The 57,671-nt window shown below is 55.0% G+C and carries 46 protein-coding genes and 1 tRNA gene (1 of these 47 running past the window's edge); 22 read left to right on the top strand and 25 right to left on the bottom strand.

Going from position 1 to position 57,671, the window contains the following annotated elements; genetic code table 11:
• Positions 1-594: 594 nt before the first annotated feature.
• The 4 genes from IEW06_RS00005 to IEW06_RS00020 form a co-directional block, all read right to left on the bottom strand.
• On the bottom strand, positions 595-1,866 hold the full coding sequence (locus IEW06_RS00005) for an adenylosuccinate synthase (protein ID WP_187731318.1): 1,272 nt from the start codon (positions 1,864-1,866) through the stop codon (positions 595-597).
• Complete coding sequence (locus tag IEW06_RS00010; RefSeq protein WP_187731317.1) at positions 1,866-2,213, bottom strand: STAS domain-containing protein; 348 nt, start codon at positions 2,211-2,213, stop codon at positions 1,866-1,868. Before IEW06_RS00010 ends, IEW06_RS00005 begins: the two co-directional genes overlap by 1 nt.
• The gene (locus tag IEW06_RS00015; RefSeq protein ID WP_187310274.1) at positions 2,210-2,680 is read right to left on the bottom strand and encodes a Fur family transcriptional regulator; all 471 of its coding nucleotides are present in this window, start codon (positions 2,678-2,680) and stop codon (positions 2,210-2,212) included. Before IEW06_RS00015 ends, IEW06_RS00010 begins: the two co-directional genes overlap by 4 nt.
• A gap of 214 nt (positions 2,681-2,894) precedes the next feature.
• Positions 2,895-5,105, bottom strand: coding sequence for a RelA/SpoT family protein (locus IEW06_RS00020; RefSeq protein ID WP_187731316.1), 2,211 nt, complete (start codon positions 5,103-5,105; stop codon positions 2,895-2,897).
• 315 nt (positions 5,106-5,420) lie between these two features.
• On the opposite strand from IEW06_RS00020, the gene IEW06_RS00025 reads away from it, so the two are divergent.
• The 4 genes from IEW06_RS00025 to clpX all read left to right on the top strand — a co-directional run bounded on the left by IEW06_RS00025 (position 5,421) and on the right by clpX (position 9,182).
• Positions 5,421-5,502 (top strand) — tRNA-Leu (locus IEW06_RS00025).
• A gap of 108 nt (positions 5,503-5,610) precedes the next feature.
• Positions 5,611-6,945, top strand: a complete 1,335-nt coding sequence (gene tig / locus IEW06_RS00030) for a trigger factor (RefSeq protein WP_187731315.1) — start codon at positions 5,611-5,613, stop codon at positions 6,943-6,945.
• Between the two features lie 103 nt (positions 6,946-7,048).
• The gene (locus IEW06_RS00035; RefSeq protein WP_133272071.1) at positions 7,049-7,747 is read left to right on the top strand and encodes a ClpP family protease; all 699 of its coding nucleotides are present in this window, start codon (positions 7,049-7,051) and stop codon (positions 7,745-7,747) included.
• Positions 7,748-7,955: 208 nt separating this feature from the next.
• Positions 7,956-9,182: an ATP-dependent Clp protease ATP-binding subunit ClpX gene (gene clpX, locus IEW06_RS00040; RefSeq protein WP_188547103.1), complete on the top strand. Its 1,227-nt coding sequence runs from the start codon at positions 7,956-7,958 to the stop codon at positions 9,180-9,182.
• Positions 9,183-9,302: 120 nt separating this feature from the next.
• Here the strand turns inward: clpX and lpxB are convergent, their stop codons facing one another.
• From lpxB to IEW06_RS00060, 4 genes are all read right to left on the bottom strand, one after another.
• Positions 9,303-10,412, bottom strand: a complete 1,110-nt coding sequence (gene lpxB, locus IEW06_RS00045) for a lipid-A-disaccharide synthase (RefSeq protein WP_187731314.1) — start codon at positions 10,410-10,412, stop codon at positions 9,303-9,305.
• Between the two features lie 117 nt (positions 10,413-10,529).
• Positions 10,530-10,946 (bottom strand): 6-pyruvoyl trahydropterin synthase family protein, encoded by a 417-nt coding sequence (locus IEW06_RS00050; RefSeq protein ID WP_187731313.1) that lies wholly within the window; start codon positions 10,944-10,946, stop codon positions 10,530-10,532.
• Positions 10,947-11,075: 129 nt separating this feature from the next.
• Complete coding sequence (locus tag IEW06_RS00055; RefSeq protein ID WP_188547104.1) at positions 11,076-12,083, bottom strand: FecCD family ABC transporter permease; 1,008 nt, start codon at positions 12,081-12,083, stop codon at positions 11,076-11,078.
• Positions 12,080-13,009, bottom strand: a complete 930-nt coding sequence (locus tag IEW06_RS00060) for an ABC transporter substrate-binding protein (RefSeq protein ID WP_188547106.1) — start codon at positions 13,007-13,009, stop codon at positions 12,080-12,082. The genes IEW06_RS00055 and IEW06_RS00060 overlap by 4 nt, the downstream gene beginning before the upstream one ends.
• Before the next feature lie 257 nt (positions 13,010-13,266).
• Between IEW06_RS00060 and rfaD the strand changes: the two genes are divergently transcribed.
• Complete coding sequence (rfaD, locus tag IEW06_RS00065) at positions 13,267-14,232, top strand: ADP-glyceromanno-heptose 6-epimerase (RefSeq protein WP_187731312.1); 966 nt, start codon at positions 13,267-13,269, stop codon at positions 14,230-14,232.
• Between the two features lie 105 nt (positions 14,233-14,337).
• Positions 14,338-15,720 (top strand): FAD/NAD(P)-binding protein, encoded by a 1,383-nt coding sequence (locus IEW06_RS00070; RefSeq protein WP_187731311.1) that lies wholly within the window; start codon positions 14,338-14,340, stop codon positions 15,718-15,720.
• Between the two features lie 75 nt (positions 15,721-15,795).
• Here IEW06_RS00070 and IEW06_RS00075 read toward each other — a convergent pair whose 3' ends face one another.
• A complete protein-coding gene (locus tag IEW06_RS00075) occupies positions 15,796-16,053 on the bottom strand; it encodes a hypothetical protein (protein ID WP_187731310.1) in 258 nt (85 codons plus the stop codon).
• Positions 16,054-16,227: 174 nt separating this feature from the next.
• Positions 16,228-17,232 (bottom strand): zinc-binding dehydrogenase, encoded by a 1,005-nt coding sequence (locus IEW06_RS00080; RefSeq protein ID WP_187731309.1) that lies wholly within the window; start codon positions 17,230-17,232, stop codon positions 16,228-16,230.
• A gap of 431 nt (positions 17,233-17,663) precedes the next feature.
• Here IEW06_RS00080 and IEW06_RS00085 point away from each other — a divergent pair, with 431 nt between their 5' ends.
• A complete protein-coding gene (locus IEW06_RS00085) occupies positions 17,664-18,062 on the top strand; it encodes a MarR family winged helix-turn-helix transcriptional regulator (RefSeq protein WP_223284414.1) in 399 nt (132 codons plus the stop codon).
• 67 nt (positions 18,063-18,129) lie between these two features.
• On the opposite strand, the gene IEW06_RS00090 is transcribed toward IEW06_RS00085, so the two are convergent.
• Positions 18,130-18,534, bottom strand: coding sequence for a thiol-disulfide oxidoreductase DCC family protein (locus IEW06_RS00090; protein WP_187731307.1), 405 nt, complete (start codon positions 18,532-18,534; stop codon positions 18,130-18,132).
• Between the two features lie 330 nt (positions 18,535-18,864).
• Here IEW06_RS00090 and IEW06_RS00095 point away from each other — a divergent pair, with 330 nt between their 5' ends.
• The 6 genes from IEW06_RS00095 (at position 18,865) to IEW06_RS00120 (ending at position 24,605) form a co-directional block, all read left to right on the top strand.
• Positions 18,865-19,245, top strand: coding sequence for a hypothetical protein (locus tag IEW06_RS00095; RefSeq protein WP_187731306.1), 381 nt, complete (start codon positions 18,865-18,867; stop codon positions 19,243-19,245).
• Between the two features lie 276 nt (positions 19,246-19,521).
• Positions 19,522-19,953: a hypothetical protein gene (locus IEW06_RS00100; protein ID WP_188547108.1), complete on the top strand. Its 432-nt coding sequence runs from the start codon at positions 19,522-19,524 to the stop codon at positions 19,951-19,953.
• A 210-nt stretch (positions 19,954-20,163) separates the two neighbouring features.
• Complete coding sequence (locus IEW06_RS00105) at positions 20,164-20,859, top strand: hypothetical protein (RefSeq protein WP_187731304.1); 696 nt, start codon at positions 20,164-20,166, stop codon at positions 20,857-20,859.
• A gap of 122 nt (positions 20,860-20,981) precedes the next feature.
• Complete coding sequence (locus IEW06_RS00110) at positions 20,982-22,493, top strand: HTTM domain-containing protein (protein WP_187731303.1); 1,512 nt, start codon at positions 20,982-20,984, stop codon at positions 22,491-22,493.
• 150 nt (positions 22,494-22,643) lie between these two features.
• Entirely contained in the window at positions 22,644-23,603 is a 960-nt protein-coding gene (locus tag IEW06_RS00115; RefSeq protein WP_187731302.1) for an MBL fold metallo-hydrolase, read from the top strand.
• Positions 23,604-23,735: 132 nt separating this feature from the next.
• A complete protein-coding gene (locus IEW06_RS00120) occupies positions 23,736-24,605 on the top strand; it encodes an RES domain-containing protein (RefSeq protein ID WP_187731301.1) in 870 nt (289 codons plus the stop codon).
• 51 nt (positions 24,606-24,656) lie between these two features.
• On the opposite strand, the gene IEW06_RS00125 is transcribed toward IEW06_RS00120, so the two are convergent.
• Together IEW06_RS00125 and IEW06_RS00130 are read right to left on the bottom strand one after the other, a co-directional pair.
• The gene (locus IEW06_RS00125; protein WP_187731300.1) at positions 24,657-25,148 is read right to left on the bottom strand and encodes a VOC family protein; all 492 of its coding nucleotides are present in this window, start codon (positions 25,146-25,148) and stop codon (positions 24,657-24,659) included.
• A gap of 187 nt (positions 25,149-25,335) precedes the next feature.
• Entirely contained in the window at positions 25,336-26,028 is a 693-nt protein-coding gene (locus tag IEW06_RS00130; RefSeq protein ID WP_229743011.1) for a Dph6-related ATP pyrophosphatase, read from the bottom strand.
• A 146-nt stretch (positions 26,029-26,174) separates the two neighbouring features.
• Here IEW06_RS00130 and IEW06_RS00135 point away from each other — a divergent pair, with 146 nt between their 5' ends.
• Positions 26,175-26,630 (top strand): hypothetical protein, encoded by a 456-nt coding sequence (locus IEW06_RS00135; protein ID WP_187731299.1) that lies wholly within the window; start codon positions 26,175-26,177, stop codon positions 26,628-26,630.
• Positions 26,631-26,728: 98 nt separating this feature from the next.
• Here the strand turns inward: IEW06_RS00135 and IEW06_RS00140 are convergent, their stop codons facing one another.
• The gene (locus IEW06_RS00140) at positions 26,729-27,229 is read right to left on the bottom strand and encodes a DUF4126 family protein (protein WP_187731298.1); all 501 of its coding nucleotides are present in this window, start codon (positions 27,227-27,229) and stop codon (positions 26,729-26,731) included.
• Positions 27,230-27,359: 130 nt separating this feature from the next.
• Positions 27,360-29,168, bottom strand: a complete 1,809-nt coding sequence (locus tag IEW06_RS00145) for a DUF885 domain-containing protein (RefSeq protein ID WP_187731297.1) — start codon at positions 29,166-29,168, stop codon at positions 27,360-27,362.
• Positions 29,169-29,395: 227 nt separating this feature from the next.
• On the opposite strand from IEW06_RS00145, the gene IEW06_RS00150 reads away from it, so the two are divergent.
• Positions 29,396-30,931 carry an ArnT family glycosyltransferase gene (locus IEW06_RS00150; protein WP_188547110.1) on the top strand — a complete coding sequence of 512 codons (1,536 nt, stop codon included), beginning with the start codon at positions 29,396-29,398 and terminating at the stop codon, positions 30,929-30,931.
• A gap of 102 nt (positions 30,932-31,033) precedes the next feature.
• Here the strand turns inward: IEW06_RS00150 and IEW06_RS00155 are convergent, their stop codons facing one another.
• Positions 31,034-32,359, bottom strand: a complete 1,326-nt coding sequence (locus IEW06_RS00155) for a carboxypeptidase-like regulatory domain-containing protein (RefSeq protein WP_187731294.1) — start codon at positions 32,357-32,359, stop codon at positions 31,034-31,036.
• 159 nt (positions 32,360-32,518) lie between these two features.
• On the opposite strand from IEW06_RS00155, the gene IEW06_RS00160 reads away from it, so the two are divergent.
• The 3 genes from IEW06_RS00160 to IEW06_RS00170 all read left to right on the top strand — a co-directional run bounded on the left by IEW06_RS00160 (position 32,519) and on the right by IEW06_RS00170 (position 39,109).
• Complete coding sequence (locus IEW06_RS00160; RefSeq protein WP_188547112.1) at positions 32,519-33,526, top strand: alkaline phosphatase D family protein; 1,008 nt, start codon at positions 32,519-32,521, stop codon at positions 33,524-33,526.
• A gap of 354 nt (positions 33,527-33,880) precedes the next feature.
• A complete protein-coding gene (locus IEW06_RS00165) occupies positions 33,881-37,093 on the top strand; it encodes a serine hydrolase domain-containing protein (RefSeq protein ID WP_229743012.1) in 3,213 nt (1,070 codons plus the stop codon).
• Between the two features lie 390 nt (positions 37,094-37,483).
• A complete protein-coding gene (locus IEW06_RS00170; protein ID WP_187731292.1) occupies positions 37,484-39,109 on the top strand; it encodes a 3-(methylthio)propionyl-CoA ligase in 1,626 nt (541 codons plus the stop codon).
• A gap of 153 nt (positions 39,110-39,262) precedes the next feature.
• Here the strand turns inward: IEW06_RS00170 and IEW06_RS00175 are convergent, their stop codons facing one another.
• Positions 39,263-40,441, bottom strand: a complete 1,179-nt coding sequence (locus IEW06_RS00175) for an acyltransferase family protein (protein ID WP_188547114.1) — start codon at positions 40,439-40,441, stop codon at positions 39,263-39,265.
• 370 nt (positions 40,442-40,811) lie between these two features.
• On the opposite strand from IEW06_RS00175, the gene IEW06_RS00180 reads away from it, so the two are divergent.
• The 3 genes from IEW06_RS00180 (at position 40,812) to IEW06_RS00190 (ending at position 46,899) form a co-directional block, all read left to right on the top strand.
• Positions 40,812-43,934 (top strand): SusC/RagA family TonB-linked outer membrane protein, encoded by a 3,123-nt coding sequence (locus tag IEW06_RS00180; RefSeq protein ID WP_188547116.1) that lies wholly within the window; start codon positions 40,812-40,814, stop codon positions 43,932-43,934.
• 114 nt (positions 43,935-44,048) lie between these two features.
• A complete protein-coding gene (locus tag IEW06_RS00185; protein ID WP_188547118.1) occupies positions 44,049-45,590 on the top strand; it encodes a SusD/RagB family nutrient-binding outer membrane lipoprotein in 1,542 nt (513 codons plus the stop codon).
• 55 nt (positions 45,591-45,645) lie between these two features.
• The gene (locus IEW06_RS00190; RefSeq protein ID WP_187731289.1) at positions 45,646-46,899 is read left to right on the top strand and encodes a hypothetical protein; all 1,254 of its coding nucleotides are present in this window, start codon (positions 45,646-45,648) and stop codon (positions 46,897-46,899) included.
• Positions 46,900-46,978: 79 nt separating this feature from the next.
• On the opposite strand, the gene IEW06_RS00195 is transcribed toward IEW06_RS00190, so the two are convergent.
• The 8 genes from IEW06_RS00195 to IEW06_RS00230 all read right to left on the bottom strand — a co-directional run bounded on the left by IEW06_RS00195 (position 46,979) and on the right by IEW06_RS00230 (position 57,228).
• Positions 46,979-48,295, bottom strand: a complete 1,317-nt coding sequence (locus IEW06_RS00195) for a RagB/SusD family nutrient uptake outer membrane protein (RefSeq protein WP_188547120.1) — start codon at positions 48,293-48,295, stop codon at positions 46,979-46,981.
• 32 nt (positions 48,296-48,327) lie between these two features.
• Positions 48,328-51,522: a SusC/RagA family TonB-linked outer membrane protein gene (locus IEW06_RS00200; RefSeq protein ID WP_188547122.1), complete on the bottom strand. Its 3,195-nt coding sequence runs from the start codon at positions 51,520-51,522 to the stop codon at positions 48,328-48,330.
• A 292-nt stretch (positions 51,523-51,814) separates the two neighbouring features.
• Complete coding sequence (locus tag IEW06_RS00205) at positions 51,815-53,479, bottom strand: glycoside hydrolase family 10-like protein (RefSeq protein ID WP_223284403.1); 1,665 nt, start codon at positions 53,477-53,479, stop codon at positions 51,815-51,817.
• 236 nt (positions 53,480-53,715) lie between these two features.
• Positions 53,716-54,333 (bottom strand): M15 family metallopeptidase, encoded by a 618-nt coding sequence (locus IEW06_RS00210; protein WP_187731287.1) that lies wholly within the window; start codon positions 54,331-54,333, stop codon positions 53,716-53,718.
• A gap of 311 nt (positions 54,334-54,644) precedes the next feature.
• The gene (locus tag IEW06_RS00215; protein ID WP_188547124.1) at positions 54,645-55,946 is read right to left on the bottom strand and encodes a serine hydrolase; all 1,302 of its coding nucleotides are present in this window, start codon (positions 55,944-55,946) and stop codon (positions 54,645-54,647) included.
• A gap of 189 nt (positions 55,947-56,135) precedes the next feature.
• Complete coding sequence (locus tag IEW06_RS00220) at positions 56,136-56,453, bottom strand: hypothetical protein (protein ID WP_187731286.1); 318 nt, start codon at positions 56,451-56,453, stop codon at positions 56,136-56,138.
• A gap of 35 nt (positions 56,454-56,488) precedes the next feature.
• Positions 56,489-56,857: a hypothetical protein gene (locus IEW06_RS00225; RefSeq protein ID WP_187731285.1), complete on the bottom strand. Its 369-nt coding sequence runs from the start codon at positions 56,855-56,857 to the stop codon at positions 56,489-56,491.
• A gap of 47 nt (positions 56,858-56,904) precedes the next feature.
• The gene (locus tag IEW06_RS00230; protein WP_187731284.1) at positions 56,905-57,228 is read right to left on the bottom strand and encodes a hypothetical protein; all 324 of its coding nucleotides are present in this window, start codon (positions 57,226-57,228) and stop codon (positions 56,905-56,907) included.
• A gap of 139 nt (positions 57,229-57,367) precedes the next feature.
• On the opposite strand from IEW06_RS00230, the gene IEW06_RS00235 reads away from it, so the two are divergent.
• On the top strand, positions 57,368-57,671 hold the beginning of the coding sequence (locus IEW06_RS00235) for a hypothetical protein (RefSeq protein ID WP_187731283.1). Its footprint extends 521 nt past the window's final position; the window shows 304 of its 825 coding nt (coding positions 1-304); its start codon is at positions 57,368-57,370; the stop codon falls past the right edge of the window.

The raw sequence follows: 57,671 nt of genomic DNA on the forward strand, positions 1-57,671 counted from the left end.
GGTAGTTGCCTACCGCCGGCAGCCTTACCAATTTGTCTTTTCCAATCATTCAAAGAACGTGCGCTAGCTCCTGTTGAGCTAACCTTGCCGCTACTCCCGTAGCTCTCTCCTTACTGCAATCCTAAACGTCTTTTCGTTAGGGGATGCAAAGGTAAAATACTTTTTTCTATTTGCAAGTTAAAGAGAGAGAAATTAAATCTTCTTTACTTTTCAACTTACTAAGCCCCTTCCTATTGAAGCGGGCTGCAAAGATACTATAATTCAAAACCAATTGTCAAGGACAGAACAAGATTTATTTTCGCTCCAATATGACCAAGCTATATTAGCTAACGATCATAATGACCTATTGACTTCTTACCATTATTTTAAGTTCAAATCCTTTCCATTTTCAATATAGTAAGTATTGAAAAGCAGAACATCCTAGACAAAGCTCCGTTTGAGCGAAAGGGCTACAAAGATAATATGCTTTTAGCCTTTATTCCAAGAGAAACAGCTGAAATTCTCAAATAAATAGTACTGTAAGCCGATTGCTTGAACAGGATGACAAAGGTACGGCGAGTATTGAATAAGTCAAGGCCCACCGTACCTTTTTACCTAGTTTAGGTGAAGAGTACTTACTCGGTCTGGGCCAACACTAACAATACGGATAGGTACTTCTAAATGACGCTCAAGGAATTGCAGATACGATTGAAGCTCGACAGGTAGATCATTAGCTGTTGAAATATTTTGCAAATCGGTGCGCCACCCGGGTAATGTGGTATAAACAGGAGTTAATGCCTGTAATGCTTCATAATCCGGTAAGAGGTCTGTATCGTTACCATCGGACGTCTTGTAATGAGTGCATACCTGTATTTCGGTGAACTCATCCAGTACATCGGCCTTCATCAGGTGGAGTTCTGTTACCCCATTAAGCATGATACTGTAGCGCAGAGATGGCAAGTCAATCCAACCACAACGACGTGGCCGACCAGTAGTAGAGCCGAATTCACGTCCAGCCTGCCGAATCCTCTCCCCTACCTCATCATGTAGCTCAGTGGGGAAAGGGCCGCTACCTACACGAGTACAGTAAGCTTTGGTGATACCATATACCTGATCAATGTGACGAGGAGCAATACCTAGGCCAGTGCAAGCCCCTGCAACGACGGTATTAGATGAGGTAACAAAAGGATAAGTACCAAAGTCAATGTCGAGCAAAGAGCCTTGAGCTCCTTCAGCAAGAATACGCTTTCCTTGGCGCAACAAATCATTAAGCAAATACTCTGTATCGGTAAGCTGAAGGGTACGCAGGAATTCGACAGCTGAGAAAAAATCCTCTTCTAACGCTTCAATTTCAAGATCCCGACCGTGAAAGGAAGCAAACTGCGCGTGTCGGGCTACTGCCTCAGCATAACGGGCTTGAAAGGTTGGAAGTAGTACATCACCTACTCGCAGCCCAGTACGACCAATCTTGTCCTGGTAAGTGGGCCCTATGCCTTTAAGTGTTGAGCCAATTTTGCCCCCCCCACGTATCTCTTCCGAAATACGATCGAGAGCACGATGAGATGGCAGGATGAGTTGCGCCTTTTTGGAGATGTAGAGATTTGCCCCCCAGCTTACTCCTCGGTCAGTTAGCTTTTGTAGCTCTCCCCGGAATACTACGGGGTCGAGTACGACGCCATTACCAACTACATTAATAATATGCGGGTGAAAAATACCGGATGGTACTTGGTGTAGTACATGTTTCAAACCATCGAAGGTAAGCGTGTGGCCAGCGTTGGGGCCACCCTGAAAACGGGCTACCACATCGTACGTGGGGGCTAACACGTCTACAATTTTACCTTTCCCTTCATCTCCCCACTGTAATCCAACAAGTACGTCAACTGGCATTAGGTTGTAGCTTTCAATTGTTCGGCAGCTGATGCATCATCAGCCGCAATATTAAAGATGGCGTCGAGCTTGGTAATGACCAAAAGCTTACGGACAAGGTCAGAAGGATTGATAAGCACTAGCTCGCCGCCCTGATTGCGGAATTTTGTCAGAATAGAGACTAGTACCCCAATGCCCGTGCTATTAATAAAGCGCACGTTAGACAAGTCAATCGCACAATAACTTAACCCCTCACCAAGGTGGTCGTTGACAAGTTGGAGCAGAGGTTGGGAATCGGGGCTGCCGATGAGGTCGCCAGAGAGGCGAACGAAGAGGATACCGTCTTGAACGGCGGATTCAGTTTTCATTCAGAAAGTAAGCGGGCGGCTTTGGCGCGACAATCACCACAAACGCCGTACAGATTCAAAGAGTGGTGCAAGATATGGAAATTCAAAAGTTCCCCGACCATGGTCTGGATGCCGTGAATACGAGGGTCGCAGAATTCGACCACTTTGTGGCACTCCGTACAGATGACGTGGTCGTGCTGACGATAGCCATAGGACTTCTCATACTGAGCCAAATTACGCCCGAATTGATGCTTGCTTACCAATCCGTGCTCTACTAGCAAGTCAAGCGTATTGTATACAGTGGCTCGGCTCACTTGTAAGCCTTGCGCTTTCATGCCGGTATACAGCTCCTCAACATCAAAATGGCCAGTACGAGAGTATATTTCCTCCAAGATAGCGTAGCGCTCAGAGGTCTTGCGCAATCCTTTATTCTCTAAATAGGCAGTGAAAATTTTCTTCACTTCCTCAAATTTATCTCTATCAAGCATTCTGCAACCTTATATATAAGGAGTAACAAAGGTAAGCGGGCAAAGTGAGTTAGCGGGCTCAACTTTCAGACGATAGCTTAAATCACCAAATTTTTATCCAGCGCTGGGGGGCTTTTTTGCTCGATAGAATAACTGTTGACCCAATTGCAGACCGACAAAAAGCCTCCAGCCTATTCTTTTATACTAACTAGGGCTCACTAAGACTATTAAGAACTTAAGTAGCGAATCGTTCCACCAACAGTACGCCATTTACTTTGCTCAGGCGCTGAATCATCTTGTGTAAGTGGTCCGTATCGTTGACAAAGACCATTATCTGACCCTCAAACATCCCATCATTGGAATCGATGGTGATGGAGCGCATATTGACTTTCAGGCTGTTGGAGATAATACGAGTCACGTCGTTCACCAACCCAACCCGGTCGGAGCCCTTGATGCGAATGCCGGCAAGGAAAGCAAGTTCCAGCTGATCGGTCCACTTGGCGCGCACAATGCGGCTACCGTAGTTCGACATAAGCTTAACCGCCTGCGGACACGACGTGCGGTGAATTATAATTCCTTCGGTTTCGGTTTCAAAACCAAACACATCGTCACCCGGAATCGGATTGCAGCAGGGGGCAATATGATAGTCGAACTTGTCGGTATGCTCACCAATGACGAGCATATTAGCATTCACCCCCCGAATCTTCTGCACCTCCTGATCGAAGGATCTAGGGTCTAAGGAAGAAGGTAATTGAGGCGACTCAATCGTTGGATCGAACAATTCCACCTTAATCTCCCGCCCATCGAGCTGGCCGATTGCCAAGCGATAAAAGAAATCCTGCGCGTTGTAAAGGTTGAAATGAGCAAGCAAGCGGTTCAGATTTTCCTGATTATTCTCAACACCAAGTAGTTCTAATCGCTTCTCTACCAGATAGCGCCCATCCTCCGCTTTGGAGCGCTTATCATCCCGCAAATACTCTTTGATCTTTGAGCGGGCTTTTGATGTAATTACGTACTGTAGCCATTCCTCCGTAGGTCGTTGCTTATGAGAGGTCAGGATTTCGACCTGATCACCGTTGCGGAGCTGGTAGCTCAAGGGCTGCAGCTTCTGATTGACTTTGGCCCCCAGGCACTGCAAGCCAATTTGAGAGTGAATGTCGAAGGCAAAATCCAGCGCCGTTGCCTTGTCTGGCAGAATAACCAGCTTGCCTTTGGGCGTAAAAGCATACACTTCCTTGACGAAGAGGTTCTGCCGAAACTCATCCATAAACTCCAGCGCGCTGGAATTATTGGTCTCAAGCATCTCCCGCACCTTTGCAATCCACGATTCCAGCGTCGATTCAGGCTGTACGGTGCCGGTATCTTTGTATTTCCAGTGGGCTGCGTAGCCTTTTTCGGCAATATCGTCCATGCGCTTGGAGCGAATCTGGACCTCCACCCACTGCCCTGTGCGCGACATAACGGTGGTATGCAGACTCTCGTAGCCATTGGCTTTGGGTGTACTTACCCAATCGCGCAGACGATCGGGATTGGGCTGGTAAAAGTCAGTGACGATGGAGTATACCTGCCAGCAGGCGGCTTTTTCCTGCTCCGGCGGCACGTCCAGAATAACGCGAATGGCAAACAAATCATACACCTCATCGAAGGTCACGTTCTGCTTGCGCATTTTGCGCAGGATGGAGTAAATTGATTTGGGGCGGCCTTTTATCTCAAAATCAAAGCCTTGGGCCTTCAATTCCTCGTCGATAGGCGTGACGAACTCCTTAATAAAGCGATTACGTGCGCTACGGCTCTGGCGCACTTTCGTCACCAAGTCGTTATATACTTCGGTGTCGGTGTACTTTAAGTAAAGGTCCTCCAGCTCGGTTTTGATGGCGTATAATCCCAATCTATGCGCCAGCGGAGCGTATAAGTAAATAGTTTCGGAGGCTATTTTGAGCTGCTTATGCCGGGGCATCGACTCCAGCGTCCGCATATTATGCAAGCGGTCGGCAAGCTTGATCAGAATGACGCGTACATCCTCGGAAAGCGTAAGCAGCATCTTGCGGAAGTTCTCGGCCTGCTCGCTGGTACCATAGTCGAATACGCCCGAAATCTTGGTCAGCCCATCAATGATGCGCGCCACTTTGGGCCCAAACTCACGTTCGACATCCGATATTTCCATCGGCGTATCCTCTACCACGTCGTGCAGCAGGGCCGAAACAATACTCGTGGTACCCAACCCAATTTCCTCCACCGCAATCTGCGCTACCGCCAACGGATGCAGGATGTATGGCTCCCCGGATTTGCGACGCATATTCTTATGAGCCTCCAAGGAAGTATTGAAGGCTTTTTTAATAAGCTTAGCGTCGTTGCCGTGCAAATAAGGCTTAGCAGTACGAAGTAAGCGGCGATAATGCCGCAGAATTTCGTTGCGCTCTACTTCAGGATCAATAAGGGTAGCCATGTACGCGGGCGGAGCCAAAGCCCCGTGGTTATCTGCGAAAGTACGAACTCAGCGTATGATTAGCGGACGAGTCGTGTTTACAACAATACTGCAGCTTAAAAAGGTGCGACTCAATAGCTGGGGGGCAAAATCAGGTTTTGAAGGAACGTAGTGGTCTTCAAAAGGAAACCTGGCCGTGCTGAATTTCATCAAATAAAGTGCTTGGGGGGCAAATTTTCGCAGGATTACTATAATCATTCTCTACTCATTGCGGAGTTGGTTTGAATTTCCCGACTCGTTGTGTAGCTTTGCGGCCCCGAGGCAGTTGGCCTTGCGGCGGATGTGGCGAAATTGGTAGACGTGCCAGACTTAGGATCTGGTGCCGCAAGGCGTGTGGGTTCGAGTCCCTCCATCCGCACTTAGTAGTTTAAAGAATGCCCAAACCCTCAACCCAACCGTTGGGGGTTTCTTTTTCACCGGCTGCCGGCCCATTTCTTTTCCATTACCCTTTAACCGACCACCTGTTTTGGATATTACCCTCGATAAAAACGACGACCAGCTTAGTGCCATCCTGACAGTACACCTGACTGAGGCCGATTATGCTGCCACGGTTGATAACAAGCTCAAGGACTACAGCAAGAGAGCGCAAATCAAAGGGTTCCGGCCGGGCAAAGTACCCGTGGGCTTGGTTCGTAAGATGTACGGGAAGAGCATTCTGGTGGAAGAAATCAATGGCTTGCTAGGCAAAGCGGTTGATAACTACATTAAGGAGAACAACGTGCGCATTCTGGGCGAGCCCCTGCCCGTGGCCAGCGACATTGACTTTGACACCCAGAAGGATTTCGATTTTAAGTTTGAGCTAGGCTTACTACCTGATTTTGAGTTACCTGCCGACCAAACACTGAATGTGGAGCGCCACCAGATAGGTGTTGACGAGGCTACGCTACAGGAAACCTACGACCAGATTTCTCGCCAGTATGGTGAGAGCACCAACCCTGAGGCTTCGGAAGCTTCTGACTACCTCTATGGTAAGCTCAAGAAAGCGGATGAGGAAGGCGAAGGCCGCACGGTATTGCTGCCTATTAATAAGGTAAAGAACAACGTCGATAAATTTATCGGTGTAAAGGCCAACGATTCGGTAACGTTCGATCTGAAGGATGCTTTCGATGGCGACGCTTCTGCCATTGCCAACTTCTCCGGTCTTTCGAAAGATGAGGCGGCCAACGCGAGCGGCGAGTATGTACTGAATGTTGAGAAAATCAACCGCACGACCAAGCCTGAGCTAGATCAGGAGTTGTTTGACAAAGTATTCGGCAAAGACATCATTACTTCTCGCGAAGAATTTGATGAGAAAGTGCGTACTACGGTACAGGAGAACTACGACCGTGAGTCTGATGGATTGCTCAACCGCCAAATCGTGGACCAGATGGTAAATAACACGACCATCGAAGTACCCAAAGAGTTCTTCAAGAAATGGTTGGTGCGCGCCAACAAAGGCAAACTTACCGAGGAGCAGGTAGAAGAGCACTACGACGACTACGAGCGCGAATTGAAGTGGTCGATGATTCGCAATAAGGTAGTAGAAGAGCAGGGTCTGAAGGTATCGAACGACGAAATCGTGGAGCGCACCATGCAGAAGATTCTGGGTCAATTCAACATGGAAATGACGCCAGAGTTGCAAGAGTCCATCCGTAGCTTCGCTGACAATTACCTGAAGCAGGAGAACGGCAAAAACTACGTAGACGAGTATGAGGCCATTCTGGCAGAGAAAGTACTTGAAAACCTGCGCGGCAAAGTTGTTGTTACTGATAAGCCGATTTCGGCTGAGGACTTCCGGAATCAGGCAGCTAGCCAACGCTAGTCTGCCGGTTTTCTAACCCACAAAAAAGCCCTTACTTGCCGTTAGGGCTTTTTTGTTGCCCGACGGCTTCGCTTTTACACTTCTTCTCCCATTATTATTTGCCATGCTGAATAAACAAGAATTCCGCAAGTTTGCTGTTAAAGGCCAAGGTCTGAGCGGCTTGGGTGTCGATCAATACCTGCACCACATGGAAGGCCAGATGCGCCATTCCGTTACGGGCATGACCCGCTCCGTGATTGAGGAGCGCCCCACGCGCTTTGCTGAGATTGACGTGTTCTCGCGCCTAATCATGGACCGCATCGTGTTCCTAGGCACAGCCGTTGACGATTATATTGCCAACATCATCACCGCTCAACTGCTGTTCTTGGAGTCGGCCGATGCCAAGAAGGATATTTTGCTTTACATCAACTCGCCCGGCGGCTCCGTGTATGCAGGCTTAGGCATATATGACACCATGCAGTATGTAGGTCCTGATGTAGCTACTATCTGCACAGGTCTGGCGGCTTCCATGGGTGCCGTATTGCTGGCTGGTGGTGCCAAAGACAAGCGTTCGGCTCTCCCCCACGCTCGCGTGATGATTCACCAGCCTTCCGGCGGTGCTCAAGGTCAGTCTTCTGACATTGAAATCACGGCTCGTGAGATTCTAAAGCTCAAAAAAGAGCTGTACGACATTCTGGCGCAGCACACTGGCAAGACATATCAGGAAATTCATGACAACTCTGACCGTGACTACTGGATGCGTGCTGACGAGGCCAAAGAATATGGTCTGATTGATGAGGTGCTTGAGCGTAAAGTAGCTTAAGCTACCTTTATTGGTCGGTCTGCATGACGATCTAACACAAATTGAAATCCCATTTCTGGATTGAAAACCGGAAATGGGATTTTTACTTTTAAATAGAAGCCCTACGATGGGGCAACTTTTTTTTGTACGCAGGGCGTTAGCCTTTTGTACCTTTGATGCCGCTCCGGCGTGAGCGGAGATTACCTATCCTATTCTGATAATCCAGGCAATGGCAGATATTACGTGCTCCTTCTGCGGCAAGAGCAAAAAAGACGTCTCGGTAATGATTTCCGGCATCAACGCGCACATTTGCGAGCGGTGCGTAGGTCAGGCCCAGCAGATTTTGAACGAAGAGAACAAGATTCGCTCAAACAGCAAGACGCCAAAGTTTAACCTCGTGAAGCCGCGCGAGATGAAGGAGTACCTGGATCAGTACGTAGTAGGCCAGGATGAAGCAAAAAAGGTAATGTCGGTGGCAGTGTACAACCACTACAAGCGCCTTATGCAGAAGCCTAGCACTAAGGATGATGTGGTGATTGAGAAATCCAACATCATCATGGTGGGTGAAACCGGAACGGGCAAAACCTTCTTGGCTCGTATGCTGGCCAACATTCTGCAAGTGCCTTTCTGTATTGCCGACGCCACTGTGCTTACTGAGGCCGGCTACGTGGGCGAAGATGTGGAAAGCATCCTGACTCGCTTGTTGCAATCCGCTGACTACAACGTGGAAGCAGCCGAGCGCGGCATCGTTTATATTGACGAAATAGATAAGATTGCCCGCAAGAGCGACAACCCCAGCATCACGCGCGACGTGAGCGGCGAGGGGGTACAGCAGGCAATGCTGAAATTGCTGGAAGGCACTACAGTAAACGTGCCGCCCCATGGTGGCCGCAAGCACCCTGAGCAGAAGATGATTACGGTGAACACCGAAAACATCTTGTTCATCTGCGGGGGGGCTTTTGTTGGCATCGAGCGCATCATTAAGAGCCGCCTGAACACCAAGCCCATGGGCTTCTCCAAAACGATGCTGGAGGAAAAGGTAGATACCCAAAACTTCCTGCGCTACGTGACGGCCGTAGATTTGAAACAGTTTGGGCTTATTCCCGAGTTGATCGGCCGTTTGCCCGTACTTACGCACCTCAACCCGCTCGACCACGCTACGCTGCGCAAGATTCTGACGGAGCCTAAGAACTCTATCGTGAAGCAGTATCAGCGCTTATTTGAGATGGAAAACATCAAGCTTTCCTTCTCTGAGGCAGCCATGGAGTACATTGTTATAAAAGCCGACGAATATCGTCTTGGCGCTCGCGGTCTGCGCTCAATCTGCGAAAGCATCATGACAGATGCGATGTTCGATATGCCTTCTGAGACTGACGTTCAGGAACTCGTTATTGACTTGGATTATGCTCAAAGCAAGTTTGAGAAGTCACCATTGAAGCAGTTGCGGGCTGCTTAACATTGTTACTTACAAAAGGAAAGGCCAGCGGAGATATCTCTGCTGGCCTTTCCTTTTGTAAGTAACAATGTTAAGCACATTCCATTATATACGCTCTAAGTCTATTACTGTAAATACCCATTACTGTAAATACCCAATCATCAGCTTAGCCGCCTTCTGGGCAGCATTGCTACGACCAAGCTTCTCCCGTAGCTCGGCGTAATCCGATTTTTGGCGAGCGATATACTCTGGATTCTCCAGAATATTTTTCAACTCCTGCACGAGGTTGCGAGAGTTGAATTCGCCCTGAATTAATTCTTTCACCACTTCTTTTCCCGCCACCAAATTCACCAGGGAGATATAAGGCACTTTTATCAATGCCTTGGCAATGGTGTAGGAAATAGCGCTAGTGCTGTAGCAAACTACTTGCGGCACGTCGAAGAGGGCGGTTTCGAGGGTGGCGGTGCCGGACGTGACCATGGCGCCGTCGGCGTGGCGAAGCAAGTCGTAGGTTTGATCGGAGACGATGGTGATGTTTTCGCTGCGCTGAAAATTCTGGTAATAGTTGCGGTCAAGGTTGGAAACGGCAGCAATGACGAACTGATAATTCAGAAACGGCGGCAACACGGAAAGCATGACGTAGAGCATGCTCTCGATTTCCTGTTTGCGCGAGCCGGGCAGCACGGCAATAATCGGCTTGTTGGCCGGAATCCGGTTTCGTTCGCGGAAGTCAGTGGATGCTTCGTGCTCAGCTACGGCGTCTACGGTAGGGTTGCCGATGTAGTCTACATCGTAGCCGAAACGCTGGTAGAACTCCCGCTCGAAAGGCAGGATGACAAACATCTTGTCAACCACGGCTTTCACGGTGTGCACGCGGCCCTGGTTCCAGGCCCAGATTTTGGGCGATATGTAGTAAAACACCTTGATGCCGTGCTGCTTGGCAAACTTGGCGACCCGTAGATTGAAGCCCGCGTAATCGACCAGAATCAAAACGTCCGGCTTATACGCCAGCAGATCGCGCTGACACTCCTTCAGGAAACCACGAAATTTCAGGATACTGGTGGCCGCTTCCAGGAAACCCATAATGGCCATCTCCTGGTAATGATGCACCAATTTTCCCCCCGCGGCCTCCATCATATCACCGCCCCAGCCCCGGAACTCGGCCGCAGCGTCTTCTGTGCGTAGGGCACGCATCAGGTTGGCGGCATGAAAATCTCCGGAACGCTCGCCGGCAATCAAGTAATATTTCAAGAGAATAAACGGCTAAATGGGTGAGGGTTAAATGAATGAATGTATGAAGGTTAAACGACTGATTGTTTCTGTGCCTTACTAAGCAAACAACCATTTAACCTTCAGCCATTTAGCTATTTATTCCCCATAATATTCCACGAAATTCCGGGGCGTTTCGTAGAGTTTGATGCAGTGCAGCTGAGCGGAGGAAATGGAGCCTAACTCACGCGTCAGGATTTCCCAGAAGGCCACTACCAAATTCTCAGTGCTGGCCATTTTGCCCTGCATGAAAGGCACATCGAGGTTAAGATTTTTGTGGTCTACCTGATCGGTAATGTGCTCGCGAATGAGGTTGCTGAGCTGTTTGAGGTCGATTACGAAGCCGGTGTCCGGGTCGGGCTGACCTTTTACGGTTACGATAAGGTCGTAATTGTGGCCGTGCCAGTTGGTATTGGCGCAGGGGCCAAATACTTCGCGGTTGCGCTCGTCGGACCAGTTGGGGTTGTGCAGCTTGTGCGCGGCATTGAAATGCTCCTGGCGGCTGACGTAAATCATTTGTTGCGGTGCTAGTAAGATAATATTCGGTATGGAATGAGATGGGGCAGTGCTTGATGAAATGACTAACAGCGCGACGAATCAGCCTTTCAACCAATCAGCACAATAGCGCATCAACTTAGCAGCCCATTAAAGCGCGACGCGCTTTTTCCGCAGCAAATATACAAAGAACGGTACGCCGAAAAGGGCGGTGACCAAGCCCACGGGAAGGCCTGCCGGCGGATAAAGCAGACGGGCCAGCAAGTCGCAGGCAAGCATAAAATTGCCCCCCAGCAGGGCGCAGAACAATAAATTAGCCCTACCCGTAACGCCCAGCAGCCAGCGCGTGAGGTGAGGAATCATGAGCCCGACAAACCCGATGGGGCCACAAAGCGCTACAACACAGCCCGTCAGGCCGGAAGCGGTGAGGATAAGTATCCAGCGCAGGCGGGTCACATTCAGGCCCAACGCTTGGGCGCGCTCCTCCCCTAGCAGCAGCACGTTCAAGTCTTTTTGCAGAAAAGTAAACAGCAATAAAGCCCCACCGACCGCCACGGCCGGATACGGCAGCAGATTCCAGCCGGCCCGCTCGAAACTGCCCATAGCCCAGAAAATAACGGTACTCAGCTTGGCGTCGGTGGCGGCCAGAAAAGTAACCAGACTGCCAACTGCGGCCGTAAGCGCACCCACGGCTACGCCGGCCAGCAATAGTTGGGCGGGCCGGAGTTGGCCCTGCTGAGTCCCGAGCGCCACTACAACGATGGTGGTGAACAGGGCACCGGCCAGGGCAGCCAAAGGCGGCAGATAAAAGCCCCCCAGCACCAAGGTATCCAGAAAAGCAAAGCACAAAATGGCCCCCAGCGACGCGCCCGAGGCCGTACCAAGCAAGTATGGATCGGCCAGGGCATTATTGACCATTGCCTGCATCAGATAACCACTAAACGCCAGTCCCGCACCGGCCAGCAGGGCCAACAAAAGGCGCGGCAGACGCAATTGTACCAGCACCAGCTGCACCGGATCGGTGGAGTCATAATGACTTAAGGCACGCCAGATGGTGGCATAATCTGTGTCGAAGCTGCCCACTCGGAGCCCCGCGACCAAGAGTAAAAACGTAACAAACAGGCTGGCCAGCAGCCAGGGCCCGACGCGGCGGCTCATAGCTGGGCCGGGCTTTGGCGCAGCAACTGCTGTAGTTCCCGCACCGACTCCACTACGCGCGGGCCGGGTCGCTCCATCAGGTTGCCATTGATAGCGTAAATCCGGCGCGTTTGGTAAGCCCGAATGCGGCGCAGTTCCGGATAACTTTTGAAGAAGGTGCTGTCGAGCTTTCCAAAACTGCCCCCCAGCAGCACATCCGGATTCAGCTGCAGAATGTACTCGCGCGTAAGGGCCGGATAAGGCTGCGAAAACTTCTCTATCACAGCATTTTGCCCCCCAGCCCGCCGGATTTTGTCGGTAAACAGGGTATTCTGACCGTACACGTAAATGGGGTCTTGCCAGGTAATGGCCAGCACCTTGGGACGTGAGCCGGTTGGCGTTTGCTGTTCCAGTTGCTTCAGCTCCGCGGCCAACGAATCGGTGAGGCGGCGGGCTTGGGGTTCACGGTGCAGAATACGACCAATATCGCGCAAGCCGCGCAGCACGTCGGGCACCGTGGTATAACGCTGGTAATACACCTGCACGCCGAGCTGTTGCAGGCGCGTGGCGTCGTCGAGGGAGGTGATGCCTTCCACGGTAAACACGATATCGGGCTGCAAGGCCACCAAGCGCTCCATATCCAGCGGGTAGCTATTCACAACGGGCTTGCTCAGCACTGCTTTCGGGTAGTCGCACACCTGGGTACGGCCGATAATGGTAGCAGTATCAGCCACGGCGTAAAGCATTTCGGTCATGGATGCGGCCAGGGACATAATGCGCCGCGGGTGAGCCGGTATTGTGACGGAGCGCCCTAAGTCGTCGCGCAACTGCTGGGGGGCATTTTCTGCCGGTGTCGATGTCTGAGGGGCTTTTTGATCGGAATTACATGCTGCCACTGAAGCGCTGAGCGAAATGCAAGTCAGAAGTAGACGCGAAAAACGAAGCATGCTGCAAAGATGGTGATTTAGCTTGCCTCATAGCTATTTGAGAAAACGTCATGCAACACCAGTTTGAGCCAACGTCATGCAACACCACTCCGTCATGCAGAGCGCAGCGACGCATCTCGCGTGCTGATGTTGCAGCGGTAACTCCAAAGACCGCGAGCGAGATGCGTCGCTGCCGCTCTGCATGACGAGTTAGTATGGAAACACAAGCTAGAGTCTACTCCACGGCTTTTGCCTACTTTTAAGGCAAAATTAGCCCTATGATCGTTGTCACTGGGGCCGCCGGCTTTATCGCCAGCTGCCTTGTCACCCGCCTGAATGCCGCCAACTTCAATGATATTGTGGTGGTCGATAACTTCACCGTGGAGCGCAAGCTCGCCAACCTGAAAGGCAAGCGCCTGCGCGAATACGTGGACCGCAACGACTTTTTTGAATGGCTCGACAAAAACCACGAGCAGGTGGAATTTATCTTTCACCTCGGTGCCCGCACCGACACGACGGAGAAAAGTCGCGAAATTCTGGATTTGCTGAATCTGGAGTACTCCAAAAAGGTGTGGCATGCTTGCTGTCAGTACCAGTTGCCGTTGGTGTATGCCTCGTCGGCGGCCACGTATGGCTCGGGCACGCTGGGCTACGCCGATGAAGATGCGCTGCTGCCGTTGCTGCGCCCGCTCAACCCGTATGGAGAATCAAAAAATGACTTCGACAACTGGGCCGTGGCGCAGGAGGAAAAGCCGTTTTTCTGGGCCGGACTTAAGTTTTTCAACGTGTACGGACCCAACGAATACCACAAGGGCCGTATGGCTTCGGTGATTTTTCACGCCTACGAGCAAATTCGGCGTACGGGCTCCATGGAGCTGTTTCGCTCCCACAACCCTGAGTATGCCGATGGCGAGCAGAAGCGTGACTTTGTGTATGTGAAGGACGTGTGTGAGGTGTGCTATTTTTTGATGCACCACCGCAAAAATTCGGGCATTTATAACCTGGGCAGCGGCGAGGCGCGCACCTTCCTGGATTTGGCGCTCAACACGTTCGCGGCCCTCAACCAGACGGCGGATATTCGGTTTAAAGACACACCCGAAGACATTCGCGACACCTACCAATACTTCACGCAGGCCGAAATGCAGAAGCTGCGCAGCATTGGCTACGATCGGCCCTTCACTCGTCTGGAAGACGGCATTCAGGACTATGTGCAGAACTACTTGGTGAGCGGCGCTTATTTATAAAGCAGCCTCATTTCTCTGGTTAAACAAAAACAGCCTGACCTTGGTAAACCCTTGGTCAGGCTGTCCGTTTTAAGGCCTACCTTCCACCCGTTCTTCCCCACCTGCATGCCCCAACGACGTACCATTACGATAATAGGCGCGGGGTTTTCGGGTTCTATGTTGGCTGTGCAGCTTGCCCATGCCAGCGGCAACTACCCCTACGATGTACATCTGGTAGACCCTCGCCCCGCTCCCGGGCAAGGTTTAGCTTATTCGGCACCGCGACTAGAATACCTGCTGAATGTGCGCGCCGGTCGCATCAGCGCCTTTCCTGATAAGCCCCGGCATTTTGTGGAATGGCTGCGCGAGAAAGGCTTGCCTGCCGACGAGGCTGAATTTTGCCCACGCCAGACGTACGGGCAGTACATTCAGGAGTGCGTAGGTCAGATCCTGGGTCATGCCGAAAATGGGATGCAGATTCAATGGCATTCGCAGGCCGCCGTAGCCGCCACCATCCATAAGACAGATAATACAGCGCTGGTAGAGCTTACAGATGGCCACGTGTTGCGCAGTGACCGCGTAGTGTTGGCGCTGGGCAATTTTCCGCCATTGGGGCTTGCTGGCGCCGGGCTGGGGGGCAATTTTCCGCCAAACTATCATCCCAATCCGTGGACGCCTGGCGCACTGGCCGGAATTGCCCCCCACGATTCAGTTCTGCTTATTGGCACTGGCCTGACCTCCGTTGATGTACTGATGGCGCTGCACGCTGATGGGCACCAGGGACCAATTATGGCCGTTTCGCGGCATGGCTGGTGGCCAACGGTGCACGGACCAGCGCAACACGCGCAATACCCCAGCTTTTACGCTTCCGATTTAGCTCACCTCACGAATGTAGGAGATGTAGTGCGCGTGGTGCGCCAGCACATCCGCGCCGCCCAAGCTGCGGGCTACGACTGGCGCGATGTACTGGATTCGCTTCGTCCTGATTTGGGTCGGATATGGTCTGGCTGGCCTTTGCTGGAGCAAGAGCGTTTTCTGCGGCATGTAGCGTCTATGTGGTCAGTGGTGCGGCACCGTAGTCCGGAGCAGAATGTGGCCGTGCTAGAGCAGCTGCGGAGCCGCGGGCAACTCCAAACCCACCTGGGCCGTGTGCGCCAAATTGCCCCCCAGGGTGCTGATTTAGGTGTTGAGGTAACCCACGGCAGCCATCGAACGCACCTTGCCGCTCGTCATGTTATTGCCTGTACCGGCCCTCTACTCGACTACAGCCGCGTACAAGACCCGCTGGTAAAAAGCCTCCGGGAAGCGCGTTACCTCCTCCCCGACCCTTTGCGCTTAGGCATTCAGACCGACGAACACGGTGCGCTCTTGAATGCTGATGGCCTGGCCTCTTCGCTGTTTTTCACCCTAGGCCCCAGCCGCCGCCCGGCGTATTTCGAGTCGACGGCGGTGCCGGAACTACGGGAGCAGGCGGCGGCGCTGGCTCAGCATATTCTTAGCCAGCTATAAACAAACGCTGGCCAAACCAGTCAGCAACAAAAAAGGGCGCCACTAGTGGCGCCCTTTTTTGTCTTTATTATCAGCCTAAGCAGCTTCGGCATACATAGGAACTACGGCAGTTTCAGCGGTGATGGTAGTGGCTTCAGGAGCAACTGTTTCGGGGGCATTGCGACGAATAGCGCGCAGTAACAGGTACTTGTACTCTTCCGCGTCGGCTAACGCTTCTTCCAGCGCCAGCAACGCATCGTCGTAGGTGACAACCGGTACCGATTCGGCGACTTCGCCCGTAGGATAAGTCAGTTGGAAAACTGGGCCAGTGAGGTATTCAGCAGGTGATTTCATAGCTAGAGCAGTAAGATATACGTCAGAAAAGCAGTCGAAAATACAACAGCCTTAGCGCAGTTTTCATTCCCTGATCCGCCTATTATCAGCTTGTATTTTTCCGTAAAATACAAGCTGCATTTTTTACCTAATCTTCTCTATCTCAGGCTTGTTTAAAGCCCCAAAATACTGGCCTTACTCCTTTATCTTGAGGACAACTTTACCGAACTGTGCGCCGTCGGCCAGACGACGAATGGCGGCTTCTCCGTCGGCGAAGGGGAAAACCTGATCGACAACGGGAACAATCTGTTTTTCCTCTATCAGGCTCACCATATCGGCAAAATCCTGCTCCGTCCCCATCGTGGAGCCCAGGATGGTGAGCTGCTTCCAGAAAACCTTTGCCGGCGGCACCTGCGGAATAGCGCCCAGCGTGCCGCCAAAGAATACGATACGACCACCAGGCGTGGCCGCATCGAGCAGCGCATTGAAGCTGGGACCGGCAGCACTGTCTATAATCACGTCAAAAAGCCCCCCAGCCTCCTTTGTAAGGTCGGCAACCCAGTTTTCATCGTTATAGTTGGCTCCTCCTTTAGCGCCCAGCTCCTGAGCGCGAGCCAGCTTTTCGACCGAACTGGAGGTAACCCACACCTCCGCGCCGCGGGCTACCGCCATTTGCAAGGCCAACACTGCTACGCCTCCACCAATACCCGTGATGAGCACCCGCTCGCCGGCCTGCAAACCCGCCCGTGTGAAGGCAGCACGGTAAGCAGTAAGCCCGCCAAGCGGCAGCGCAGCCGCTTGCTCGAAGCTCAAATGAGCTGGCATGGCCCGCACGTACTGAGCGGGCACACTCAAAAACTCGCCAAACGTACCTTGATCCGGCAAGCCCAGAATCTTGAAGTTTTTGGCCTGCGCCTTCGGGTTGTCGCCCCAGTTATGGCCCGGATTAATAACGACGGCTTTTTCCAGCAATGACTCATCGACACCCTCTCCCACCGCGACTACTACGCCGGAGCCATCAGAGCCCAGAATACACGGGAATTTTAAGCCGCCATATTGACCCTTCTGAATCCAGACGTCGCGGTGGTTAAAGGCAGCGGCCCGAATCTCTACCAGCACTTCGCCAGCCGCGGGCATAGGGGTAGGTACTTCCTGAAGAACAAGCGGTTGGTTAATACCATCGAGTTGTAAAACCTGCATGGAGATATGGTAAGTGAAAGAATATCCTTTAGTACGGCTAGAAAGCAAAAAACGCATACATGGTTATAGTAATCGTATTTACTATAACCATAATTACTACCCGCAATACCCCCGAAATATGCTCTGATTGGCTTGTATGCGGCCTACTTCATAGTTGAGCAAAGGCGCCGTAGTTAGCCACGCTGTGCTGGCTGGGCGCTACAATCTGGCGGCTCGCGCAAGACGACAGTCCGAAAGTACTACTTCTGTTGAGAGTTCAAACAGCGCTTATAAAATTGCTGGGGGGCTTTTTTAGCGCCAATATTCCCCTGTCCGTATGATGAGGCAACAGATTCAGTTCACCTCGTTTTCACTACTCATAATTGATGGTTGCCCAATCGCTTTTTTCCTTTGAAAGTCCGGATGACAGCCCTGGCTTTTTGCTTTGGCAGGTGAGCAATCATTGGCAGCGTGAGATAAAGAAGGCCCTGGAGCAATTTGGGCTTACGCATGCACAGTTTGTGGTGCTGGCGGCGGCCTACTGGCTGGGGCAGCAGGGCAACATTACACAGACGGACTTAGCAGCCCATGCCCGCATCGATAAGATGATGACCAGCAAGCTATTGCGCACGCTGGAAGCTAAAGGGCTATTGCTGCGCGCCGAACATGCCACCGATACCCGCGCCAAAGCCATAAGCCTTACTCCAGTGGGCGTGCGGACGGCTGTACAGGCCGCGTGGGCCGTAGAGGAATTTGAGAATCGTTTTTTTGCTTCTCTGGGTGCTGATGCCGCCGTGCTTAAGCAGCTAAAAACCCTGTTGCCCGCCATCACCGAGGTGTCTCCTATATAGGCAGGTTTGTGACATCAGGTCTTCTGACTTAACGCAGCAAACCCGCTTGCTGCAAAGGCGGCTCAGTTTACAGAAAGCGCTGCGCCAGCTCAGGCGTGGGCAGCATACATGATTCCTGCTGGCCAAACCACTGGTAGCGGTGCCGCGCCACAAATCGATACAACGAGTCGCGCAGCGCGCGCGGCAGAATCATGGCTACATACAGCACTTGCCAGGCTCCACCTAACCCACGCAGAATGCGCAATACGGCCGTGGAGTGGGTAAATAATTGGCCCTGCTCAATTAGTATTACCGTTTCGGGAGTGGCGGCTACGGTGGTGCCGTATTGAGCCAGCAGCTTCTGACCCGCCTCCGATTGCAGCGAAGTAAACCGAAAATGCCCCCCAGAGTCGTGATTAATAACGAACTGCACGAAACCGTTGCAGAGGTTACAAACTCCATCAAACAAGATAACGGCGGGCTGAGGTACCATAGGTAGTAGCTGTATTTCCAGCTATAACCAGCTAAGCGGGAAAGTATCTTTTATCAGCCATACGAAGCCCTGCCAAACCAGTTTGCCCAGTGGCATAAGATACTGTGTTACAGGGCTAACCAGAATATGCGCAACCAGCTGTTTGACAGGTAATAAATACGGAACGGAATTTTGAATACGTATTTGCTGCCTGTGGTTTGTCTCCCAAAAAACAGGTATTTCTTCAAGGTCTACTTTATAGCTGCACGGTCTGTTGTACCCGTATAGCTGCTGAATACAATTTTAATTTCTGTTTCTGATCCACAACCAACATCCTTTCTTTCTTTCATTATGAAAAAGCTACGAATCAACATTTTAACTGCCCTATTTATTACTGCAACTCTTTCCTTGGGCGCTTGCGAAAGCGGCAACAAAGGTGGTACGGAAGGCACAGGCGGCACTTCCACAGAAAGCAGCACAGGCACATCGTCAGATACTGATATGATGTCTACTGATTCGGCTGGAGGCACGATGGAAGGCTCGACAACCACCAGTACCAGTGGTTCGACGGCTGGTAGCACAGCTGGTGGCATGGGTTCAACCGCTGGTGGCTCTACCGCTGGTGGCTCTACCGCCGGAGCTGGCTCAACGGCTGGTGGCACGGGCACTACAGGCGGTGGCACTGGTGCAGCAACGGGAACGGGAACAGGTAGCGGCTCAACGACTCGCTAATTATTAGTAAAAAGCGGCTCCTGCGTCTATTTTATCTAGCTATTTAAGCATCAACACAGGTTATTATAGAATCATAATTATGACCTCAGTATCGTTCAAATTGATAGCTACGAGGACATTCTTATAAATAAATCATTGATTTATTGTCTATTATTTGGATAAGCCAACAAAAATAAATCAACCTATCAGTAACTATTTCTTTCGGTTTGCACGTAGAAGGGGCTCCTTGAATTATATCCCGCTCTGGTTTAACCCATTCACCAACTAATCCTTCCAATGAAAAAGTCACGGATTTTCGTATCGACCCTCGCCTTCGCTGGTATGTTTGTATCAGCCTCACTCATGTCATCTTGCGCTTCTACTGGCACGGATGGTACTACCACTAGCGGTAGCACTACCGGAACCACCAGCGACTCAATGACTGGCGGCAGCACTAGCGGCTCTACTTCGGGTAGCACTACTGCCACCACTTCGGGCAGCACCAGCGGCAGCACCACTTCCGATATGGGCAGCACCAGCGGTACCACTACTGGCTCTACTACCACCGGAACCACAACTGGTTCAACCACCACCGGCACTACCGGTACCACTACCATGGGCAGCACGTCAGGTAGCACCAGCGGCAGCACCACTACGGGTACTACTACTGGCAGCACTACCACTGGTACCACCAGCGGCAGCACCACTACGGGCACAACCACCCGCTAGGGTTACGTTCATTCATTTGAACACTTAATTTAAAACAAGAGGGATACTTACTGCTGAGTAATTATCCCTCTTGTTTTTTTTAGAAGCTGGCTTCTGCGGTCAGTCTCTGAGCGCGGGGCTACTCTTACGTTGCTCACCAGCTTACAAGTTACCGCCTATGGTTTCTGTTATGCTACTGTTCATTTCCATATCACTTGTTTTCAAAAAGCTATGAAAAAGTCATCTTTTGTATCGTTTGCTGCTCTTTTGGCAGCAGTATTTGTTTCGGCTGGTGCTACCGCCCAAACGACCGCAGGCTCTACTACCGGTAGTGGCACCGGCAGCACTACCGCTGGCTCCACTACTAGTGCTACCACAGGCACAACCTATGGCACCACTGCCGGTGCCACTACCGGGAGCGTAACCGCAGGTTCTACCACAACTGGTACTACTGCAGGAACTACCGCCGGCACCATGACAACAGGCAGCACCGCCGGCACCATGACCACCGGATCTACCACGGGCACAATGACGGCCGGCAGCACAACAGCTGGTACTATCACCGCTGGCTCAACGGCGGGTACAACAGCCGGCAGCACCGCTGGCTCAACAGCTGGTACTACTGCTGGTACCACCAGTGGCCGCACTACGGCTACTCAGTCTACCCGCACCGCTACTACTGGTACTACTTCGGGCCGCGCGAACACGCGTACCACATCGGGTAGCACTACTACTAGCCGTACCACTACAGGTACTACGTCAGGCACCAAGTCAGGTCGTACTACTACTGGCGCTACAACCGGTACTACTTCGGGCCGTACTACCACTGGCACCACGTCGGGAAGTACTACTACGCGCACTACCAGCGGTAGCACTACAACCGGCACTACCGGCGGTAGCACCACTACAGGTACCACTACCAACTAATTTCTGACTCCGGCCTTCAGGTCGGTCGCTCTTTTTGAAAGCGAAAAGGTTAACCATCCAACTAGGTGGCGTACCTTTTCGCTTTCTTTTTATCTTCCATTTTGCCCCCCAGCGCGGCTCCTATGACCCGTGTCCTCGATTTTCTGCGCCGTCCTTTCATTCTCGATCTGCGCGCGTTAGCCTTACTGCGCATGGCCACGGCAGCCGTTGTTCTGACCGACCTTGCCATCCGCAGCACCGATTTGGAGGCGCATTATGCCAACATGGGCGTGCTGCCGCTGCATGTGCTGTACGAGCGCAACTGGAACGCTTACCAGGTTAGTCTGCACAACATCAGTGGTTTGTGGCAAATACAGGCGCTCCTGTTTCTGATAGCAGCCGGGTTTGCCATCATGCTGCTGCTGGGCTACAAAACCCGCTTAGCGACGGTAGTATCGTGGCTGCTGCTGGTGTCGTTGCAGAACAGGAATCCCATCATCGGGCAGGGCGGCGACGATTTGCTGCGAATGCTCCTCTTCTGGGGGATTTTTCTACCCTGGGGCCGTATGTATTCCGCCGATGCGGGCCGCACTGAGCCCAAGCCAGCCTCGTATTCGTACTTCAGCGCGGCCACGGTGGCATATGTGGTGCAGCTGGCCTTGGTATACTGGTGTACGGCCTTGCTCAAAAATGCCCCCGAATGGACCACCGAAGGCACCGCCATCTACTACGCCCTCAGCCTCGACCAGGTGCTCATGCCGGGCGGCCGGATTCTGTATCAGTTTCCGGAGGTGATGCGCTTTCTCACGTTCGCGGTTTATTACACCGAGCTGCTGCTGCCGTTTGTGCTGTTTATTCCGGTGGGCGTGCCGTTCTGGCGGGTGCTGTTTGTGGTGGTGATGTATGGCTTCCATCTCGGCATCAGCCTGACTTTGTTTGTGGGCTTATTCTTCCTGATCAACATGGCCTCCGTGCTGGGCTTGCTGCCGACACCGGCCATGGACTGGATAGATCGGCACGTGCGGACGCGCACGCAGCGCTTGCAGCCCCATTTGGCTCGTCTGAATAGCTGGCGCAGCCCGGTGCGGGTAAACGTGGAATCGAGCCTGAATTTGCCCCCCAAGACCATTCGACTACTGCACGGCCTGCGCAACGCTGTGGTTACCTTACTACTCGCGTATATATGTTGGTGGAACCTCGATTCCATTGCCAAGCCTTCGCTCACCATGTCGGAGCCCCTGCGCTGGTTTGGGTATCTGTTTCGCATCGATCAGCACTGGGGCATGTTTGCGCCGGCTGTTTTCAAAGATGACGGCTGGTATATCCTGGACGCTACCACGCGCAAGGGCCAGCACATTGACCTGAACCGGCAAGGAAAACCTGTCACGTTGGCCAAGCCGAAGTCGGTGGTATCGTTATTTAAAAACGACCGTTGGCGTAAGTACTCCGAGAATTACCTGTTCGTTTCCAACGCTTATCTGCGCCCGTACTACTGCAACTACCTGTTGCGCGTATGGAATGAAGACGCCGGCAATGCCCCCGTGCAGCGTCTCGACGTCATTTATATGAAGGAAGTTTCGCAGCCCAACTACCGGGTGGTTAAGCCTACCCGAGAAGTGCTCTGTAGCTGCGAAACCGCGCTGCCCGCTAAGTAAGCGGCCTCTTTGATTCTAGAGCTACTCCGGTGGCCAATATGGTGTCGCTGGTTTTGCCGGGGGGCTTTTTTTGGTTGATTCCAACCAGAAAAAGCCCCCCGGCGTATCACTTGCTACCTACTTCACTATCTCTAACCAAAACACTTCTGTATGGCTAATCGAGCTAGTACACCTCAACTCCAGGCCGTTGCGCCGGGTATCTGGGGTCTGCGTAATGTATTTACCAACCTATACTATGTGCGTGAGCCGGAAGCGCCAACCTCTGACTGGGTCTTAGTGGATGCGGGCCTGCCGGGCTCAGCTGGCACTATTCGTCGCCACGCGGCCGAAATCTTCGGTTCGGAGGCGCGGCCGGCCGCCATTATCCTCACCCACGGCCACTTCGACCATGTGGGGGCGCTAGTTACCCTAGCCAACGAATGGGATGTGCCCGTGTACGCGCACCCTCTGGAGCTGCCATACCTCACGGGCCGCTCGTCTTACCCACCACCAGACCCAACGGTAGGCGGTGGCGCCATGGCGGCCATGTCTTTTCTCTACCCAAAGAAGCCCATCGACCTAGGCAGCCGGGTGCAAGCGCTGCCCACCGATGGCTCGGTGCCGCACTTGCCCGGCTGGCGCTGGTACCATACGCCCGGCCACACACCCGGCCACGTGGCGTTTTTCCGCGAGCATGACCGCGTATTACTTGCCGGCGACGCCTTCGTGACCGTGAAGCAGGAATCGGGCTCGGCGGTGTGGGAGCAACGCCAGGAAGTGCACGGCCCACCCGCTTATTTTACGCCTAACTGGCCCCAAGCCCGTCAATCGGTGGCGCTGCTGGCCGATTTGAAGCCCCAAATTGCTGCTACCGGCCATGGCATTCCGATGCACGGCACGCAGCTTCTACAGCAGCTCCAGGCGCTTGTGGAGCACTTCGATGAGGTAGCCATCCCGAAGCACGGCCGCTACGTACCCCAGCCAGCTACTGCCGACGAAACCGGCGTAACCTCGGTGCCGCCAGCTGTGAGTACTGCTTTTTCTAAATGGGCGCTGGGCCTGGGCCTGGCCGCAACTGTCGCTTTAGTATTAGTGAATAACAAAAAGGGCAAAAAGCGTTACCGACGCTAGTTTTTGCCGTAAACTACTCTCGTTTCCCCCGTGAGACCTCACTCCGCCCCTTTTTAAAAGGGCTGGGGTGAGGTCTCATTAGGTAATATACCATCCAAGCTCATCTGTGTTTACCATCCCTCTCTCCCACCCATGCGTTCCTCCCAACCCAACACCCATAAATCGGCTGCGAAGGAAATCAAAGAGAAAATAGCCGCTATTCATAAGCTCGACCTTCGCGAGCAATCCGTTGATGATCTGGTGCCGCTGATGCGCGAGCTGCTAACGGGCCACGCGCTACGCTGCCTCGATTTCGATGCCGGTCTGCTGCTGTTTCGGGGTACGCCCTGCGAAAAGCTTCCGCACCGCTTCGCCGATGTATCGTATGCGCCGGCTGAGCGGGTAAAAAACGATCAGCGCGCCAATCGGGCGGGCATACCCATGTTTTATTGCAGTGCTACCTGGCACCCACCATTTTTTGAGGCCGGTGTAAAAAAAGGCGAACAGATCATCATCAGCCGCTGGCAGGCGCGGGAGCCCCTGCGCATCGCGGGCTTTGGCTACGCCGATCTGTGCGCCGACGACCCACACTCCGACCGTGAAAAGGCATTACAGGAGTCCCTGAAGCAGCTACCGGAAACGGAGCAGCACCTGACTGAGTTTATGATAGATTGCTTTACGCAGCCCATCGGGCCCGGCGAGGAACACCGCTACCGCTTATCCATTGCCCTCACGGAGGCGCTAGGGCTAGGCGAGCAGTTCGACGGCCTCCTGTACCCGTCGGCGGCCATGCCCAGCCCTTCGCACAACCTGGCGTTGCATCCGCGCTGCATTGATGAGCAAAAGCTGGTACTTCAATACGTGGAGCACTTGTCGGTGAATCGCGTCGAGACCGAGACCATTGATGTATGCTCGCTCAACTTTGCGCGCGGCGTAGCGCCCGATGAAAAGCTGCACTGGCTTAACCGGCCCGGCAATTGGATTCTGCGCGAAGGAGCTCAGGCCAATGAGCATTGCCTATAATCAAAAAAGCCCCCCAGATGCATTTCCGGGGGGCTTTTTTTGTTCTTATACTTATTTAGCCAGCGCCAGTAGTGCCGGAATATCCAGCGGATCCGTGACCATGTTGATTTCGCCGGCGGCAGAGCGGGGCCACTCTTCCTGCGGCCGGTCGTAGTACAGCTCTACGCCGTTGCCGTCGGGGTCATTCAGGTAAATAGCTTCCGACACGCCATGATCGGCGGCGCCGGTGACGGGGTAGTTGGCATCCAGCAGCCGCTTCAGGGCTACAGCCAGCTCCGGGCGCGTGGCGTACAGAATGGCTATATGATAGAGGCCGGCCGTGTTGCGCGGCGCGGGCGGCCCGCCCAGGCTATGCCACGTGTTCAGGCCAATATGATGATGGTAGCCACCCGCCGAGATAAATACAGCCTGCGAGCCGTAGCGCTGCGTTATTTCAAAGCCCAGCAGGCCGCAGTAAAAGCTGATGGCGCGGTCTAGGTCGGCCACTTTCAGGTGCACGTGCCCGATGCGGGTAGTTGCGGGGATGATATAGGGCTGGCTCATAGTTGTCTGAACCACGGATTAGCGCGGATTTTTCGGATTTCGTGGATGATTAAAATTCAACAAATTTTTTTCAAGTATAGCCACATCAGGGCTGGTCCCGCGCACTCCCATAATCAACATAGGCCGATGACGCGTCGTCTACGGAATGAAATCCGTGGAATCCGAAAAATCCGCGCTAATCCGTGGTTCAGATCAAATCGCAATACCAAAAGCCGGCTTCGGGCGCGCCGGGCACGGGAGCCGGATAGGTGCGGCGCACCAGCTCGCCGCGCACAAAAGGAATCGGGCTGCTGAAAAACGGGGCGTCGAACACGAAGCTGTGGTACTCGCCATTTTCGCCGCAGGGGTCTACGCCGGGGGGCAAATCGCGTAGAAAATCGGCGTTGAGAAGGCGGCCGCAGAAGCTGGCGTCGAGGTGCTGCTCATTTACGCACACTACTACGGCCTGAAAGCCCAGATCGAGAAACTCGCGCAGCAAATCGGCTGCGGGGCGCTTCCAAAGCGGAAAAATGCCCCCCAGCCCCACCCGCGCCAGCTGCTGCTCGCGGTAGGCCCGAAGATCTTCCAGATAGATATCCCCGAAAATTGCCTGACTCACACCCTGAGCCTGCAATGGAGCTAACGCCTTGTGCATAAGCTGCTCATACTCCTCCATGCCGGGCGACTCGGGCAGGGCCAGCTGCACCAGCGGCAGCCCGATGCGCTGGGCCTGCGCTTCGAGCAGCGCCACCCGCACGCCGTGCATGGATACGCGCTGGTAGCGGGCGTTGATGCTGGTGAGCAGGTGGGTCACCTGGTAGCTGGGGTCAAGCAGGGCGTGGTGAAGGGCGAGGGCTGAGTCTTTGCCCCCACTCCAGTTCATAAGGGCTGAAATGGGCATCCGGCAAAGGTATCGGGCAGCGGGCAAACGGGCGATTTGGCAAAATTGGTCGCACTAAACCTTCTTGCTGATTTTGCTTCGGCTATTGACGCCCGCTTGTCGTATACAGGGCTTCCAATCTAGTCTTTCAACTCAAAACACTTTTTATGAAACTCCAACAGCGTTACGCGCTGGCTATTCTGCTGGTCGCTACGGCCCCGCTAGCCTCCTGCGATTACGAAAAGGGCCCCGGCAAAGACACCCAATTCGATAAAAATTTCAACACGGAAGCAGCCAAAGAGCCTACCAGCAATGAGGTTGCCCGCGACAGCGTAAACCGTGTACAGAACGTCCAGCCCCCGCTAGGCGAAGGCTCGGCCGCTGATCAGCAGCAGTCTGTTGACAAGGCGATGAACTCGGCTCCTAGCGGCAACACAGCTACTTCGCCGCAAACGGCTTCGGGCCAGCCAGCTCCTCAGCAAGATAAAGCGCAGGATGGCAACAGCCAGAACGCGAAGCAGGCTCCATCCAAAGCGTCAGGCACTGACCAGAGTGGCAATGGCGGTACTACCGCAGGCGGCACAACGTCAGGTAGTGGCGGTGGCCAAACCACCCAGCAATAACAGCCAGCTGAATCCGCTAGCAAGCTGTTATTCGTGTTTGCATAAAAAAAAGCCCCCCAGAATCTATCTGGGGGGCTTTTTTTTATGCAAACACGAAGCTAATACAGCTTATTATTGGTGCTGCGGCGGGCATCGTGCGCCACGGCAAGGGCGCTTTTAAGCACCAAGCTATCTTCCGCTATCGCCCACACCTTATCAGGCAAACCGGTGCTTGAACCCAGCGCTTTGCGCAGATACAGGGCCCCGTAGCTGGCGGCCACCGCTACGGCGCCGCCAATAAGCGCGCCCTTTACCACACTGTCTTTCTGCGCTTTATAGGCTGCCGCGCCCGCTAGTCCGCCCGCCAGAATACGACCCAGCAGTACTGGTGGCGCGGTGCGGTTGGGCATGCCGGGCAGCTTGTCGGCCGCCATTTCAGACACGGCTATCCCTTTCAGGACCTTGGCCGTGGTGGGCGACTGCAAAAATCGCAGCGGCGACCGGCCGATAGCCTTCGATTTATGGTTGCTGAGGACGTGACTGATGGTGGCGGGCGCCGACATGCTGCGCATACCAGCTATCGCGCCGAGGGCGAGCGTTTGTTGAAGTTGCTTAGACATCGAATTGATCGTTAATAGAATAAAGGATAGTACCTTAAACGGGAAGCCGCTGGTAGCAGCCACCAGCCGAGCATAAAAAAAGGCAGCCAAGTGGCTGCCCTTTTTAGTTGATGAACGGCACGCGTTGGGCTTACTTATGCGTGGCGGCCCAGGCATCCATTTTGCGCTCCAATACGGCCAATGGCATCACGCCGTCTTTCAACAGCTCGTCGTGGAAGGCGCTGAGCTTGAATTTGCCCCCCAGCTGCTTCTCGTACTTCTGGCGCAGCTCGCGAATCTTGAGCGCCCCGATTTTATAGCTCAGCGCCTGACCCGGAATGGCCATGTAGCGCTCAATCTCGGCGGTGGCGCCCTGCTCGCTGATGGCCTCGTTGTCCATCATGTACTTGATGGCTTGCTCGCGGGTCATGTTTTTGGTGTGCATGCCCACGTCCACCACCAGGCGAATCGCGCGGTGAATTTCGTCGCCCAGCGCACCCATGTATTGGTACGGATCGGTGTAGAGGCCTAGCTCCCTGCCGAGGCTCTCCGTGTAGAGGGCCCAGCCTTCGCCCATGGCGCCGTACCAGGCAAAGCGGCGGAATTTGGGCAGGTTTTCATTTTCCTGCTGCAACGAAATCTGGTAGTGATGGCCCGGAATGGCTTCGTGCAAAAACAACGACTCCATACCTGAAGTGGTGTTGAATTCCTTGGCATTCAGAATCGGGATGTAGAAAACGCCCGGCCGCGAGCCGTCGGGGTTGCCCTGGTTGTACTCGGCTGAGGCCGAAGCGGCGCGGAACGCCTCAGTCTGCCGAATCTCAAATGGCGTTTTGGGCGTGCGACCAAACATCTTTTTCAGGTTCGGATCAATCTTAGCCTGAATGGCGCGGAATGCTCCCAACACATCTTCCGGCGTCTGGTAAGGCGTGAATTTCTTGTCCGTTTTCAGATAGGTGAAGAAAGCGGGCAGGTCGCCTTTAAAGCCAACTTCGTTTTTCACGCGCTCCATTTCCGAGCGAATACGTTTTACCTCGGCCTGACCGGTCTGGTAAATCTCTTCGGGCGACTTGTCAGTGGTGGTCCAGCTCTTAACATAGTAGCGGTAGATTTCCGGACCGCCAGGAATGGCCGAAATGCCAGTCGTGGTGCGGGCTTTGGGCAGGTATTCGTTCTTCAAAAAGGCCCCCAGCTTCTTGTACGTTGGCACTAGGTCCTGCAGAATAACATCTTTGTAGGCGGCGGTGAGGCGCTGCTTATCTGCGTCCGAAAAGCCATCCGGAAACTTCGCTACCGGGCCATAGAATAAGCTTTTCGTTGGGTCAGTGACGACCAAATCCTGCATCTGCGGAATCATCTTCTCTACCAGCGGACGCGGCAATACCACGCCGGCGGCCATGCCCTTGCGGAAGTTGCCAATGGCCGAGTCGCCCCAGGCGGCAAAGCCTTTGGCGCGGCCTATCCAGTCGTCGTAGTCCTTCACCGTTTTGAAGGGCTGAATGCCCGAGCCCGAGCCAAACTGACCCAGCGTAATGGGCAGGCCCCAGAACTGCTGAAACGGTATCATCCAAGTGTTTAGCTTCAGACCAGCCAGCTTATTCTCTAGGTCGTACTTAAAAATATCGTAGCTGATTTTGTCATTGTCCGACAGCTTTTCGCGGTCAAACTTCTGTAGTTGGCTGAGGTAGTTTTGGTACGTCGTCTGGAGCGTGTCGCGGAAGGCCTGGGTCTGGTCATTGGGCAGCCGGTCATTGTAGCGCTTATCGCCCTGGGTGGTGGCGTCGAGCGGGAACAGCTTGAGGTTTTCTTCCCAATAGTTTGCAAACAGCGTCGATAGGTCTTTCACTTCGGCGGTGCCGGTAGCTGCAGTGTCGCTGCCGCCATCGGCCGTGTTTTTTTGCTGATTACAAGCGGTTAGCAGCGAGCCAACCAGCAACCCGGTAAGGGCTAGTTTTTTCATGAGGAAAGGGGTGAGAGATGAGGAGGGTTTGAGTGGGGAGCAATATAGCTAGTCAGTTACACAGTAAGGCTAAAGTTGCAGGCGGAAGCAAGATTGGGGTAGCATTCCGACCAACTAGCGCAGTGTTTTACTCCCGTGCATAAGATCGTTCTAGTCTAAAAAGGCTGCACCGCTCAGCCAGAAATAATGTGGACGTGGCATTTATTAGGAATCAAATATATTCCGACATGAAACGTCATATTCCGCTGATCTTTGCCGGTCTTAAGTTTGTGCTTGGCTTTGTGCTGGCCAGTCGGGTGTATGAACTGCATCGCGACGAATATCTGTACCTCAACTATGGCCAGCATTTGGCCTGGGGCTACCTGGAAGTGCCGCCCCTGATGGCCGTGCAAAGCTGGCTCACGCTGGCCCTGGGTGGGGGGTATTTTTGGGTAAAATTCTGGCCCTTGCTGTGGGGCGCGGGCACCGTGTACGTGGTAGGTCGAGCGGCCCAGCGGCTTGGGGGCAGCAGGTGGGCACAAGTGCTGGCGTGTTTGAGCTATATCGTCTGTGCTTATTCCCGCCTCAACTTTCTGTTTCAACCCAACTCGTTCGAAGTCTTTGCCTTTACGCTGAGCTGCTACTGGCTAATTGCTTACATCCAGCAGCCAAAGCCGCGCTATCTGTATGGCATTGGCGTGGTGCTGGGCCTGAGCCTGCTGAATAAGTACACCACTTTCTTTTTCATCGGGGCCCTGATTACCGCCTTACTCCTGACTGAGCAACGCCGTATTCTGATTACCAAAGCCGGGTGGATTGCGGCCGGCATTGCCTTGGCGCTGTTTTTACCCAACCTGATCTGGCAGCTAAGGCACGGCATTCCATTTTTTCACCATATGGCTTTGCTGCACGAGTCGCAGCTAGTGAATGTGTCGGCCGCGGACTTTTGGCAAGACCAACTGCTCATGTGTTTTCCGGCTTTGTGGGTGTGGGTGACGGGGCTGCTGGCCCTCTTGTTCTACCAACCGTTTCGGCCGTACCGCAGCGTGGGCTTACTCTTCGTTGGGGGGCTTTTATTGCTGACTGTACTGCACGGAAAGAGCTATTATGCCTTGGGCTACTACCCTATTCTTTTCGCGGCGGGTGCGTCGTGGCTGGAACATCGGTTGGTGAGCTTTCCGCGACTGAGCAAGCTAGCGCGACCCATACTGCCGGCCCTGTTGCTGGTGCTGGCCGTTCCGCTGTTTCCCTATGCTTACGCCCTGTATCCGCCGGCCCAAATGCAGAAGATTGGCGAAGCCTACCGCAGCACTGGTGCCAACCGCTGGGAAGACGGTAAAATTCATCTCTTACCCCAGGATTTCGCCGATATGCTGGGCTGGCAGGAACTAGCCGACAAAGCCTGGCAAGCCTACCAAAGTCTGCCCGATTCTTCGCGCAGCCGCACCCTCGTGCTGTGCGATAATTACGGTCAGGCCGGAGCTTTGAATTACTATAATCGGGGGCGAGATATGCCAGCGGCGCATAGTTTCAATGGCAGCTATTTGTATTGGTTTCCAACGCGCCCGGCCCAGCCGTACCGGCACATACTTCTGGTCACAGATGACTCTGAGGACTTTGGGGGGCATTTTTCCAGCTACCAGCGTCGGGGCAAAATTGAGAACAGTTACGCCCGCGAACAAGGCACTACCATTGCGCTCGGCACCAATCCCGACACGGCTATTCTTAACCGAATTTATCAAGAGCACCGACTCAAACTGGCTGAGTGGGAGCAGCACAAGTAAGCGCCACCTTCACCAAAAACACCACGCCCCAACTCCGTGTAGAAGTTGGGGCGTGGTGTTGAAAAGGTATTGTGTTGGACTAGCGAAAAGCCCCCCAGCGTGCTATTCTATCCGGCCATTGCGAATGCGCACATCGGCCTTAGGCTCGGGCTTTTTTACCATCGTTCCGAAGGCACCTTTCTGCTCAAACGACTTAGCTACTTCATCTTCCAGCGGAGTACGTTTTACCACCGGATTATTGGCCCAAAACTCGGGGTCGTATTTCACCTTTCTAATGGTTTCCAGGTCGCGCTCGTTGCTGGTTACTTTGTTGTACGTCAGGCTAGTAGGCTTGCGACTGGTGTCGTAGAAGAAGGTGAAAGCCGACACTTTCATTTTGGCTGGTGGCAAACCAGGCCGTACCAAATCATAGGTCATGTCTGCTTTGATGTGCTCCAGCGGATTCACGGCAGTCGTATCGTTTTGAAACACCATATCCAGCTCTAGCTCCGTGTTTTTGAAGGAGAACGTCGGGTTATTGGCTTTGCGGGTAAGCTGGGGCGTGGTCATTTTGTAGCGAATTACCTGGTAGGTATCCACATCAATCCAGACGGTGCCTTTCGAGCGGTACTTGGTTTGCTCGGGGCGCGTCTCGAAAGCAATTTCGGCCACACCGCCGGTCTCTCCTTTCTCCAGCACACCTTTAATTTCCAGCAGATAGTTTGCCACCACGTTGGGGCTGAACAGGCCCAGCGCTTTGGTCGTGTCGGCTTTATCATCGTAGAGGCCGAACGATTTGGTGTACAGCGAAAAGTTCTTGTCACTGATCAGGGCTTGCTTGGCAGCATAGCGCCCCTGTGCTATGCTCGTGCCCTCAATGCGGGCGATGTTGGACTTGGCATTCCACACCATTTCCAGCAGCTCCGTGGGGTCGTTGTCGATGCGCGTGATCTGGCGGTAGTAGGCTTTGCCGTAGAATTTGCGGCTGTAGTTTTTCTTTAACTGCTGATACGCGCGGTCCACCAGCTGGTAGGCGTAGCTGGCCACTTTCACCTCCGACAGCACCACCGTGGCCGGCGCCAGCTCTATCTCCAACGCTTGGCCCGCCTGCGTAACCTGCACCGTATCCTTGATGTGGGCCAGCTCCGAGAAAATCAGCGTTTGCGGCACGGAAGGCAAGCTTAGGGTAAACTCGCCGTTCTCGTTGCTGGCCGTGCCCATGGTCGTGCCTTTCACGCCAATGCCCACGAAGGGCAGCGGTTCCTTGGTTTCTTTATCCCGAACAATGCCCCGCACCGGGTACTGAGCATAGGCACCGTGACTTAGGCCGCCAACCAACAGAAACACGACACCCAGGCGGGCAGCCAGCTTACCGGCAGCTAGGCGTGAACGAAGAAAAGCAATAAGAATCAGGAGCGTATTCAAGGGCAAAAGTCGTTTAGTTTTCAAGGGAAGTAGCACAAATAACGCGCAGCGGCGGCGTGGCGTGTGCCCGACTCACAAAAATTAGACCGTCGGCAGATGCTCTTGACGGCTGGGGGGCTTTTTGTAACAGTTACTTCACACAAAGCGCGTCGCTCCTTCTGCTCTATTTTTCATATTTGCAGCATGAAGAACCTTCTCCTGCTCTTGAGTTTGCTATTGTATCTGGGCAGCCCGGCGGCCGTGGCTCAGCACAAAAAAGCGATGACCATTGCTTTCGGCTCCTGCGACCGCCAAGACCTTCCCCAGACCATCTGGGGGGCAATTTCGAAGGATAAACCCGACCTCTGGATCTGGCTCGGCGACAACATCTACGGCGACTCCGACGACATGGCCGTGCTCAAAGCTAAGTACGACCAGCAGTTCAATCAGGCCGACTACAAAGCCTTCCGTACGCAGGTCCCCGTCATCGGCACCTGGGACGACCACGACTACGGACGCAACGACGGCGACAAATCGTTTGGGCCGAAAAAAGAAAGTCAGCAGTTGGCCCTCGACTTTTTACAAGAGCCCGCCAGCAGTCCGCGCCGGCAGCAGGAAGGTATTTATGCTGCCTATAATTACAATGTTGGCAGGAAGCGAGTGAAGGTAATTCTGCTCGATGACCGCTACCACCAGGATACACTCTTTCGGGATGCTAACAAGGTGTATCAGCCCAATCCTACGGGCGACATTCTGGGCGAAGAACAGTGGAAATGGCTGGAGGAACAACTCACCAACAGCGACGCCGATGCCCATATTATCGGCTCCGGCATTCAGTTTCTGGCCGAAGAGCATCGGTATGAGAAGTGGGCCAATTTCCCGGTTGCCCGCCAGCGCTTTTTAGCCTTATTGGCCAGCACGAAAGCAAAAGGCGTACTACTCATGAGTGGTGACCGCCACATTGGCGAAATGGCCAAAATGACCATATCTGGCGTACAGTATCCAGTGTATGAAGTCACATCAAGCGGCCTCACGCACCCTGCTACCAACAATACCGGTGAACCAAATAAATACCGCGTTGGCCCGCTGGTAAATGAGAAGCATTATGCCCTGTTCCGCCTTCGCCAAAAAGGCAAAAAGCTACAGGCAACGATGGAGTTGAAGGGTGAAAATGGAGAGGTTTTTCACACAGAGAAAACGGTCATTCAGTAGTTGAAACTTTCCTTAGCGCACAAAAAAGAGCTGGAGATATCTCCAGCTCTTTTTTGTGCGACAGTAATCTACGATTCAAAGAACCTGACAACATCTACATAGAACGTCATGCAGAGCGGCAGCGAAGCATCTCGCGTGCAGTCGTTGCCACGCTAACTGTCATGCTGAGCTTGCCGAAGCATCTCTCCCGCTTCGTTGAGATTCCTACTCGTGTAGAGATGCTTCGGCAAGCTCAGCATGACGTTCTTCTGAATTGTATTACACACTTACTAAACACGCGAGATGCTTCGCTGCGCTCTGTATGACGGTCTAATAGAAATTATATAGTACAACTGCAGCTCCTTGCTCTGCTATTTGCAATCCACTTCTCAGCTATTGTCGCATAACTTCGTGGGTTGCCGTATTTTTACGGCTGACTTCCACCCGAACCCTGCGCCCTTGCTCACGCCCCGGAATTTCTCGCTCTTCATCCTGCTTCTGTTGTTCCTGCCGTTCGCCACTTCGGCCCAGCAGCGACGGAAGAAACCCGCTAAACCTAAAACTGCGGTTGCCACCATCAAGCCGCGCTCCATGAACGCGCCGGTGCCTTTTGCCCCCCAGATGGCGGAGTCGCGCTGGGTTGACTCGGTGATGGCCACGCTCACGCCCGACCAGCGGGTAGCGCAGCTCTTTATGGTGGCGGCTTATTCCAACCGCAAGCGCATTGATGAAGACTCCGTGTCGCAGTTGGTGCAGCAGTACGGCGTTGGGGGGCTTATTTTCTTCCAGGGCGGACCCGTGCGCCAAAGCAAATTGCTCAACCGCTACCAAGCACAGGCAAAAGTGCCGTTGCTCGTGGCCATGGATGCAGAGTGGGGCATCGGTATGCGCCTGGATAGCACCACGCGTTTTCCGTATCAAATGAGTATGGGTGGCGTGCAGGATACCGCCTTGCTGTACGAGATGGGCGCCGAGATTGCCCGCCAGTTCAAGCGCACTGGCATGCATGTCAATTTTGCGCCGGTAGTCGATGTGAATAACAACGCCGCGAACCCCGTTATCGGCTTTCGCTCTTGGGGCGACAGCCGCGAGGACGTAACCGCCAAAAGCTACCAGTACATGCGTGGCATGCAGGACAACGGCATTCTGGCCGTAGCCAAGCACTTCCCCGGCCACGGGGACACCGACACCGATTCTCACCTCGCCCTGCCCCTCATTCGGGTAGACAAGCGCCGCATTGATACGCTGGAGCTGTTTCCCTTCCGCGACCTGATGCGGCGTGGCCTGGGGGGCATTATGATTGCCCACCTCAACATTCCGGCCCTCGACAGCACTGGTATCCCCTCTACCCTTTCCAAGCCCATCGTGACGGGTATGGTGAAGGAGAAAATGGGTTTTGAAGGCATCATTTTCACGGATGCCATGAACATGAAGGGCCTCACCAACATGTTCCCCCCCGGCGAAGGCGACGTGCGCGCTCTGCTGGCCGGCAACGACATTCTAGAGTTCTCCAAGAACATTCCGCTGGCCCTGACGATGGTTCGAGAGGCCATTAACCGGGGTGAAATCACGCAGGAAGAAATTGACCGCCGCTGCCGCAAGGTGCTAGCGCTGAAGGAGTGGTCGGGGCTGAATAAGTATCAGCCCATTGACCTCAAAAACCTGTACCAAGACCTCAACACCCCGCACGCTAATTATCTGAGCCAGCGCTTGAGTGAGCTTTCTTTGACTTTACTGCGCAACGAGAAAAGCATCCTGCCTTTACAGCGCCTTGATACCCTGCGCATTGCTACCGTGACCATCGGTACCAAAGACACCACCGACTTTCAGCGCATGGTGACGGACTACGCCCCCGCTGACCATTTTTGGTTGTCGGCCACGCCTACGCTGGATGAGTTGGTCAAGATTCGGGAAGCGCTCAAAGGATATAATACGCTGCTCGTTGGTCTTAATAACCTGGGTCGCTTGCCAGCTACCAACTTTGGCGTGACGCCCGAAACCAACGTGCTTCTGCGGGAGCTGGCTACGGCCAAACAGCGCATTGTGGTCACCATGTTTGGCAATGCCTACGCCGTGGCCAAAGTCCGCGACCTGGCCCGCGCCGACGCCGTGGTGCTGGCTTACCAGGAAAGCAAAAATATCCAGGACTTAACTGCCCAAATGATTTTTGGCGGCATCGGTGCTCAGGGCAAACTCCCCGTTACTATCTCCGATCAGTACCAGCGCGGCTTTGGCCTTAGCACGCAAGGCGGCATGCGCCTGAGCTACAGCTACCCCGAAGCGGTGGGCATGAATAATAACCTCGAAGCCCGCGTGGATTCCATGATGCAGCAAGCTCTAGCGGCCAAAGCATTTCCCGGTGGTGAGGTGCTGATTGCCCGAAAAGGCACGGTGGTGTTGCGCAAAAGCTACGGCACCCACGACTACGCCGACAATCCACGCCTGGGGGGCAAAAAGCCGCGCCCAGTGCAGAACACCGACATCTACGACTTGGCTTCGGTCACGAAAGTATCGGCGGCGCTGCCGGCACTCATGCGCCTTCAGGATCAAGGAAAGTTCAACCCTGACATGACCATGGGGCAGTTGTACCCTGAGTTTGTGGGCACCAACAAACAGGACCTGAAGCTGCGCGATGTGCTCACCCACCAAGCCCGCCTCAAGGCCTGGATCCCATTCTGGAAAGATTACACCAAGCCCCGCGGCATTTTCAATAAGCTGTTTGGCAAAAGTCCCGATGCAGCCGACGTATCAGCTACCAAACCATCGGAGCTAAACCGTCGCTTCTTCCGCGCCGATTCATCGGCTCGTTTTCCGTACCAGGCTGCTACCAACCTGTGGGCCCGCAAAGATTTCCCTGAGCGTATTCGCGAAGCCATTGCCGAGTCGCCGCTGAATGAGAAGCCCGGCTACGTGTACTCCGATTTGTCGTTTATTATGTACCCGCAGTTTGTGCGCTCAGCCGCGGGCAAGCCACTCAATCAGTTTGTGGTCGATGAGATTTATAAGCCGTTGGGTGCTACGACAATGGGCTACAATCCCACCCGCCGCTTCCCACTCAGCCGCATTGCGCCCACCGAGTACGATTCCCTGTTTCGCCACGGCCAATTGCACGGCACCGTACACGATGAAGGCGCAGCCCTGCTGGGGGGCGTTTCTGGCCACGCGGGCCTGTTCGGCAATGCCAATGACCTGGCGAAAGTAGTGCAGATGTATGCCTGGAATGGCAAATACGGCGGGCAGCAGCTCATCAAGCCCGAAACCATAGCTGAGTACACGCGCTGCCAGTTCTGCCCCGACAACCGCCGCGCCCTGGGCTTCGACCGCCCCGCCGCCAATCCTTCAGTAAACTCGGCCAAAAACGCCAGCCAAAGCAGCTACGGCCACACCGGCTACACCGGCACCTATTTCTGGGTCGACCCGCAGTACGACCTCATGGTAATCTTCCTCTCTAACCGCGTAAACCCCACCCGCAACAACAATAAGATCAGCGACCTGAGTGTGCGCAGTCACTTATTGCAGGTTGCCATCGAAGCCGTGCAGCAAGGCAAAAGCACTCCTACGGAATCGCCGGTGCTGAAGGAGAATTAAGAGGCTTCAACGAGGGCCTCACCCCCCGGCCCCCTCTCCAAAGGGAGAGGGGGAGCCTGACGCTAATCGTTCTACGCCGCACTTTCGGCTCGCGCCTACAGTACGGCTACTGCTTTCGCTAGGAAGTAAAGAGTTGTAAAAAAGCCCCCCGGAAAATATCTGGGGGGCTTTTTTGCTTTCTACAAAGGCCCCGGTAGCGGTTGCGGAGGCGGCAGCCGACGTAGCCGCGTAGAAACAGTCGGCTGGCTCCCCCTCTCCCCTAGGCTCTGCGCATAAAGCAGACCGGGGGTCGGGGGGGTGAGGCCATTCGTGGCCCAGAAGTGAGACCCTCGTTGTTTTTTCTTAGCTTAGAAAACGGTATCGTCCGTTTCCCACCCAACCTGTTTTTCTATGCTCGGCTTGATGATGAACCAGCCCCTGCGCATCGCGGGGCTTCTCGAACACGCGGCCAAATGGCATGCCGACACCGAAATTGTGTCGCGCCTAACGGAAGGCGGCATCCACCGCTACACCTACCACGATGCCCACCAGCGCAGCAAGCAGCTAGCCAACGCGCTCAAGAGCTTGGGTATCGGCATGGGCGATCGAATCGGGACGCTGGCCTGGAATAACCACCGCCACTTCGAGCTGTATTATGGCGTGTCGGGACTTGGGGCGATTTGCCACACCATCAACCCGCGTCTGTTTGCCGAGCAGCTGATTTTCATTATCAATCACGCCGAGGACAGCTATATTTTTCTGGACCTCACCTTTCTGCCGCTGGCTGAGAAATTAGCCCCCCAATGCCAAAAAGTAGCCGGCTGGGTCCTGCTCACCGACCGTGCCCACATGCCCGCCGACTCCTCTCTGCCCGGCGAGTTGCTGTGCTACGAAGAACTGTTGGCCGCACAAACCGCCGACTTTGAGTGGCCCGTTTTCGACGAAAATACCGCTTCTTCCCTCTGCTACACGTCCGGCACCACCGACGAGCCCAAGGGCGTGCTCTACTCCCACCGCTCCACCCTGCTGCACAGCTACGCCGCTTCCCTCCCCGACTGCTTCAACTGCTCCGCCCGCGACACGGTGTTGCCCGTAGTGCCTATGTTTCACGTCAACGCCTGGGGCATTCCGTACGTGGCGCCCATGAACGGCTGCAAGCTAGTGATGCCCGGCCCCGGCCTCGATGCGGCCAGCTTGTACGAACTGTATGAGCAGGAAAAAGTCACGTTTACGGCTGGCGTGCCCACTATTTGGTTTGGCCTGTTGACGTTTATGCGCGAAAAAAAGCTGCAATTCACTACTCTCAAGCGCATGATTGTCGGCGGATCGTCCTGCCCGCCGGCGTTGCTGAAAGCCTTTGACGAAGAGCTGAACATTGAAATCCGGCACGCCTGGGGTATGACCGAAACCAGCCCGCTCGGCACCGCCTGCACGCCCAAAGCCAAACACCTGCTGCTCTCCCCCGATGAGCAATTCGCCATTCAAACCAAGCAAGGCCGGGCCATCTTCGGGGTAGACATGAAAATCGTGGACGATGCCGGCCAGGAACTACCCCACGACGGCGTCGCCTTCGGCGACCTGCTCGTACGTGGCCCTTTCATCGTGGGCGACTATTTCCGGGCCGGCGAGCCGGGCCAGCTAACGCAAAGCGGCTGGTTTAAAACCGGCGACGTAGCCACCATCGACCCCGATGGCTTCATGCAAATCACCGACCGCTCCAAGGACGTTATCAAGTCGGGCGGTGAGTGGATTTCGTCCATCGATCTGGAAAACCACGCCATTGCGCACCCAGCCGTAGCTGAGGCGGCCGTTATCGGCGTGCCTCACCCAAAGTGGAGCGAGCGCCCATTGCTGGTGATAGTGCTCAAACCCGGCGCTGAAGTCACCAAAGAAGAGCTGCTGCAATTCTTCGAGGGCAAAATTGCTCGCTGGTGGACGCCTGAGGCCGTGGAGTTTGTGGACCAACTGCCGCACACGGCTACCGGCAAGCTGCTCAAAACCAAGCTGCGTCAGGATTTCGCTGATTACACTTTCTGAAATAAAACTCTACCCCGTCATGCAGAGCGCAGCGAAGCATCTCGCGTGCTGATGTTGCAATGGTAACTCAATGACGACACGCGAGATGCTTCGCTGCGCTCTGCATGACGCCCTAAAGAATGAATAGGCTCAAAACCTGTTCACTTCAGCTCATCAGACCTTAATAATAATACGCCGATTGTACATCACCCACAAAATGCCCAGCCAAATAAGAACGCACACGATAGCGCCCGCCAGCGAGGCATTGATGGGGGTGAAATAAGGCACGAAAAACGTGTCGTAAAGCCAGGTGCGCAGGCCCACAGGTTCGCCATTTGCCCCAGCCACTTTAATCATTTGCAGCAGGCGCGGCACCAGTCCCGACAGGAAAAACACGGTGATGGCGTTGACGCCATATACCAGAAAAGGCTTGGTCCAGGCGCGGTAGCCGTGCACGTCGCAGAGCCAATAGAGGGCCGCTAACATGGCTAACGCAATACCGGCAGTGTACAGCACATAGGAGCTGGTCCAGAGGCTTTTATTGATGGGAAACCAACCATTCCAGATCATTCCCAGCACAATAGCCGCTCCGCCAGCCACAAACAGCCACGCCACTTTCGTAGCCGGCTCCAGCGTACGGCAGCGCAGCCACTGGCCCGCCAGCATACCGGCGAGGCCCGTACCGATGGCCGGCAAAGTGCTCAGCAAACCTTCCGGGTCCCAGGTTTTGCTGGATTTCCAGAGGTGATTTTCACCCAGTATAAGCCGGTCGAGCCAGGCGCCGAGGTTGGTGGCGGGCTCCAGATTAGCTGGGCCGAAGCCGGGCACCGGCACCACTTGCATCAGGATATTATACAGCACCAAAATGCCCCCCAGCAGCCACGCCTGCGTGCGCCAGCCGGTTTTGACGAATACCGTTCCGCACACCAAGAACACGACAGCAATGCGCGCCAATACGCCCGGAATTCGCACCGTTTCGAACACAAAGCTGGGAAACAGCGCCGAAAACAGTCCCAGCCCAAACAGGATAGCCGAGCGCTTCACAATGCGGAGCAGCAGCTGCGAATGGCGGCTAGAGTCCTGCTTAGCCGAGTCGAGCGCATACACAATGCTGACGCCCACAATGAACAGGAAAAACGGAAATATAAGGTCGGTGGGCGTGCAGCCGTGCCACTTGGCGTGCTCCAGCGGCCCGTAGATGTGACCCCAGCTGCCGGGGTTGTTCACCAGTATCATCGCCATGACGGTGATACCCCGAAATACGTCGAGCGACACCAGCCGGCCCGGTCCGCTGGCTTCCGCAAGTGGCACGGTGTGCGTAGTTTCAATGGCGGCCTGGGTAGTAGATTGCATAGGAAGTAGGTTGAGGCGCTCTAAGGTAAAAAATACGTTTCAGGAAACGCTGGTAGGTTGTCACTTGCCTTTTCAGAGTTCAAGCGCCACTAATAAAATTCCATATATAGTTGTGCAGCTTAATCTTCAGCTTTAGCTTTAAATCCTTTTTTCCGCGTTTCTGTGCGCTGAATCGATGAATAGCTGCTGAGTAGTTTATACTTTGCAGTTCAGTTTAGCTACTCCCCTATGGGCACCTGTACCTGTTTGTGTATTGTCCCCCAATAAGTTCGGACGCTTTGTCGACCGGAATCCAACTGCTTTGAGCACTCGGGTTCCGGTCTTTTCTTTTCATGCTCCTTTCCTTCCCTTTCACCATTCTCTCCTTTCAATGAAAAAACTTCTATGGTTTTTCCTGGCGCTGGGGTGGCTGCTAGCCCCTCCGGCCCTTGCCCAAACCACCCGAACCGTAACCGGCGTTGTGACGGCCGCCGATGACCGCTCGCCCCTGCCGGGTGTGAACGTGATTGTCAAAGGCACCACCAATGGCGTTCAAACCGACGCTGAAGGCCGCTATACTCTCAACAATGTTGCCGAGGGCGGCATGCTCGTTTTCAGCTTTATTGGCTACACCGCTCAAGAGCGCCCCGCTACAGGTGCTACTGTTGATGCTGCTCTGGCTTCCAGCACCACTAATCTGGGAGAGGTATTAGTAACGACCGCGTTTGGTATCGAAAAAGAAGGCCGCAGTATTGTAACCAGCGTGCAGTCAGTGCAGGGCACCGAGTTAGTCAACTCGCGCCAGCCCAACATCGTGAATGCCTTGCAGGGTAAAATCGCGGGTGTAAACATCACCAGCTCGGGTGGTGGTCCTGGCGAAGGCGCTGCCATCGTAATCCGGGGTGGTACTTCGCTTGATGGCGACAACCAGCCGCTGTTCGTTATCGACGGCGTGATTATGGACAACTCCTCTTTCGCCGAATCGACGGCACCGGGCGGTGGCTCAGCCTTCAATGGTATTCTGGGTCGCTCGGTGGGCACCACCAACCGCGCCTCCGACATTAACCCCGAAGACATTGAGAGCATGACGGTGCTGAAAGGCCCCGCGGCGGCCGTACTCTACGGTCTGCGCGCGGCCAACGGCGCCGTAATTATCAAGACCAAGAGCGGCACCGCAGGTCGGGTTACGCTGAATTATCGCACCCAGTTTTCCGTGGATCAGGTAAACCGCCTGCCCAAGCTACAGGATCAGTACAAGCAGGGCTCGTTAGGCATTTTCGATCCGGGCACCCGCCAATCTTGGGGGCCACGCTTTGCGCCCGGCGAGACCATATACAACAACCTCGAGGACTTTTATCAGAAAGGCACTTCTTTCCAGAACTACCTGAACATGACGGGCGGCACCGAAAAAGCCAGCTTCCTGCTCTCCGTTCAGCACCTCGACTCGAAAGGCATTACGCCCGAAAGCAAGTACGACAAAGCCTCTGTACGCCTGGCGGGCACGGTGCAGATTTCGCCCAAGTTCAGCGCCAACGCCTCGGCCAACTACCTGAACTCAGGTGGTGAGCGGCCCGTGCAAGGCCCTGGTTTGTTTGGCGGCTCGGGGGGCTATTTGATCAGCTTGCTAAACTGGCCTCGCAACGATGATGCGCGCAACTACCTCAACCCCGACGGCAGCCGCCGCCGCCTCACCGGTGCCTCTACCAGCGCCAACGATGCCGACAACCCGTACTTCACCGTAAACCGCAACCCGCAAACCGACCGCACCAACCGCTTTATCGGCAACGCAACCTTGAATTTTGCGGCCTATAAGTGGTTGAACTTCAGCTACACCCTGGGCACCGACTTTTACCAGGAGCGCGTGCGCTCGGTACGGGCCGTGGGTACTTCCTTGGTGAACAACCAGGACGGCGGCATTGCCGAAACTACCAATGCCAACCGCATTCTGAACTCGAACTTCCTGGCCACGCTGAACCATCAGTTCAGCGAGAACTTCAGCGGTACGCTGACGCTGGGCAACACGGTGGAGCAGAATCAGAACGAGACAACGAACGTTATCGGCCTGATTTTCCAGAATCCAAACTTCATCAGCATCAATAACACCGTAAACCGCAACGCGCTGACCAGCAACGTAAAGCGCCGCCTGGTGGGCAATTTTGCGCAGTTGAGCATGGTGTTCTGGGACCAGCTGTTCCTGGAGCTGAGCGGACGCTACGACATCTCGTCTACACTGCCCCGCCCCGACAAGAACAAGATCTATGGTAAAGGCTTCGGCTATGGCTCCATCGGGGCAGGCTATGAGTTTACCCGCACGCTGGGCCTGGAGCAGAATCCTGTTCTGAACTACGGCAAGATTCGGGGCTCTATTGCCGAGGTGGGCAAAGACACGGGTCCTTACCGCGTGGAGTCGCCGCTGGCCGCCAACACCTACATCGGTGGGGGCTTCCGCAATGGTTTCTTCGGCTCCAACAGCCTGCTTATCCCTGAGCGCAGCCGCTCGTATGAGTTGGGCGTGGAGTTGCGCTTTCTGCAAAACCGCCTCGGCTTGGACGCCAACGTGTACCGCACCCGCACCACCGACCAGCTAATTGCCCCCCGCGTAAGTCAGGCAACGGGCTTTATTCTGCAATACATCAACGGTGGCACTGTAGAGAACAAGGGCATCGAAATCTCCCTGAATGGCTCGCCGGTGAAAACCAACAATTTCACCTGGGATGTGCTGGCCAACTTCTACCGCAACGAAAACCGCACGGTGGAGCTGCCTAGCGTACTCACGGTAGTAAACCAGTCGGACGCGTTCATTATCGACTTTGCCCAGGGTGGTGCTTATCCCGGCAAGCCAATTACGGGTATTGGCGCCAGCGACTGGCTGCGTGCCCCCGATGGTCGCGTGCTGATCAGCCCCACTACGGGTTATCCCTTGGTAAATGCCAACTTCACTTACCAGGGCGACCGGGCTCCCGACTTCACCACTCAGCTTACCAATACGCTTACATACAAAGGCTTGCAGTTCACTTTCCTGTTCGATTTCCGCAAGGGGGGCAAAGTGGTGAACGGCAACGACTGGTATGCTACCCGCACCAGCGGCCTGAGCGAGCGGACCCTAGACAGGTATAAAGAGGTGGTGTTTGACGGAGTAATTGCCACGCCAAATACCGATGGCTCGACTACCTACACTCAAAACACCCGTCCCGTAGAGCTGACCCAAGGCTACTACCAGAACACCCTGGGCACGGTAGGTTCTGCCTTTATCGAGGATGTATCGTGGGCCCGCCTGCGCTATGCTACGCTGAGCTACAATATTCCCTCTACCGCGTTTGGGCAGTCATTCATTAAAGGCGTTGAGCTGAGCGTAACGGGCCGCAACCTGCTGCTGCTCACCAACTATACCGGCGCTGACCCAGAAACTTCGGCGGCTGGTGCCGGCGTACGCGGCGGCGGCTCTAATGGCTTCGACTACGGCAGCGTTCCGGCTACGCGCGGCGTGGATATGGGCGTGCGCGTTACTTTTTAAATGGCCGAATGGCCTTGGGTTAAATGGCTTGTCGTTCAATAAAACAGAGGAACAATTAACCATTTGACCATTCAGCCATTTAGCCTCCAACCATTTGACAATTCAGCTTTCTATATGAAAAAACTCATTCTCCTGCTGGGCCTGGTGCTGGGCGGCGGTATGTTCACTTCCTGCGACGATTTCCTCGACGTGAACACCGATCCGAACAACCCTACCACGGCCACGCCTAACTTCCTGCTCCCGAACATCATTTCCAACGGCGCACAGACGCAGATGTTCACGGCCCTGCGTACGCCCTTTATTACCCAGTACCTGGTGGCCCGCACCGGCGGCAATACAGTAGATAACTACTTCTACACCAACGCACAGAGCACCAACTCCTTCAACTACACCTACTTCTACTCGGGGGGCAATATTCCGCCGATGATTGCCGCTGCCGAGGCAGAAGGCTCAGTGTATTACGTGGGCGCGGGCAAAATCATGATGGCCCTGATTCTGAGCCACGCCACCGATATATTCGGCGATATTCCTTACTCAGAAGCTTTCCTGGGCGCTCGGAACTACACGCCCAAGTACGATTCGCAGGAAGAGATTTATGCCACGATTAATCGGTTGCTGGATGAGGGCATCGTGGAAATGAGCAAGCCGGCTTCGGCCAACTTCCGCCCGCTCTACGTGACCTCGCCCAGCATCAGCGGCGATATTCTATACCGCGGCGACGTGACGAAGTGGATTAAGCTGGCTTACTCGCTGAAGGCCCGGCAGAACCATCACCTCACCAAGAAAGCCTCCTACGACCCCAATGCTATTCTGGCGCTGGTTGATCAGGGCTTCAAGGCTACTGCGGATGATGCCCAGCTTCAGTTTCAGGTAGCTGTGGCGCCTTTGGTAAGCACCACCAATATCTTCGGCACGACCCGCAATAACTTCGCGACGTCTACTTTCTCGGCCAACTTTATCAAGTACTTGGACGGACGCACGTTTGGCGTTGTCGATCCGCGCTTGCCCATTATGGCTACGGCCACCAGCACCGGCGCCGATCCTGGCCTGGGTGGCGGCCCGCAGCCTACTACGGTTCAGACGGATTTTTACGCCAGCTGGTACGCCCGCGAGCTGGGTTACTTTGAATTGATTACCTACCACGAGCTGAAATTCATCGAGGCTGAAGCTGCTTTCCGGGGTAACAACCGGGCGCGGGCATTCACGGCTTTTCAGGAAGGTATTCGGGCGCACATGCGCAAAATTGGGGTAGGCGGCACAAGCACCAGCACGCCGCCTTTGACTTATCCGACCATCACCGAGGCTCAGATTACGGCTTATCTGGCTAGCTCGGCCGTGCCCCAAAGCGCCGCCGATCTGACGCTGAAGAGCATTATGGAGCAGAAGTACATCGCCATGTTCCTGAACCCGGAATCGTGGTCTGACCTACGCCGCTTTGATTTCAGCCCGGCCATCTACGTGAATTTTCGGGTGCCAAGCGGAGTAAACACGGCTTTGGTAACGGCCGCAACGCCAACCACTCCGGCGAGCATCCGTTTCCCTCGCCGCCTGCTGCCCGGTGCCACGGAAGTGCTCTACAACCCGAACGAGATTGCGCGCATGGGAGCCAACGCCCCCGATTATATAGCTATGCCGGTATGGTGGGATCAGCCGTAAGGCCCGATTTGCCCCCCAGCCTACTTTTCTCTGACTTTCTTCCGCAACGCTGCATATGAAGCATATTTTAAAACGCTACGCTCCCCTCCTGCTGCTGACGCTTTCGGGCCTCATCACCAGCTGCGATGATGAGCTGGACGAAAACTACACCGAGGTCGGGCCGCAACTCCCGACGGTTCTGGCCAACACCAGCTTTACCCCCGACACCAAGTATGCCGTGGGGGAAACAGTACCATTGGAGATAAACTTCGCCTCTCAGGGCGAGCCAATCCGGGAAGTGTTGGTGCTGCAAAAAGTAGAGCCCAGCCGCGACTCCGTGGTAGTACAAACCATTCCGTATCAGCCGGCTTATTCGCGTATCAAGCGGGCCGATACATTGGTAGTGCGCTACGTGGTGCCCCAGGCGGCCAATAAAGCAATCATTCGGGTAGATGTGCGCGTGGTTAGCCAAAATGGTCAATCCAAAACCCGCTCGGCTGCTTTCCGGGTGGCTGAGCCCACGCCAACTATTCGCATCAACAGTGTCTCGAACGTAACCGCGCCCACCGCTGGCCCCGTAGTGTCCGGCGACGTGGTACGTTACAACCTGACGCTGAACGTGAACGGCGTGACGTCGGCCACGGCTACCACGCCGGCCACCAGCATTCTCTACAAAGACCTCGACAGCCTGATTACCTACGTGCGCGTAGGCACAACTGCCGAGCGGCGCCTGCTGCGCCAGCGCTTGCCCGCTGTTGGGGCCCAAACCGGCGCCGCTACTACCCTGAACGTTGACGCCCCGGTGCCAGCCAACTCGGCCGGGCAGGCTGTTACCTTCCGCTTTGAGGCGAAAGTGCGCACGCCGGCTCGTACGGCTTCGGTTTCTTCGGCTCCAATCACGCCTGCGGCAGCTACGGCACTGGCGGCGGTGCGCCCCATCACGCTCAGCTACACCGGCACCACCGGCGGCGACCAGGCAGCGTTCAACTTCGCCACCTTCAGTGCGGCCACGGCTGCCGACGCGGCTACGGTGAAGGATATTGCCATCACCAGCATTGCCACCAACCAAGTAAAGCTGGATGCCCTGAACACTACCCGCTTGGTTAAAACGACGGCCGCAGTATACAATGCTGCTACGTTGAACAGCATCCGTCAGACTTATCTCACGGCCACCGCTGCTAATCAGGTAGCCAGCGTAGCCAACGTACTGGTAGGCGACGTGTATGTGGCCCGCGTGCGGGGCGGCGACCAGTATGTAATCTTCACGGTAACTGGCCTGAACCGGACAGCTACTGGCGCGAGTTTGATCTTGGATGTGAAGGCGCTGTAGCCCAGCATTTTTGCATTCATCAAAAAAGCCCCCCAGAACTTCTGGGGGGCTTTTTTGTGCGTTTAATTTTTAGTTGACACTACGCCGCAGGGTCATCGGGGGTGACGGGGTTGTTCTCGCGCTCCGTGCGCGGGTATGGATAGAAGTTACGGTTGCGCTCGGAGCCCGCCGCGCCCGGACCGGGGCGGTTGAAGCGCCGGCTGTCCTCCAGCCGGAAACCCTGGAAAGCAAGCTCCACAAAGCGGTTGCGCAGAATATCCAACAGTAGCGCCTGCTGCGTAAGCGGACCGGCGTACGGTGCCAGACCGGCACCGGGAGGCGCCGTAGGAAAAGCACCCGTCGTAGTGGCAGCAGCGGTGCTGGTGCGCACCCGGTTCAGCTCCAGAACGGCGTTGGCCAGATCGTTTTTGCGGGCGTAGGCTTCGGCCCGGATAAGCAGCATCTCGCCGGGCACATACACCGGAACAGGTGCCGCGCTGGCGCTATAAAAGCCGGTGCCCAGATTTTGTGTGGAGGTGGCGTTGGCGCGGGTATAAAACGGGATTCGCCGGTCGCCGGCTTCGGGCGCTAGCGCTCCTGTCAGGCCCAGATTCGCGTCAGTGGGCTCAAACACGTTGCGGTTGCCGAAAGCAACCTCGAATATTGGATTGCGGGCCAGCTCGTCGAAACTGAATACCGAACGGCTTGCCAGATCTACCCGCCCCGCGGCTGCTATGGCTTTGTCGTAGTCCCCGGCCATCAGGCTGTAGCGGGCAATGAGGGCCTGCACGGTGTTGGGCAGGTTAATGCCCCCAATAATTTTACTGTTGAAATCCGCTGATACAGGCGCGGTATTCAGTTGCGCAGCGGCGGCCTCTAGCTGCTCCACGGCCGATTGTAGCGCCTGCACGCGGCTCACGAAGGGAGCGTTGGCTTGGGTTACAATAGAGATCTGCTCGAAATTCTGCGCCAGAGTACCAATTGCCAGGGCCCGGAAGACACTGGCGTACGCCACAATGCCGCTTCGGGTGCCTGGGTCAGCAGCGTTGTTGGCATTGGCGAGCACGAGGTCGGCATTGGCGCGCACCAGTTGCGACTGCGTCCAGAGGTTGCGCACTACGCCGTTGAGATTCGTCACGTTGCCGGCCCCGAGGCTGACGTTAAACTCCTCGATGTTGCCGACGTTTATAATCCTCAACTCACGGGTGCTCAGGCCACCAGCGGCCACGGTATTATACAGCGGGCTCAGCGCCCCGCCCGTCGTGAAGCGCGCCTGCAAGCCGTTGCACACCGTAATCAGGCCGTCGGCGTTGGTCAGCACCTGCACGTCGCTGGCGGTGCTGGGGTTCAGGTATTCTTTGTCGCAGCTGCTCGTCGCCATCGACAGCACAGCCAGCAGTATCAGTATCTTTTTCATGAAATGGCGAGTTTGGAGAACAGGAGACCTCATTAGAATGTGGCCGACAACCGGAGCTGGTAAGTGCGCGGAATGGGCACATTGCCAAAGTCCACTGCCCGAAACAAGTCGGAAGCGCCACCCGCGCTGGTTTCGGGGTCGAAGCCCTTGTAGTCATCCCACGAGTACAGGTTGCGACCAATGAGCGACACATTAAGGTCGCTGATAAACTTACTGATGGCAGGCAGGGTGTACGTCAGAGCCGCCTCGCGGAGCTTCACAAACGAGCCATCGTCAATGCGGAATTCCTGGGTGTTATACACGGCGAAGATGTAGCCGCGCGGCAGCTCACCCCGCAGTTCCTGCTCGGCCAAGTCGCCCAGGCCCACGCCCTGGCGGGTACGGTAGTCGGCATTAAATACGTCCACGCCCTGCACGGCATCGAGCAGCACCCGCAAGGAGAGTTTCTTGTAAGTGAAGCTGGTGCTGAACGACCCGGTCCAGTCCGGGTTGGGGTTGCCGATAACTACGTTGGCAATGGTAGTGCCCGGTGCATAGCTGGGCTGACCTTCGCCGTTACGGGCAGGCGTAAAATCAATCGAGCCAACGCCTTGGCCCGTGGTGCGCTCGTCCTGCGGAAAGCCCTGCGGAGTCAGCAGCAGCGAACCATCGGGGTTGCGGGCATAAGCCGAGCCATAAAACACGCCCGCTGGCTGTCCATTAATAAGATATACCGGCGCGCCAGCTACGTTATCGACGAGTATAGCCGACGAACCCACCAGATCCACAATCTTATTGCGGTTGCGGCTGAAGATGGCCGTGAAGTCCCAGCTGAAATCGGCAGTTCGCACCGGCACAGCGCTCAGCTGCACTTCCACGCCTTTGTTATTAAGCCGGGCCACGTTCTCAACGATGGATGAGCCGCCCCGCGACGGCGCCAGTGGCCGGTCTACCACCAGATCCGTGGTTTTCTGATTGTACACTGTTACGCCCAAGCCCAGGCGGTCGTTGAAAAAGCCCAGGTCGGCTCCTACTTCCATCTCCGCCACGCGCTCTGGCCGCACCCGGGGGTTTGCTAGCCGCGCGTTGGGTAGGAAAGTATTGCGGCCTTGAAAGCCAATGGGAGTAAACTGGTAAAACCGGTCGTAGGAGCCAATGCCGTTCAGGTTGCCGGCCTCACCGTAGCTGGCGCGCAGCTTCAGCGAATTGAAGGTCTTGGCGTACGCCGCATCCTTCCAGAAGCCCAGATCGGAGAGCACCAGCGAGCCGCTCACCTTAGGGTAGTATTGGTTGGTTTCGGAGGATGAGAATTTCGACGACCGGTCGCGGCGAATAGCGCCCGTGAGGAAAGCCAGGTTGCGAAATCCAAAAGTGGCCTGCCCGAAAATGCCACTCAAATCGAATTGGTCCAGATCAGCGTTGGAAGCTACGGTGTTGCTGGCCGCCCCACTAACGGTGGTGATAAACGGCGCCAGGTTTTGCCCCTGCGTGCGCACCAACTCTCCGCGCAGGTACTGGTAGCTATAACCGGCCAGCAGCGTAACCTTGAAATCTTCGGTGAGCTGCCGGTCGTAGCCCACGTTCACATCGGAGTTGAGCTGAAGCACGTTATTATTGGCATTGGCTGCGAAACCCGATGGATAGCGCTGTAATGGCAGGCCGGCCGCGGCCTGATATGGGTAGGGTCGAATGTAGTTCTCGCCCACTTGCGCGTACGTGTCTACCCCCAGAATATAATCCACCGAAAATCCTCTAAACGGCGTCAGATTCACCTGTAGGTCGGTGATGGTGCGGTTGATACGCTGCGTAAACTTCATGTCCTCGATGGTGGACAGGGGGTTAACGCGGGTAGGCTCTACGGCCAGCAGATTGCCATTGGGGTCGCGCCGGTTTATGTCGTAGATGTTGTTGGTGATGTTTATTGAGTTGATAGGGCTATAGAACACGTTGCCGTTGGCCTTTTCATCCGAAAAGCTATTGTTATAAGCTACCCCGGCCGAAGCCCGAATCCAGCTGGCCAGGCGCTGGTCAACGCGGGCCCGCACGTTGTAGCGCGTAAATTCGGTCCCATCAATGATACCCTGATTTTTCAGATAGCCAACCGAAACCAGATACTGCGTCCGCTCGGCCCCGCCTGAGATGGAAACACCATTATCAGTACCATAGCCCGTCCGGAAAATATCGTTGAAATAGTCGTAGCGCGGTGTTTCTACCAGGTTGGTGGCCAATTGGGTGGTAGCTCCGGCCCGTGTGATGCCGATGGTTGTGACGCCGGGGTTGGCAGCTATCTGCGCAGGTGTGGGAGCACCAATCGTGTACAGGCGTAGACCCTCGAAGCCAAACTGCTGACCAAAGGTGTTCACGGGCACTGATTTGCGCAGCTCATTTATATTAAAGCTAGCGTAAGCGGATACCCGCGCCGCACCTGTCTTGCCGCGTTTGGTGGTAATAAGTACTACCCCATTTGAGGCCCGCGAGCCATACTGCGCCGCCGCTGCCGCACCGTTGATGACGTTGATACTGGCAATGTCATTGGGGTTGAGGTCGGCGAGGCGGTTCTGGCCGGCATTCGCAGTTCCAATGTCCGGTCCCGCCGCCAGCTGCGACACGTTCGCGCTGTTATTACTCACAATTACGCCATCAATTACATACAAAGGATCGGAAGAGCCCCGCAGCGAGTGAATGCCCCGTAGTCGCACCGACATAGAGCCCGAAGGGTCGCCGGAGTTCTGCACGATTTGCGCGCCGGGCAATTTGCCCTGCAAAGCATTGAGCGCCCCGCCCGTGCCGGTCTGCTCCAGGTCGCGGGCCGTCACCGTGTTGATAGCGTTGCCTAGCTCCCGCTTGTTCACACTTATCGTGGAGCCTGTCACTACCACATCATCCAAGGTCTGGACCGCTTCTGTGAGCGTGACGTCGGTAGTTACGGTTGGGGTACTGCCCAGATTGATAGGTTTGAACTGAGACCGAAAGCCGATAATGGAAACCGAAAGTGTATAAGCACCGGGCGTCACCTGCACCGGCAGGCTGTAGGAGCCATCGGCGCTGGTGGCCGTGCCGAATGTAGTGCCCCCCAGCAAGACCGTAGCACCAGGCAGCGCCTGCCCGCGCTCATCCACGACGCGCCCCTGCAAGGTGTAGGGCTGGCGTGTGCCACCGGGCTGCGCCGCCAGCTGCGTAGTCAATAGCACGCACATGAGAAGCCAGCCTAATGGCAGGACCAGCCTCAATGGGTAAGTGTTACGCATAAAAGGAAGAATTAAAGTGAAAAAGGAGTAGTGTCAACGCTATCAATATATGGTATAAATACCATTTAAAATAAAACTATACCTATTATAGATAATGTAAATAGCCCTACAGACGCACGCCATAGATACTTACCGTGAAGAACCAAAAGCTGCGTCGGTAGGGCTGCGTAGCAGCTTGTACGCATTATATATTGAGCTATTGTCGACTTAACACCACAAAAAAGCCCCCCAGACGTGTATCTGGGGGGCTTTTTTGTGGTGTTAAGCTTACTATTTAGATTACTGATGCCAGTTACCGGCCGAATACGCGTTCCAGCAAACCTCCACGCTTGCGCTTTTTCATCTTCACTTTAGTTTTGCTGGTGGTGTTCGGTGCGGGTCGGCTGATGGTAGGGCGGGGCGCAACGGGTGGGCCGGACCGGACCGGCGGCGTAGAGGCTACAGGCGGAGCAGCGGGTGCCGGCGTGGGCACTACCGGCGGAGCCTGCGCCACCAGCACTGGTGAGCCGGCTCCGGTGCTGGCGCGCACGGGCGGGCTTTCATTGTGAAGGCGGTCGACGGCGGTGATATAATACGCATACTCCACGCCGGGGCGGGCGGTGGTATCTACCAGAGCGGGCTGGTTGTTAGCGGGCCGCGGCACGAGGGCCACGATGTGGCGTGGGTCGTCGGGGGCGGGCGTTTCGCCGGGACCGAAGCGGTAAACCACAAAGTAGCGGGCCACATCGCCGTCGGTGGCAGCAGGACCGGGTTGCCAAAATAAGGTTACGGCCCGACCAGTGCGCGTCAGGACCAGGTTTTGAGCCGGACGAGGTGGCACGGCATCCATCCAGGGCATGGTGGGCACCAAGGCCGGGTAGCGGAATAAGTTTTGGCGCAGGGTATCGGCTACGTGCAGCGGGTTGGCTACCAATGACTTGGAGCTGAAAAATACGCTGCCGCCCACCTGCGTCGGATACGAGCGGTTGAGACGAATCTGGCGGGGCAGCTCCGTGGGGTCGCGCCATGATGGGTCACGCTTGCTGGTTTCGAAAATACGATACGCCCCCTGCCCGATATACAAATGACGGTCGAAGCGGTTGCGCGCCCACCAGTCCAGCAGCACAGGGTAAGAGGCCACTTTGAACGTAGTGCTCCAATAAAGCTGGGGCAAAATATAGTCGACCCAGCCCTGCTGCATCCACAGGCGAGCATCGGCATAAAGGCCTGAGTAGCCCTCGAATGCAGCCGAGTTTGAGCCTTCCGGATTGCTGGTTTGATTCATCCAGACGCCAAACGGCGAAATCCCGAACTTCACCCAGCGCTTGGTACTTTGAATATTGGTGTGCAGATCCCGCACCAGCGTGTTCACGTTCTGACGGCGCCAGTCGGCCAGTTTCAGCTGATCGGGGTTGTGCTGCTGGAAGGCTGCCTCGTCGCGAATAACCTGGCCGGCTTCGGGATAGGGATAGAAATAGTCATCGAAATGCACCCCATCAATATCGTAGCGGCGCACCACGTCCAGGATGACTTTGTTGATATAGTTCCGCACTTCGGGCAAGCCCGGATTGAAGAGCAGCTTGCCGGAATAGCGCAAAAACCACTCAGGATGCTGCCGATACGGATGATTTGCGGCCAGCTTACTCGTCACCGAATCGAGGGAAGCGCGATACGGGTTGAACCACGCATGAAACTCCATGCCGCGGGCGTGGGCTTCATCGATCAGGAAAGGAAGCGGGTCGTAGGCGGGGCTGGGGGCTTTGCCCTGCTGGCCGGTCAGCCACTTACTCCAGGGCTCCAGGTCGCTTTGATAGAAAGCATCGGCAGCGGGCCGAATCTGCACAAATACGGCATTAATGCCATTCTTTTTCTGCGTGTCGAGCATCTGGGTATACTCGCGGCGCTGCTGGTCGGGCGTGAGCGAACGGCGGCTGGGCCAATCAATATTCTCGACGCTGGCAATCCAAACACCACGCATTTCCCGTTTCGGGGGAGCATTTTGGCTACGAGCAGCGGGGCCACATAGTAGCCCGCACAACGTTAATAGGAAAAAGAAAGCACGGAAATCAGTGGAAAGCAATGGGGGCATCGGCACATAAACGGGTAAGACGCCTGCAAATTACATAGCTCAACGCTCGTAGCCGACACAAAACGCACATTTACCGCTATTTATCTGAGGTATCGGCCAACCTGTGGGCCAGTACCCGATCTGGGCTACGCCTGTAAATCAGCGAACTCCAGGTCCATTAAGTCTTGATTTTCCCAGCACTTATGATCGAAATGCCACCACTCACCAGGGTATTGCTCAAAGCAGTGGCGGCTCATAACAGCCCGCAGAACCGCCCTATTTAGCTGAGCCAGCGCCGGAACTTCCGAAAAATCAGCGTGGGCAGCAGGGGTTAAGTCATCGAAGTCGGTGGGCATGACAAGTTCCTCGCCCGTACTTAAGCTCACCAGCGTTACATCCACGGCGCAGCCCCGATTATGACGCGAGCCTCGCCACGGAGGAGCAGCGTAGGTTTCATCACGCACATGATCATAGAAGGCCACAGTAGCACTATATGGCCGATACGCGTCAAACACCTTTAGTCCAATTCCGACAGTAGCCAACTCCTCCTGAACAGCCCGCAGGGCGGCTGCAGCCGGGCGGCGCAGAAAGGCTTTGGGCGCTTGGTACAAAGGCCGGCCTAATAAATTGGCAGCAGTGGCGTAGCGGATGTCCAGTATGATGCTGGGAATAAATTCTGCGAGATTAACCAGCTCACTATCTGGGGTTTCCCGCACCTGCCGGTGGTAATAGTCCGGCGTTGTGACGACCCGTAGGCCATGCATATTGGGGGAAATTAGCTCGCTGGGGGGCATTTTTTGTTCTCAGTAGCTTGCCTATAGGTGAAGGCAGGCTTGGTACTCATGCAATATAGCGGCCACTTTTCACGCAGCCGACAAGCGCCAAAAAGGCCTGACGAATACATAGCTGAGTTCCGAGTACTGGTGTTTACTCTTCATTCAACTATTAGTTGCTGGTCAGCTTCAAAAGATATTTAACAGTTGAGCTTTAACACCCAGTTATTCATTTAAAATACTTGAAAACAGACTTTTACGGTGGATTCACTTAGTCATAAAAGGTTACGTGATTTACTAAATTACTTCAGTTGCACTTCTTTGAATTGACTTAAATCGGGCCTGTTGCGGCGGGGGCGCTTTAGTTCATACTGATACACGGCCTGGCCTAAATCGCGCATGAATGGAAAGCCAATTGCATCATACTCATATTGGTCGTCGTTGAGAATGCCATCGGCATTGGTATAGATCACGGCCGATAGTAGAAACTCCACGCCTCGCGCCTCATCCATGATGTAGGCGTTATCGATCAGAAAGCCGTAGGCCTGCCCTATTTTGTTGAAGATGCGCACGCCGGGGGGCAAAGGACCGGCCGGTCCGCCCGCCAGCAAAAACTTGGCGTAGTTGTCGGGGTATTCCAGCGAGTCGTAGCGCGGGGCGCGGCTCTGCCGGGGCAGCATGGACAGGTAGCGCTGCAGAAACTGATAATCAGCAGCGGCGAGCTGAAAGCGTCGTTTTGCTGGCAGGCTTTCGGGAAACATGATGGCTCGGAGCACACCTTGCAAATCGGCCAGGGAAATGTAGTTCTTGGTGCTGAAGTCGAGGGGCTCTTGTATTAGCTCATCGCCTTGCATATAGCCCCGACCGATCTTTTCGCCCTGGAGCTTAAGTTGGGGCCAAGCACCAGCAAAAAGTCCAGCTCTCTGCTGATACACTGGCATTTGCAACGACGAATCGGCAAAAAATACCATGGGGTTGGTATGGCGAGAGCCGGGTTCTTGGTCGCCCACCGAAAGGCGATGCATCAGGCGCACCCGCCGGTAGCCGCGCGCCTGCAAGGCCGCGTTCAGCGGGCCGGGCCCCATAAACTCATATAGCCGGTTGTAGGCGTCGTTATCGCTCACCAGCAGCACTTTCCGAATGTAATTGCCAATGCTGGGCCGGAGCGTGGCATTGGTAGAATCCCAGTCGACGCGGGTTTGGCCGGCAAAAGCCGAGTCGATCCGCAGGGGTGACTCGCGGGTTAGCCCCGGATATTGGACGCGCAGGTTTTGCAACTTTTCGAGCGCCAGCACGGCGGCCGGCAGTTTCACGGTACTGGCCGGATAGAAGTAGCGCCGCAAATTTTGCCCCCCATAGGTGTAGGAGCGAAAGTGCGGCCGGTTCTGCGCGTCGCGGTTTATCTGGGTATAGATAATCTGGACGCGATACTGCTCCGGGGCGCGCAGCACTCGGCCAAAACGGGCCGTATCAGCATGCAAAAGGCGCGGCAAAGGATTGCCAGATTGCGCCTCAGTGTTGGTGCTGCTAAGCTGACTAAGCCCGACCACCAAGCCATAAAAAGCCCCCCACGAGTTGGGCCGCCACCGTTTGCAGATTTTCATAGCGGAAAAGATACAGCGGAGCGGTTGCTTCATGCCGCAGGCATTTGCTCAAATCAAAATAAAAGCGGCTGGGGGGCAAATTTCGGCTGTCTTTTACTCTTACGGATCAGTGGCCCTAAAACGACAACGGTCCGACAGCTTCGAAGCCGTTGGACCGTTGCATACTCACGCCTGAAAGGCGCTTATTCGTTATTTGCCGGAGTTTTCGCTTTCGCCACCTGCCTCAGCAGAGCGGCGCATATCGGCGCCATCTTCGCCTTCCATGCCGTTGGTCTGGTCGCTGTCGCCGTAGTCGCCGCGGATGCCGGCGCCATCGCCCATGTTGCCCTGAGTGCTGGTGGTTTTGGGGTTTTGACCGCTTTGCTGCTCTTCCTTTTGGTCAGCTTTCTTGGCTGCCGAGAAGGCTTTATTAATGGAGGTGCCGTCCTGACCGCTATTGGTGGTGCTTACGCGGCCTGAGCCGCTGTCTTCGGAAGTTGTGTCGGTATTTTGGGGATGATTTGCCATGATATTAAAGAGTAGGTTTGGGTGGGTAAATTGAATTAACTGTTGTTTTCGTCGTCGATGGTACCACCGTCGTTGGCGGCACTGCTGGCAGCGTTGCCGGTGCCGTAGTCCGATTTATCGGCCGTGGTATTCTTGGTTTGGTTGGACTTCTCTTTATCAGAGCCGCCGCCTTGGTTGCGCTGAGCAGCGCCGGGCTGGTCGCCGCGGTTGCTGCTGCCTTTGGCGTCGGGGCTGCTTTGCTGATTACCGCCCCGGTTGCCGCCATGGTCGCCGTCGTTGGTGTCAGCCGGGCCGGTTTGCTGTTTCTGACCTTGCTGCTGTGCTGCTACGCCGCGCTGGTTTTCGGGGCGCGGCGTGTTCGAGCCATCGTTGGCCGTTGCCTGATTTGCTTTGTCATTTGCCATAGCTAGGGTGGGTTAAGAAGGATATAAGAAACTAGTACGGTGGGGGCCTAAAGATTTACCCGGCCTGTTTCACCACCCGATACGCCCGTGCCACTGCTGGTTGTGCTGCCGCCTACGTCGCCTTCGGCGGCGTTGCCGGGTGTGTCGTAGGTAGTGCTGGTGCTTACGTTTTTGCCTTTTATTTCCTGGCCGCCTTCGGTGCCGCCGCTGCCGGAGTTGTCATCGGCGTTGAGGCCGCGCAACGAATCTCTGCCGGCACCGGACGCCTGGCGGCCTTCGGGCTGGCGCTGATCCGATTGAGAAACGGTGCCCTGCTGGATAGCGCGGCCATCGGTGGGTTCTTGTTCGGGTTGGTTTTGATCGTTTGCCATAGCAGAAGTAGTTAGTGCGAAAAAGTACTTGCTAAACTATACGCGGGTTCAGCTTAAAAGGGGTGGCATTGCCGTGCTTTTTTGCCAACTTGGGGAGTTTATTATCCTCCCTATCTCTCACTTTCTATCCGGCTTACGCATGTCATCAGACTCAACTACTCCACTTGATTTATTTACCCAGAAAACCGATACCGAGCTTCATTATTACCTTGAGAATCCAGACCTGTATCACGCTGATGTGGTAGCAGCAGCACAGCAGGAGCTGCATCGGCGCGAAGCAGCGACCCGCCCTCACCTTATTGAATCTGAAGACTTTGCAACTGACGACTATGATAATGAGCCCGTTGAGCGGCGCTGGCTGGCGCCCGCTATTGGCGCGGCCCTGCTGGCAGTTGGATGCGTGCTGTATAGCCAGTTCCATAAGCCCTCGCCTGCATTAGGTG

Origin of the sequence: Hymenobacter qilianensis (assembly GCF_014638675.1) — a bacterium.
In the GTDB taxonomy this organism is placed as follows: domain Bacteria; phylum Bacteroidota; class Bacteroidia; order Cytophagales; family Hymenobacteraceae; genus Hymenobacter; species Hymenobacter qilianensis.

Coding starts and splice junctions, on each gene's coding strand:
- IEW06_RS00005 (WP_187731318.1), bottom strand. CDS start 1,866: ATGCCAGTTGACGTACTTGTTGGATTACAGTGGGGAGATGAAGGGAAA.
- IEW06_RS00010 (WP_187731317.1), bottom strand. CDS start 2,213: ATGAAAACTGAATCCGCCGTTCAAGACGGTATCCTCTTCGTTCGCCTC.
- IEW06_RS00015 (WP_187310274.1), bottom strand. CDS start 2,680: ATGCTTGATAGAGATAAATTTGAGGAAGTGAAGAAAATTTTCACTGCC.
- IEW06_RS00020 (WP_187731316.1), bottom strand. CDS start 5,105: ATGGCTACCCTTATTGATCCTGAAGTAGAGCGCAACGAAATTCTGCGG.
- IEW06_RS00035 (WP_133272071.1), top strand. CDS start 7,049: ATGCTGAATAAACAAGAATTCCGCAAGTTTGCTGTTAAAGGCCAAGGT.
- clpX (WP_188547103.1), top strand. CDS start 7,956: ATGGCAGATATTACGTGCTCCTTCTGCGGCAAGAGCAAAAAAGACGTC.
- IEW06_RS00050 (WP_187731313.1), bottom strand. CDS start 10,946: ATGATTTACGTCAGCCGCCAGGAGCATTTCAATGCCGCGCACAAGCTG.
- IEW06_RS00055 (WP_188547104.1), bottom strand. CDS start 12,083: ATGAGCCGCCGCGTCGGGCCCTGGCTGCTGGCCAGCCTGTTTGTTACG.
- IEW06_RS00060 (WP_188547106.1), bottom strand. CDS start 13,009: ATGCTTCGTTTTTCGCGTCTACTTCTGACTTGCATTTCGCTCAGCGCT.
- rfaD (WP_187731312.1), top strand. CDS start 13,267: ATGATCGTTGTCACTGGGGCCGCCGGCTTTATCGCCAGCTGCCTTGTC.
- IEW06_RS00070 (WP_187731311.1), top strand. CDS start 14,338: ATGCCCCAACGACGTACCATTACGATAATAGGCGCGGGGTTTTCGGGT.
- IEW06_RS00075 (WP_187731310.1), bottom strand. CDS start 16,053: ATGAAATCACCTGCTGAATACCTCACTGGCCCAGTTTTCCAACTGACT.
- IEW06_RS00080 (WP_187731309.1), bottom strand. CDS start 17,232: ATGCAGGTTTTACAACTCGATGGTATTAACCAACCGCTTGTTCTTCAG.
- IEW06_RS00090 (WP_187731307.1), bottom strand. CDS start 18,534: ATGGTACCTCAGCCCGCCGTTATCTTGTTTGATGGAGTTTGTAACCTC.
- IEW06_RS00095 (WP_187731306.1), top strand. CDS start 18,865: ATGAAAAAGCTACGAATCAACATTTTAACTGCCCTATTTATTACTGCA.
- IEW06_RS00100 (WP_188547108.1), top strand. CDS start 19,522: ATGAAAAAGTCACGGATTTTCGTATCGACCCTCGCCTTCGCTGGTATG.
- IEW06_RS00105 (WP_187731304.1), top strand. CDS start 20,164: ATGAAAAAGTCATCTTTTGTATCGTTTGCTGCTCTTTTGGCAGCAGTA.
- IEW06_RS00110 (WP_187731303.1), top strand. CDS start 20,982: ATGACCCGTGTCCTCGATTTTCTGCGCCGTCCTTTCATTCTCGATCTG.
- IEW06_RS00115 (WP_187731302.1), top strand. CDS start 22,644: ATGGCTAATCGAGCTAGTACACCTCAACTCCAGGCCGTTGCGCCGGGT.
- IEW06_RS00120 (WP_187731301.1), top strand. CDS start 23,736: ATGCGTTCCTCCCAACCCAACACCCATAAATCGGCTGCGAAGGAAATC.
- IEW06_RS00125 (WP_187731300.1), bottom strand. CDS start 25,148: ATGAGCCAGCCCTATATCATCCCCGCAACTACCCGCATCGGGCACGTG.
- IEW06_RS00130 (WP_229743011.1), bottom strand. CDS start 26,028: ATGCCCATTTCAGCCCTTATGAACTGGAGTGGGGGCAAAGACTCAGCC.
- IEW06_RS00135 (WP_187731299.1), top strand. CDS start 26,175: ATGAAACTCCAACAGCGTTACGCGCTGGCTATTCTGCTGGTCGCTACG.
- IEW06_RS00140 (WP_187731298.1), bottom strand. CDS start 27,229: ATGTCTAAGCAACTTCAACAAACGCTCGCCCTCGGCGCGATAGCTGGT.
- IEW06_RS00145 (WP_187731297.1), bottom strand. CDS start 29,168: ATGAAAAAACTAGCCCTTACCGGGTTGCTGGTTGGCTCGCTGCTAACC.
- IEW06_RS00150 (WP_188547110.1), top strand. CDS start 29,396: ATGAAACGTCATATTCCGCTGATCTTTGCCGGTCTTAAGTTTGTGCTT.
- IEW06_RS00160 (WP_188547112.1), top strand. CDS start 32,519: ATGAAGAACCTTCTCCTGCTCTTGAGTTTGCTATTGTATCTGGGCAGC.
- IEW06_RS00170 (WP_187731292.1), top strand. CDS start 37,484: ATGCTCGGCTTGATGATGAACCAGCCCCTGCGCATCGCGGGGCTTCTC.
- IEW06_RS00175 (WP_188547114.1), bottom strand. CDS start 40,441: ATGCAATCTACTACCCAGGCCGCCATTGAAACTACGCACACCGTGCCA.
- IEW06_RS00180 (WP_188547116.1), top strand. CDS start 40,812: ATGAAAAAACTTCTATGGTTTTTCCTGGCGCTGGGGTGGCTGCTAGCC.
- IEW06_RS00185 (WP_188547118.1), top strand. CDS start 44,049: ATGAAAAAACTCATTCTCCTGCTGGGCCTGGTGCTGGGCGGCGGTATG.
- IEW06_RS00190 (WP_187731289.1), top strand. CDS start 45,646: ATGAAGCATATTTTAAAACGCTACGCTCCCCTCCTGCTGCTGACGCTT.
- IEW06_RS00195 (WP_188547120.1), bottom strand. CDS start 48,295: ATGAAAAAGATACTGATACTGCTGGCTGTGCTGTCGATGGCGACGAGC.
- IEW06_RS00200 (WP_188547122.1), bottom strand. CDS start 51,522: ATGCGTAACACTTACCCATTGAGGCTGGTCCTGCCATTAGGCTGGCTT.
- IEW06_RS00205 (WP_223284403.1), bottom strand. CDS start 53,479: ATGCGTGGTGTTTGGATTGCCAGCGTCGAGAATATTGATTGGCCCAGC.
- IEW06_RS00210 (WP_187731287.1), bottom strand. CDS start 54,333: ATGCATGGCCTACGGGTCGTCACAACGCCGGACTATTACCACCGGCAG.
- IEW06_RS00215 (WP_188547124.1), bottom strand. CDS start 55,946: ATGAAAATCTGCAAACGGTGGCGGCCCAACTCGTGGGGGGCTTTTTAT.
- IEW06_RS00220 (WP_187731286.1), bottom strand. CDS start 56,453: ATGGCAAATCATCCCCAAAATACCGACACAACTTCCGAAGACAGCGGC.
- IEW06_RS00225 (WP_187731285.1), bottom strand. CDS start 56,857: ATGGCAAATGACAAAGCAAATCAGGCAACGGCCAACGATGGCTCGAAC.
- IEW06_RS00230 (WP_187731284.1), bottom strand. CDS start 57,228: ATGGCAAACGATCAAAACCAACCCGAACAAGAACCCACCGATGGCCGC.